Annotated in this window: 39 protein-coding genes and 1 pseudogene; 30 read left to right on the forward strand and 10 right to left on the reverse strand. The window is 65.0% G+C overall.

All coding sequences use genetic code 11. The annotated features are described in order from the left end of the window. A pseudogene (locus tag DXT59_RS31025) lies at nt 1-135 on the reverse strand (ABC transporter permease); the annotation flags it as partial. Nucleotides 136-268: 133 nt separating this feature from the next. Between DXT59_RS31025 and DXT59_RS00180 the strand changes: the two are divergent. From DXT59_RS00180 to DXT59_RS00190, 3 genes are read left to right on the forward strand one after another with little or no spacing between them, the layout of a single operon-like run. Beyond that, entirely contained in the window at nt 269-1,186 is a 918-nt protein-coding gene (locus tag DXT59_RS00180; protein WP_116134763.1) for a biotin--[acetyl-CoA-carboxylase] ligase, read from the forward strand. Beyond that, nucleotides 1,183-2,001 (forward strand): type III pantothenate kinase, encoded by an 819-nt coding sequence (locus DXT59_RS00185; protein ID WP_116134761.1) that lies wholly within the window; start codon nt 1,183-1,185, stop codon nt 1,999-2,001. The genes DXT59_RS00180 and DXT59_RS00185 overlap by 4 nt, the downstream gene beginning before the upstream one ends. Nucleotides 2,002-2,013: 12 nt before the next feature. Next, complete coding sequence (locus DXT59_RS00190; RefSeq protein WP_116134759.1) at nt 2,014-2,253, forward strand: hypothetical protein; 240 nt, start codon at nt 2,014-2,016, stop codon at nt 2,251-2,253. Between the two features lie 26 nt (nt 2,254-2,279). On the opposite strand, the gene rfaE2 is transcribed toward DXT59_RS00190, so the two are convergent. From rfaE2 to DXT59_RS00225, 6 genes are all read right to left on the reverse strand, one after another. Beyond that, a complete protein-coding gene (rfaE2, locus tag DXT59_RS00195) occupies nt 2,280-2,774 on the reverse strand; it encodes a D-glycero-beta-D-manno-heptose 1-phosphate adenylyltransferase (RefSeq protein WP_116134757.1) in 495 nt (164 codons plus the stop codon). Nucleotides 2,775-2,793: 19 nt separating this feature from the next. Beyond that, nucleotides 2,794-3,657: a ferritin family protein gene (locus DXT59_RS00200; protein WP_205417352.1), complete on the reverse strand. Its 864-nt coding sequence runs from the start codon at nt 3,655-3,657 to the stop codon at nt 2,794-2,796. 396 nt (nt 3,658-4,053) lie between these two features. Then, nucleotides 4,054-5,262: a patatin-like phospholipase family protein gene (locus DXT59_RS00210; protein WP_116134773.1), complete on the reverse strand. Its 1,209-nt coding sequence runs from the start codon at nt 5,260-5,262 to the stop codon at nt 4,054-4,056. A gap of 81 nt (nt 5,263-5,343) precedes the next feature. After that, nucleotides 5,344-6,174, reverse strand: a complete 831-nt coding sequence (locus DXT59_RS00215; protein WP_116134751.1) for a PhaM family polyhydroxyalkanoate granule multifunctional regulatory protein — start codon at nt 6,172-6,174, stop codon at nt 5,344-5,346. Nucleotides 6,175-6,222: 48 nt separating this feature from the next. Continuing rightward, nucleotides 6,223-7,071: an enoyl-CoA hydratase/isomerase family protein gene (locus DXT59_RS00220; RefSeq protein WP_205417351.1), complete on the reverse strand. Its 849-nt coding sequence runs from the start codon at nt 7,069-7,071 to the stop codon at nt 6,223-6,225. Nucleotides 7,072-7,186: 115 nt separating this feature from the next. After that, nucleotides 7,187-8,173, reverse strand: a complete 987-nt coding sequence (locus DXT59_RS00225) for a fumarylacetoacetate hydrolase family protein (protein WP_116134749.1) — start codon at nt 8,171-8,173, stop codon at nt 7,187-7,189. Between the two features lie 23 nt (nt 8,174-8,196). Between DXT59_RS00225 and DXT59_RS00230 the strand changes: the two genes are divergently transcribed. From DXT59_RS00230 to metH, 7 genes are all read left to right on the forward strand, one after another. Next, a complete protein-coding gene (locus tag DXT59_RS00230) occupies nt 8,197-9,210 on the forward strand; it encodes an IclR family transcriptional regulator (RefSeq protein WP_162877878.1) in 1,014 nt (337 codons plus the stop codon). Between the two features lie 126 nt (nt 9,211-9,336). Then, the gene (locus DXT59_RS00235; RefSeq protein ID WP_116134747.1) at nt 9,337-10,545 is read left to right on the forward strand and encodes a DUF3108 domain-containing protein; all 1,209 of its coding nucleotides are present in this window, start codon (nt 9,337-9,339) and stop codon (nt 10,543-10,545) included. Between the two features lie 277 nt (nt 10,546-10,822). Next, a complete protein-coding gene (locus tag DXT59_RS00240; protein ID WP_102609771.1) occupies nt 10,823-11,080 on the forward strand; it encodes a BTH_I0359 family protein in 258 nt (85 codons plus the stop codon). A 163-nt stretch (nt 11,081-11,243) separates the two neighbouring features. Next, entirely contained in the window at nt 11,244-12,302 is a 1,059-nt protein-coding gene (locus DXT59_RS00245) for a homocysteine S-methyltransferase family protein (RefSeq protein ID WP_116134745.1), read from the forward strand. A 27-nt stretch (nt 12,303-12,329) separates the two neighbouring features. Beyond that, nucleotides 12,330-13,478 carry an AAA family ATPase gene (locus DXT59_RS00250; RefSeq protein ID WP_116134742.1) on the forward strand — a complete coding sequence of 383 codons (1,149 nt, stop codon included), beginning with the start codon at nt 12,330-12,332 and terminating at the stop codon, nt 13,476-13,478. Then, entirely contained in the window at nt 13,478-14,152 is a 675-nt protein-coding gene (locus DXT59_RS00255; RefSeq protein ID WP_116134740.1) for a DUF4276 family protein, read from the forward strand. The genes DXT59_RS00250 and DXT59_RS00255 overlap by 1 nt, the downstream gene beginning before the upstream one ends. Continuing rightward, entirely contained in the window at nt 14,149-16,911 is a 2,763-nt protein-coding gene (gene metH / locus DXT59_RS00260) for a methionine synthase (protein ID WP_116134738.1), read from the forward strand. The genes DXT59_RS00255 and metH overlap by 4 nt, the downstream gene beginning before the upstream one ends. Nucleotides 16,912-17,057: 146 nt before the next feature. On the opposite strand, the gene DXT59_RS00265 is transcribed toward metH, so the two are convergent. Beyond that, the gene (locus DXT59_RS00265; RefSeq protein WP_116134735.1) at nt 17,058-17,384 is read right to left on the reverse strand and encodes a DUF1840 domain-containing protein; all 327 of its coding nucleotides are present in this window, start codon (nt 17,382-17,384) and stop codon (nt 17,058-17,060) included. A 275-nt stretch (nt 17,385-17,659) separates the two neighbouring features. Between DXT59_RS00265 and argS the strand changes: the two genes are divergently transcribed. From argS to DXT59_RS00325, 11 genes are all read left to right on the forward strand, one after another. Then, nucleotides 17,660-19,435, forward strand: coding sequence for an arginine--tRNA ligase (argS, locus tag DXT59_RS00270; protein ID WP_116134733.1), 1,776 nt, complete (start codon nt 17,660-17,662; stop codon nt 19,433-19,435). A gap of 128 nt (nt 19,436-19,563) precedes the next feature. Next, nucleotides 19,564-20,442 carry an SPOR domain-containing protein gene (locus DXT59_RS00275; protein WP_116134731.1) on the forward strand — a complete coding sequence of 293 codons (879 nt, stop codon included), beginning with the start codon at nt 19,564-19,566 and terminating at the stop codon, nt 20,440-20,442. 137 nt (nt 20,443-20,579) lie between these two features. Then, nucleotides 20,580-21,227 (forward strand): thiol:disulfide interchange protein DsbA/DsbL, encoded by a 648-nt coding sequence (locus DXT59_RS00280; protein WP_116134730.1) that lies wholly within the window; start codon nt 20,580-20,582, stop codon nt 21,225-21,227. A 17-nt stretch (nt 21,228-21,244) separates the two neighbouring features. Continuing rightward, the gene (locus DXT59_RS00285) at nt 21,245-22,015 is read left to right on the forward strand and encodes an SDR family oxidoreductase (RefSeq protein ID WP_162877879.1); all 771 of its coding nucleotides are present in this window, start codon (nt 21,245-21,247) and stop codon (nt 22,013-22,015) included. A 139-nt stretch (nt 22,016-22,154) separates the two neighbouring features. Beyond that, a complete protein-coding gene (locus DXT59_RS00290; RefSeq protein ID WP_116134726.1) occupies nt 22,155-23,738 on the forward strand; it encodes an ABC transporter substrate-binding protein in 1,584 nt (527 codons plus the stop codon). An 86-nt stretch (nt 23,739-23,824) separates the two neighbouring features. Beyond that, on the forward strand, nt 23,825-24,691 hold the full coding sequence (locus DXT59_RS30380; protein WP_162877877.1) for a hypothetical protein: 867 nt from the start codon (nt 23,825-23,827) through the stop codon (nt 24,689-24,691). A 104-nt stretch (nt 24,692-24,795) separates the two neighbouring features. Beyond that, complete coding sequence (locus DXT59_RS00305) at nt 24,796-25,149, forward strand: YciI family protein (RefSeq protein WP_116134767.1); 354 nt, start codon at nt 24,796-24,798, stop codon at nt 25,147-25,149. A gap of 114 nt (nt 25,150-25,263) precedes the next feature. After that, a complete protein-coding gene (locus tag DXT59_RS00310; RefSeq protein WP_116134722.1) occupies nt 25,264-25,677 on the forward strand; it encodes a YciI family protein in 414 nt (137 codons plus the stop codon). After that, nucleotides 25,674-26,957: an RNA polymerase sigma factor gene (locus DXT59_RS00315; protein ID WP_116134720.1), complete on the forward strand. Its 1,284-nt coding sequence runs from the start codon at nt 25,674-25,676 to the stop codon at nt 26,955-26,957. The genes DXT59_RS00310 and DXT59_RS00315 overlap by 4 nt, the downstream gene beginning before the upstream one ends. 118 nt (nt 26,958-27,075) lie before the next feature. Beyond that, nucleotides 27,076-28,563 carry a S8 family peptidase gene (locus DXT59_RS00320; RefSeq protein ID WP_162877876.1) on the forward strand — a complete coding sequence of 496 codons (1,488 nt, stop codon included), beginning with the start codon at nt 27,076-27,078 and terminating at the stop codon, nt 28,561-28,563. Nucleotides 28,564-28,825: 262 nt separating this feature from the next. After that, nucleotides 28,826-29,560, forward strand: a complete 735-nt coding sequence (locus DXT59_RS00325) for a hypothetical protein (protein WP_116134715.1) — start codon at nt 28,826-28,828, stop codon at nt 29,558-29,560. 34 nt (nt 29,561-29,594) lie between these two features. Here DXT59_RS00325 and DXT59_RS00330 read toward each other — a convergent pair whose 3' ends face one another. After that, nucleotides 29,595-30,671 carry an MBL fold metallo-hydrolase gene (locus tag DXT59_RS00330; RefSeq protein WP_116134765.1) on the reverse strand — a complete coding sequence of 359 codons (1,077 nt, stop codon included), beginning with the start codon at nt 30,669-30,671 and terminating at the stop codon, nt 29,595-29,597. A 102-nt stretch (nt 30,672-30,773) separates the two neighbouring features. Here DXT59_RS00330 and DXT59_RS00335 point away from each other — a divergent pair, with 102 nt between their 5' ends. The 8 genes from DXT59_RS00335 to DXT59_RS00370 all read left to right on the forward strand — a co-directional run bounded on the left by DXT59_RS00335 (nt 30,774) and on the right by DXT59_RS00370 (nt 39,321). Continuing rightward, nucleotides 30,774-31,253, forward strand: coding sequence for a MerR family transcriptional regulator (locus DXT59_RS00335; RefSeq protein WP_116134713.1), 480 nt, complete (start codon nt 30,774-30,776; stop codon nt 31,251-31,253). Beyond that, complete coding sequence (locus DXT59_RS00340) at nt 31,250-33,154, forward strand: bifunctional isocitrate dehydrogenase kinase/phosphatase (RefSeq protein ID WP_116134775.1); 1,905 nt, start codon at nt 31,250-31,252, stop codon at nt 33,152-33,154. Before DXT59_RS00335 ends, DXT59_RS00340 begins: the two co-directional genes overlap by 4 nt. A 72-nt stretch (nt 33,155-33,226) precedes the next feature. Continuing rightward, on the forward strand, nt 33,227-33,988 hold the full coding sequence (can, locus tag DXT59_RS00345; protein ID WP_116134777.1) for a carbonate dehydratase: 762 nt from the start codon (nt 33,227-33,229) through the stop codon (nt 33,986-33,988). Beyond that, nucleotides 33,981-35,186 carry an acetyl-CoA C-acetyltransferase gene (locus DXT59_RS00350; protein WP_116134779.1) on the forward strand — a complete coding sequence of 402 codons (1,206 nt, stop codon included), beginning with the start codon at nt 33,981-33,983 and terminating at the stop codon, nt 35,184-35,186. Before can ends, DXT59_RS00350 begins: the two co-directional genes overlap by 8 nt. Nucleotides 35,187-35,256: 70 nt before the next feature. After that, the gene (locus tag DXT59_RS00355) at nt 35,257-35,934 is read left to right on the forward strand and encodes an SDR family oxidoreductase (protein WP_116134781.1); all 678 of its coding nucleotides are present in this window, start codon (nt 35,257-35,259) and stop codon (nt 35,932-35,934) included. A 68-nt stretch (nt 35,935-36,002) separates the two neighbouring features. Next, complete coding sequence (locus DXT59_RS00360) at nt 36,003-37,136, forward strand: acyl-CoA dehydrogenase family protein (RefSeq protein ID WP_116134783.1); 1,134 nt, start codon at nt 36,003-36,005, stop codon at nt 37,134-37,136. After that, complete coding sequence (locus DXT59_RS00365) at nt 37,133-37,564, forward strand: YchJ family protein (RefSeq protein ID WP_116134785.1); 432 nt, start codon at nt 37,133-37,135, stop codon at nt 37,562-37,564. The genes DXT59_RS00360 and DXT59_RS00365 overlap by 4 nt, the downstream gene beginning before the upstream one ends. 440 nt (nt 37,565-38,004) lie before the next feature. Next, entirely contained in the window at nt 38,005-39,321 is a 1,317-nt protein-coding gene (locus tag DXT59_RS00370) for a dienelactone hydrolase family protein (protein ID WP_420823350.1), read from the forward strand. 40 nt (nt 39,322-39,361) lie between these two features. Here the strand turns inward: DXT59_RS00370 and DXT59_RS00375 are convergent, their stop codons facing one another. Beyond that, entirely contained in the window at nt 39,362-40,294 is a 933-nt protein-coding gene (locus DXT59_RS00375) for a LysR family transcriptional regulator (protein WP_116134787.1), read from the reverse strand. 179 nt (nt 40,295-40,473) lie between these two features. Between DXT59_RS00375 and DXT59_RS00380 the strand changes: the two genes are divergently transcribed. Further along, nucleotides 40,474-41,340, forward strand: coding sequence for an NmrA family NAD(P)-binding protein (locus tag DXT59_RS00380; RefSeq protein ID WP_116134789.1), 867 nt, complete (start codon nt 40,474-40,476; stop codon nt 41,338-41,340). Nucleotides 41,341-41,774 lie beyond the last annotated feature (434 nt).

A 41,774-nucleotide genomic window follows, 5' to 3' on the forward strand; every position in this document is an offset into this window, starting at 1 on the left:
GGCCAGGCGCGAGGTCGCGCCGGCGCGGGCGCGGTCGCGCGCGAGCGCCAGCGCCGTCCATTGGCCGGACAGCGTGACGCGCGGCCCGGAGGTGCCGGCCTCGATCCGCAAACCGGGCGGGGTATCGAAGTCCAAGGAACGAATATCAGACGGAAAGTGAACTGGGGCCATTGTAGCGGGCGCGCGCCCGACCGGTCTTTTCACTGGATACGGCGCGCGACCGCGAGGTTCGCACGCCGCCCGGCGCCGGCCCCACTACAATACAGCCATGACCGATACCCTTTTTCCCCCTCCGAACGCCGGCGCCGCGCCGGAGAGCGGCGACTGGCGCATCGACCGCGACCGCGCGCGGGCCGGCGGCGCGAGCGCGATTCCGTCCGAGGCGCTCGAGATCGTCGACGAGACGGCCTCCACCAACACGGACCTGATGGCGCGCATGAAAGCGCTGCCGCGCGAGCGTGTCGCCTTGGGCGTGCATGCGGTGCGGGCGGCCTACCGGCAAACGGCGGGCCGAGGGCGGCAAGGCCGCACGTGGCAAACGAAGCCGGGACACGCGCTCACGTTCTCGCTCGCGTGCGTGCTGCCGCGCCCGCTGGCGGGTCTCGCGGGTCTAAGCCTCGCGACCGGCGTCGCCGTCGCCGAGGCGCTCGGACGCTTGACCCCGAGCGAAGCCGCGCGAGTGCGGCTCAAATGGCCGAACGACGTGCTGCTGGACGGCCGCAAGCTTGCCGGCATCTTGATCGAAACAGCCTGGAGCACCGCAAGCGCCAGTGCTGTCGTCATCGGCGTCGGCATCAACGTGCGGCGCGACGAAGCGCTCGAAGCCGAACTGGAAGCGGCCGCGTCCAGCCTGCCCGCTCAAGCCCGCGGCACCCCGCCCGCGGCGCTCTCGCAGGCGCTGCCCAATGCGAATTTGACCGACACCCTCGCCGTCGTCGTCAAGGCGCTCACGGAGATGATCGAGCGTTTCGGCGCGCATGGCTTCGCCGCCTTCGTCGATCGCTGGAATGCGTACCACGCCTATGCGAACCGCGAAGTCGTCCTGATCGAGAAAGGTGTGGAGTTCGCACGCGGCACGGCAACGGGTGTCGACGCGTCCGGGCAACTTCTGCTCGCCACCGCTACCGGCACGCAGGCCATCGCGACGGGTGACGTCTCGCTGCGGCTCGCCGGCGAGGCGCCATGACGGGCCGCGCGCCGCACCTGCTGATCGATGCCGGCAACAGCCGCATCAAATGGGCGCTCGTCGACGGCCGCGGGGCGTCCGTGGGCGGCGGTATATTGGCGCATACGCTCGAGGCCGAGACGGATTCCGACTGGGCGGGGCTCGACGCGCCGGCCGGCGCCTGGATCTCGAACGTGGCGGGCGAAGCCGTGGCCGAGCGGCTAACGGCGCTGCTCGATACGCATTGGCCGGATTTGCCGCGCACGTTCATCCGCGCCCGCGCGCGGCAATGCGGCGTAGTCAACGGCTACGGCGCCCCGGAGCTGCTAGGCAGCGATCGATGGGCCAGCCTCATCGGAGCACGTGCCGCGTTTCCGGGCGAAGCGCTGTTGATCGCCACGCTCGGCACCGCGACGACGTTGGAAGCGCTGACGGCGGACGGCCGATTCGTGGGTGGCATGATCGCGCCCGGATGGGCGCTGATGATGCGCTCGCTGGGCGAGCATACGGCCCAATTGCCCACGTTGGCCGCGGACTCGGCGCGCACGCTCGTCGGCGAGCTACCCGCGCGACATGCGTTCGCGACCGACACGCGCCATGCGATCGCGTGCGGTTCGCTGTTCGCTCAGGCCGGGCTCCTCGAGCGCGCGTGGCGCGACCTGTCGCGCGCTTGGGACGTACCGGTTAGGCTCGTCGTCGGCGGCGGCGCGGCGGACGAGATCACCCAGGCGCTCGACGTGCCGCATACGCGCCACGACTCCCTGGTGTTGGCGGGGCTCGCGCTGATCGCGGCGCAAGATGCGGCGGATTGCTCGCAAAACGGATGTGAACGATAGGGAGACGTGACGATGTTGCGTTGGCTAATCGCCATTTTGTTGCTTGCGAATATGATCGCGTTCGCGCTCGCGAGCGGCATGCTCGGGCCGCTGCCGGCGGCCGGGCCGATCGAGTCGAATCATATCGAACGGCAGGTTCATCCCGAATGGCTGAAGGCAACGCCGATCAGCGAGGCCCAGTCGGCCGAGCAAGTCATCATCGGTCAGCCCGATCCGTCGCCGGCCCTGAACGCGGCGCCGCTCGGCGGCTAAGCACGCCGCACGCCCGATGACGCGGCTCAGGCTGTGCCGGCTTGGGCGCGTACTTTCTTGAGCAATGCCGTCGTGGAGCGCTCGTGTTCGAACGCGATCGCCAGCGCCCGGCCGCCCCAACCGCGCACGATCGCCGATTCGGGTAGCGCGTCCATGTCGTAGTCGCCGCCTTTGACGAGCACGTCGGGGCGCAGCGCGCGGATGAGTTCGACCGGCGTGCGCTCCTCGAACGGCACGACCCAATCCACGGATTCGAGCGAGGCAAGCAGCGCCATCCGGTCATCCTCGACGTTGATCGGACGGTCGTCGCCCTTGCCGAGCATGCGCACCGAGGGGTCGCTATTGACGCCGACGATCAGCGTGGCGCCGTGCGCTTTCGCGCGCGCAAGGTAGGTCACATGACCGCGGTGCAGGATGTCGAACACGCCGTTCGTGAAGACGACGGGGCCGGCAAGGGTGTCGCGCCGGGCCGAGAGCGCTTCGCGCGTGGTGATTTTGCGTTCGAACGAGACGGGAGACATGGGCTTGAGGCAGGCCGCGTTAAGCGGCCTGATGCTCGGCCGAACCCGCGGCCTGTAGGCGCGCAGCGACTTCCTTGCGATAGCGGTTCAGTTCCTGAGCCGTCGTAAACGTGCGCTCGAACAGCAGCGAGAGGTTGTGCAAGATGCGCTCGACCACCTTCTTTTCCCAGCCGTCGTCGAAACGGATCTGCTCGTCGAGCCAACGCTCGAGCCATTCGGGATCGGGCAGGCGCGATTGGATCGTGTCGCGCGGGAACAGATCGCGATTCACGTGCAAATTGGTGGGGTGCAGCGGCTTTTCGGTCCGGCGCGCCGAAGCCATCAAGACGCCGATCTTCGAGAACGCCGCGCGCGCGACGTCGCCGCAGTTGTTCAGCGCTTTCTTCATGTAACGCAAATAGGCGCCGCCGTGGCGCGCCTCATCGCGCGAGATCGTCTCGTAAATATGTTTGATCACGGGCTCCGTGTGCCATTCGGCGGCGCGGCGATACCAGTGATTCAGGCGGATTTCGCCGCAAAAGTGCAGCATCAGCGTTTCGAGCGGCGGGGCCGGGTCGAACTCGAAGCGCACGGCGTGCAGCTCCTCTTCGGTCGGCACCATCTCGGGCTTGAAGCGGCGCAGGTACTCCATCAAGACCAGCGAATGCTTTTGCTCCTCGAAAAACCACACGCTCATGAACGCCGAGAAGTCGCTGTCGTGGTGGTTGTCGCGTAGGAACATCTCCGTGGCCGGCAGCGCCGACCATTCCGTGATCGCGTTCATTTTGATCGTCGTGGCCTGCTCGTCGGTCAGCAGCGACGGATCGAACTTGTCCCAGGGAATGTCCTTCTCCATATCCCATCGGACCGATTCCAGCGATTTATAAAGTTCCGGATAAAGCATGGTGTTCATAGGTCCCACCCCTGGTCTGCCCATTGCAACTCGTATGACTATTGCCGCGCGCGGCCGCTCGCCGCACCGTGCGGCGAAAAGCACACAATTTTACGCTGCGATCGTATCCATTTATTGACCGAACTCAAGGCCGCCGGTGCGACCGGTGCCGCGCGTGTGCACATCGCCCGGCGCTGAGCCCCGGAGATGATCGAACGCGGCGCCGCGCCTCGCGCCGAGCCCTTGCCTTGCAGTGTCCGGAGGACGGCGGCGCAACGACCAACCGCGATCATGGTTTTTGGGTGTTCGCCCACGGATCGAAAGCTTTGAAATGATAGCATGCGCCGCCGGCGTCGCCGCCCGCTTCGAGGAACGTCCGACGCGCCGCCACAACGGCGGCGCGTCGGCTCATGGCAATGCGCGGGGGCGCTCGGCGCCCGTCCGCGCTGCGCCCGCCGGCTCTTGCTCGAGGGTCGCGCGAATCCAATCGGCCAGCCGTTCGCGCTGCGCAAGCGCGTCGCGAAACCCGAGTTCGATCAGTTCGGCCGCGAATTCCGCCTCGAACAGCAGATAGCTCGCGAACGACGCGCCGGCGGCCCGGTTGCCGCCGACGGCGCCCAGCAGCCCGCGCACCGTGAGCGGCAGACGCTTTAGATGGCGCGCGGCCACGAGTTCGATGCGCTCACTGGGCGCGATCGGCAATACATCGACATGGCGCCAGCCGCTCTCGGGTTCGATCTGCTGCGGCAGGTGACGAATCATGCCGTTGATATGCTCGATGCGTTCGATATCGGCGCCGATCGAGTCGAGAAAGACGCTGGCGAGCACTTGTTGGCCGATTTGCGCGAGCGAGGGATAACCGCTCTCGATGCCCGCCGCCGGCACTTCGGGGCGCGGCGCCGCCGCCCCGAGCACGACGATGCGCTGCGCGCCGAAATGAATCGCGGGGCTCAGCGGCGCGATTTGCCGAATAGAGCCGTCGCCGAAGTACTCGATGCAGCCGTCGAGCTCGAGCGGCACCGCCGGGAAGAGAAACGGGATCGCCGACGACGCCAGCAAATGCGCGGGCGTGAGCGATACCATGCGCGCCCCTCGCTGCGCCCGCCGCCAAGACTGGATCGGCTCCTCCGCCTGATAGAACGTCAAATGCCTGCCGCTCGAATAACTGAGCGCCGTGATCGACAAGGCGTGCAACGCATGCGCATCGAGCATTTCGCCGATGCGCGCGAAATCGAGCGCGCCGTGCAGCAAAGCGGCGAGCGGGCTATTGTCGAAGAGCGCCCGCGGCGAGCGCCGCACGGCCCAGCCGAAACTCATCGCCGCGAGCCATCGCGCGCCGGCGGCCGCCACCCCGCGCCAATCGGTGCGATAGACCTGCGCCGCGCGGATATGCGACCAAAAATCGATGAGCCGGCCGACGCCCAATGCGAGGTCGTCCGCGTGACTGGCGATCGAGGCGGCATTGATGGCGCCGGCCGACGTGCCGCATACGATCGTAAACGGCGAGGCGCGCCGCTCCGGCGCGATCTCGCGCGCGAGTTGCGCCAGCGCCTTGAGGGCGCCCACTTGGTAAGCGGCGCGCGCGCCGCCTCCCATCAAAACCAGCGCCAGACGCACGGTACGCACCCCAGCGAAAAACCAGGCAGGACTCGCGAGCGGCAATCGAAGCGGCTCACTCGCGGCCTGCCCGTATCGACGTCATTTTTCCCCGCGCGCGGCGCTGCCCGGCCGTGAGGCGGGTTTCGCCGCGGGTTTGCGTGCGGCCGGCCGTTTCGCGGCAGGCTCGGGAGCCGCCTTGGCCGAGCCGCCCGCGGCCCGAGTGCCGGCCGCGCCGCCGGCCTTTTTCGACGATGCCGGTTTCGCATCGCCCTCGCCTTGCTCGCCGGCCGCGCCCGGCTGCGTCATCGCAAACGCCGCCAATTGATTGAATTGCGACTGCAACAGATTCCACCAACTCGACGGGTCGAACGCACCACCGGCCGGCGCGTCTGCGCTTTGCTGCGCGTCGCCGGCGGCACTCGCATCGCTATCGCCGGCGCTGGATGCCGCCTGAGCCGCGCTCGCTCGCGCCGCCGAGCCGGGCCCCGCCGCGCTGTCGGACTGCGTGCTCGACGACGTGCTCCACGGCGAAGGGGAGCTCGGTTGCGCGCTCCCGCCATCGGTCGCTTGAGTCATCGAGGCCTGCGCGAACGCACCGAACGCGCGCAGCGTGGAGAGCGTCGCACGCTGCACCTCGAGCGCCTGAATCGCCGACTGCAGCATGTTCAAGTTCAACTTCAGCCATTGCTCGACGGCGCGCATATCCGTGATGCGCTTATCGAGTTCCTCGACGCTCATGAGCGGCGACATCATGTCCGACATCGCGGTCAGCGGCGAGCCGAAGCCTTGCGCCGTGCCGGGCTGCATCCCGGGGAACGCCGCACCGAACGGCGTGAGGCGCATCATGTCCCACATCTTGTCGAGCATCTCGGCGGGCGGAAAACCGGGAAAGCCCGGGAAAGGCGGTTTGTCGCCTGCGGTATCGGTCATGAACGGCTCCTCGGATACAGTGAAATGTCGTCAAAAAGCGTATAGCGTTCAGCCCGCTTCGCCGCTGCCCGGAAACCGAGGCGCGCGCCGCTCGCGCAGCGACTCGATGCCTTCGCGTACGTCCGGGCCGGAAAACCCCATGAATTCGAGCGCCAACGACGTATCGAAGGTCGGCCCGGCCATGCGCAGCCAATTGTTGAGCGCGTATTTGGTCCAGCGAATGGCGCTTTGCGAGCCTTGCGCGAGCCGCGTCGCCACCTCGAACGCGCGCGGCTGCAAATCGTCCGGTTCGACGGCGAGCGATACGAGCCCGATGCGCTCGGCTTCCGCCCCGCTCACGGCCTCGCATAGCAACAGGTAGTACTTCGCCTTGGCCATGCCGCACAACAGCGGCCACACGATGGCGGCATGATCGCCGGCGGCCACGCCCAAACGCGTGTGCCCGTCGATGATGCGCGCGTCGGTGGCCGCGATCGATACATCGGCCAGCAAGCCCGCGACGAGCCCGGCGCCCACGGCGGGGCCGTGCATCGCCGAGACGATCGGCTTGCTGCAGTTGATGACGTTGTAGACGAGGTCGCGGGCCTCGCGCCAGACGCGCGAGCGCACGTCGAAGTCGTCGGCCATCTGCTCGACGAGGCCAAGGTCGCCGCCCGCGGAGAAGCCTTTGCCTTCGCCGCGTATCACCGCGACGCGCGTATGCGGGTCGCGGTCGACATCGCGCCAAATCTCGGCCAGTTCGCGATGCATGCGGTCGTCCGCGGCGGCCAGGCCGCTCTTGTTCATCCCCTCGCCGCTCATGACGATTTCGAGCACGCCGTGAGGATGGCGCTTGAACCGCAGCGAGTGGTAGTGCGCGTAATGCTTCAAGTCTTCGGCAGGCGTCGTATCGGTCATCCGTGTCGGCTCTTTAAGGGTATCGACGAGCCGCGTGGGCGCCGTCGCAGTCTCGTCAGTGTAGGCCCGCGCGGACGGCCCCGCATCGGGCCAAACCCGGCGCGGCCATGCTAGGTCATCGCTCGAGCGGGGCCACCGATTGCTCGATCGCGCCGAAGATCGATTTGCCCGCTTCGTCGAACATCTCGATCTTGACCGTGTCGCCGTACCTCATGTACTCCGTTTGGGGTGCGCCGCCCGCTATCGTTTCGAGACAGCGTTTCTCGGCGATGCAGCAGTAGCCGCGCTTGTCGTCCTTGTTCGAGACGGTGCCCGAGCCCACGATCGAGCCGGCGCGCAGATTCCGTGTCTTGGCCGCATGGGCGATCAACTGGCCGAAATGAAACACCATATCGACCCCGGCCTCGGGCTGACCGACCTTCTTACCGTTCCAATGCACGATCATCGGCCGATGCACGCGGCCCTCCCGCCAGTGCTCGCCCAGTTCGTCGGGCGTCACCGCCACGGGCGAAAACGCCGTGGCCGGCTTGCTTTGAAAGAAGCCGAAACCCTTCGCTAGTTCGGCAGGAATCAAGTTGCGCAACGAAACGTCGTTCACGAGCATGAGCAGGCGCACCGCCTTGAGCGCGGCGTCGGGCGCACTCGCCATCGGTACGTCCGATGTCACGACCGCCACTTCGGCTTCGAAGTCGATACCGAATGCCTCCGAGGCGCAAACGATGTCGTCGCGCGGACCGAGGAAGTCGTCGCTGCCACCTTGATACATCAAGGGATCGGTCCAGAACTCGGGCGGCATTTCGGCCCCGCGGGCACGGCGCACGAGTTCGACGTGATTGACGTAGGCAGACCCGTCGGCCCATTGAAATGCCCGCGGCAACGGAGCCATGCAGTCCTTCGGCTCGAACGCGAACGTATTGCGGGCGCGGCCTTGATTGAGCGCGTCGTAGAGCTCGGCGAGCTGCGGGGCGTAGAAGGGCCAGTCGTCGAGCGCGCGCTGCAGCGTCGGAGCGATGCCATCGGCGATGGCGGCCGTGCGCAGATCGCGCGAAACGACAATCAATTGACCGTCGCGGGAACCGTCTTTGAGCGTGGCAAGTTTCATTTAGCGAGGATCGAAGCCGTGAGATGACGTTGGAAGCAATCTATTTTACGATGGTGAATGCGCAGCACCACGGGGCCCGGTCGGCCGTCGCGATGCGCGCATTCCAGCCGAAGCCCCAATCGGGCCCTCGATCACCCCGCACCCGCTTTCTCATGTCCGCCACGCATCCCCACCCGTCCGCTTTGTCCGATTCGCCCGATCCTGAGCTCGGGGAGCCGCCCGAGGCGCTCGAGGAAGGCGCCGACGGCGAGGAAAAGGTGCGCTCGGGGATCCAGTCGATCGAAGTCGGATTTCGTCTGCTGGAGGTGCTGACGAACGAGCCGGGCGCGATGATGCTGCGCGATCTGGCTAAGCGCGCCCAGATGAGTCCCGCGAAGGCGCACCGTTATCTCGTGAGTTTTCAGCGCCTGGGCGTCGTGGCGCAAGACCCCGTTTCGGGGCGTTACGAGCTGGGCGGCTTCGCGTTGCAGATGGGCCTTGCGCGGCTGGCCCGCGTGGACGGCGTCAAGCTCGCCCGGCTCGCGCTAAGCGAGCTGCGCGACCGGCTCGACGTGACCGTCGGAATCGCGGTTTGGGGCAACCTCGGACCTACCGTCGTTCATTGGAGCGAATCGAGCCACCCGGCGAAGGCGGCGCTCAAGCTCGGCGATGTCATGCCGCTGCTCGGCTCGGCCACGGGACTGCTGTTCGCGGCCTACCTCCCGCGCGGCAAGACCGCCGCCATGATCGAGCGCGAACTGGGCCACTCGCGCCGCGCCGCGCACGCAACGGGTCCACGCAGCGAAGCCGAACTCGAAGCCGTGCTCGCGCAGGTACGCGAGCATGGCGCGGCGCGCGTTGCCGGCATGCTGCTGCCGACGATCCACGCCTTTTGCGTCCCCGTATTCGACGCCTCCGGCGATCTGGCGCTCGGCTTGACCGCGCTGGGGCACGAGGGCGAATTCGACCTCGCATGGGACGGGCCGATCGCGCTAGCGCTCAAGGCATGCGCCGCCAAGCTCTCGTACGAACTCGGCTACAGCGAAGCGCCGCGGTAACGCTCGATGCGCGATCGCCGGCGGCTCGTCACGGCCGGCACGATCCGTCATTTGCGGGCATCATGTGCGTTTGTCCGTGTCTTGCCACGTTTCGCAAGCTGCCTTCGGGCGCCCGAGTCTTCCGCCATGTCCGAGTTGTCCCGCTGCCCCCCGGCGCTCAGTACCGTTTCCGCCCCGCGCGGGACGCCGCGCCGCGCCTGGCGTTGGGGCGCGGCGCTGGCGCTAGCCGTCGCGCTGCATGGCGCGGGCTGGGTGTGGTTCGCGACGCATCGCGACGCGCTCGCGCCCGAAACGTCCAAGCCTCCCGTCGAGGTGGCGCTGTTGACAGCGCAACGGATCGCGCGCGGCGAGACCGGACATCGTCCGCCCGCGGCGCGCACCGAACCGGCGCGTGCCCGCGCGCCTCGGCACGGCCAAGCCGCGCCCGTGCTCCATGCCCTGACCCCGCCCCCCGCCGCGACCGAATCGCCGCAAGGGTCCGAATCGCCGGGCGTCAGCGAGCCCTCGGCGACTGGCCCCGCGCTCGCGGCGAGCGCGGCCGTCGGCGAGCCCACCGACGCCGCGACCCACGCCTCCGCGGGCACCGCGAAGACGGGCCCGCGATTCTCGGTCCCGCCCTCCGGGGATTTGCACTACAACACCTTTTACAACGGGGTGGAAAACGCGCCAGGCACGATCCGATGGTCAAGCGACCGCGAGGGCTATGAAATGCTCGTTTCGGTACCGCTGCCATTCGTCGGGACGTTTACCTACGAAAGCCGCGGCCGCATCGACGCCTTTGGCCTTGCACCCGAGCACTACATCGAAAAGCGCGGCCGCCGCCCCGAGCAAGTCACGACGTTCGACCGTGCGGACAAACGCATCGGCTTCACGCGCACGAGCACGACGCTTGCGCTGCCGGACGGCGCCCAAGACCGCTTCAGCATGGTGATGCAGCTTGCAAGCCTCGTACGCGGCGATCCCGATACCTACAAACCGGGCGTCACGCGCTCGTTCTACGTGGCCGACGACGACAGCGGCGAGCTTTGGCCGATCGAGACGATCGGCGACGAATCGATTCGGACTGCCGAAGGTTTCATCGACGCCCGCCACTTCATGAGACTGCCTCGGCATGACGGCGACAGGCGCCGCATCGACGTTTGGCTCGCCCCTTCGCTGGGCTGGCTGCCCGCCCGGATCATGCAGACGGAACCCAACGGCTCGCAGATGGAGCTCGTCTGGCGCGGCCCCCTGCGCCCGCCGGGCGCGGAAAATGCAACATCGATGGCAAGGACACCGGATGACTCGTCCGATGCCGCGGCGCTCGAGACCGGGCCGACGCGCGAGCAGCCCTAAACCGGCGACTCGCGCGTGCCGTTAACGCAGGTGTCGAGGCACACGGACGATCCTCGATGTTTTCCCTTGCCGCTCGAACGTTTTGCATGATTGGGGTCTAACGATTAGGTCGATGGCGCTTGAGGCTGGCGGTTGCGGTTTGGGGGCGAACATTTAGTTGCAATGTTCCAACCCGTTTTAAGCGTCGTTTAAGACCCACCCCTTGAAATTCCATGCAACACGCTCCAAGTACTGGGCGGAAAACGGCCAGGAGCCAATCGGAATAAGGAGTGTCGCCATGCAAATGATCTACAACAGCCCCAACTATTGTGTCGTCGAGTTCGCACCGCAAGCGGGCCACCTGGCGATGAACGCAGGTGGCTACGAAATCGTAGACAAGAACACGCAGCGCGAGATCTTCATCGACGGCGCGATGGCGGCACAGTTTCGAGAGCATGTACGCAAGCTCATCGAAGAAGAGCCCACGTTAGACGAAGTAGACGAGTTCCTCGGTCAATTCGACAGTCTGATGACCCAGCCCGTGGTTCTGCACTGACGGTTTCATAGGCCGCAAGGCGGCACGACAATCCCATCGAACCCCGTCCGGCTTGCCGGGCGGGGTTTTCTTTTGCGCGTTGCTCGCCCCCGGGATCACCGGCGGGCTCAATCGGCAGCCGCTACAATGTCGGTTCCGAGATTACGCCTAGAGCCCGCCCGTCATGAACCCGTCCGCCGCCGCTCCAGCCGCCCCCACGCCCTATACGCGAGGCGCCGCCTTGCCCGCGCTGCTCGCGTCGCGCATCTTGATCCTGGACGGCGCGATGGGCACGATGATCCAGCGCTACAAGCTCGACGAAGCGCGTTATCGAGGCGAACGCTTCAAGGATTTCGGGCGCGACGTGAAGGGCAACAACGAGTTGCTCTCGCTGACGCAACCGCAGATCATCGGCGAGATCCACGAGCAGTATCTGGCCGCGGGCGCCGACATCATCGAAACGAACACGTTCGGGGCCACGTCGGTCGCGCAGGCCGATTACGGGATGGAATCGCTCGTGCGCGAGATGAATCTGGCGTCGGCGCAGCTCGCGCGCGCCGCTTGCGATAAATATTCGACGCCGGACAAGCCCCGGTTCGTCGCGGGCGCGATCGGACCGACGCCGAAGACGGCCAGTATCTCGCCCGACGTCAACGACCCGGGCGCGCGCAACATCACGTTCGACGAGTTGCGGGCGGCGTACTACGAGCAAGCGCAAGCGTTGCTGGAGGGGGGCGCCGACCTGTTCCTCGTCGAGACCATCTTCGATACGCTCAATGCGAAGGCGGCCCTCTTCGCGTTGGACGAACTGTTCGAGAACACGGGGCAAGTGCTGCCCGTGATGATCTCCGGCACGGTCACCGACGCCTCGGGCCGCATTTTGTCGGGGCAGACGGTCGAGGCGTTCTGGAATTCGCTGCGTCATGCGAAGCCGCTGACGTTCGGCTTGAACTGCGCGCTCGGCGCTGCGTTGATGCGTCCGTACATCGCCGAGCTGGCCAAGATTTGCGACACCTATGTGTCGTGCTATCCGAACGCGGGCTTGCCGAATCCGATGAGCGACACGGGCTTCGACGAAACGCCCGACGACACGTCGCGCCAGTTGAAGGAATTCGCGCAGGCCGGGCTCGTGAATCTCGCGGGCGGCTGCTGCGGCACGACGCCTGAACACATCGCGGCGATCGCCAAAGCGCTGAGCGGCGTGAAGCCGCGCGCGTGGGCACATTACCGCGACGCGGCTTAACTGGCCCCCGCCATTTGGACTGCGATCATGCCAGCGATCAACAAACTGACCATCGAGGGGTACAAGTCGATCCGAGCATTGCGTGATCTGGAGTTGCGCAACTTGAACGTTCTGATCGGGGCGAATGGAGCCGGGAAATCGAATTTCATCGGCTTCTTCCGCATGCTCGCAGAGATGTTCAGCGAGCGGTTGCAGATGCATGTCCAATTGCGCGGCGGGCCGGATGCGCTTCTTTACTATGGCCGCAAAACGACGGACCGCATCGTCGCTGAGTTCGAGTTCGATCAATCCGAGGTGTCAGAGGGTGAAGCCGCGGTCCAAGCGGACCGCTATCGATTCGAGCTGGAGCCTACGACCGACCATCGTCTGGTTTTCGGGCAAGAGATCGTCTGGGATAACCGGTGGCAGCACTCGCAGTCGCGGCCGATAACCTTTGGCGCGTCGCATCCCGAGTCGCAACTAGCCCGCCACCTCGACGCGGGTACCGCCAACCCTGCGACGGCTCGCTTTCTGCAGGAAATCGTCCACCCGCTCAACCGCCTGCGCGTCTACCACTTCCACGACACTAGCGATTCCGCGAAGGTCAAGCAAATACACGCGACTAACGACACGCTCCGCTTGAAAGAGGATGGAGCGAATCTAGCGGCGTGGCTCCGCATGCTGCGCGAGAACCATATTGCCAGCTACCGCGCGATCGTGGCGGCCATTCGGCTCGTGGCGCCGTTCTTCGACGACTTCGTCTACCGAGCGAGTGAAACGGCGGATGTGCAGCTCGAATGGACCGAGCGGCGCGACCCCGACACACCGCTTAAGGCGCATGCCCTATCGGACGGCACCCTACGATTTATCTGTCTGTGCACCCTTTTGCTCCAGCCGTGGGAGCTAATGCCGCCGGTGATCTTACTGGACGAGCCGGAATTGGGCTTGCACCCCTATGCGATAAACGTCCTCGCCGATCTCTTGCAACGTGCCGCGGAGCACAAGCAATTGATCATCGCCACGCAATCGGTCGAGCTCATCAACTGCCTCAGCGTCGAAGACTTGATTGTCGTCGATCGAAGAGACAACGCCTCGGAGTTTCGCCGGCTCGACCCGGATGAGTTCAAAACCTGGCTGGGCGACTACTCACTGGGCGAGCTTTGGAAGCAAAATGTCCTCGGCGGGAGACCGGCCTAATGATCGCGCTGATCGTCGTCGGGGAAGGGCAGACCGAAGAAACGTTTGTTAGGAGCGTATTGGCGCCCGCGCTCGGTCGACTCGACATCTTCGTCGAGCCTCGATTGATCAAGACGTCGGGTACGGCAAGCGGGGGGGCGCTCAACCTTGCCCGCGTGCGGCAACAGTTGAAGAGTACCCTTGCGCAACGGACGAACACTTACGTCACCAGCTTTTTCGATCTCTACGGGTTGGACACGAGCTTTCCCGGAGTGAAAGAAAGCCGCGGGCGGCCTCCCACCGAACGAGCGTCGCAAATCGAAGCCTTGCTGGCGGACGACGTTATCGCAGCGTCGCAGTGTCGCCGCGAACGCTTCATTCCCCACATCCAGCCGCACGAATTCGAAGCAATCCTGTTTTCCAACGTGAGCCGTTTTAGCGAAACAGAGGCGGCGTGGGCTCACCATCAAGACGAACTCTCGGCCGTTCAGGCGAGGTTTCCAACACCGGAACATATCAATGATTCTCCCGAGACGGCTCCATCCAAGCTGCTCGCGCGCATATTGAAGCCGCGGTACCGGAAAACACTGCACGGCCCCGATCTCGCAAACCGCATCGGCCTAGACGAAATCCGCGAGAAATGCCCGCACTTCCGGCAATGGTTCGAGCGCATCAGCAGCCTCGAGCCGCTATGACATCGCACCCGGACGAACTTACGCCAGATCACACACAAACCATGACCGAACACATGATGCGTCTTGCCGGCCTCGAGCCGTTTAACGTCGCCTCCGGCGCGCTCTTCATCAACGTGGGCGAGCGCACGAACGTCACGGGCTCCAAAGCGTTCGCCCGCATGATCCTGAACGGCCAGTTCGACGAGGCGCTCGCGGTGGCGCGCCAACAAGTCGAGAATGGCGCGCAGATCATCGACGTCAATATGGACGAAGCGATGCTCGATTCGAAAGCGGCGATGGTGCGCTTTCTGAATCTGATCGCCTCCGAACCCGACATCGCGCGCGTGCCGATCATGATCGACTCCTCGAAATGGGAAGTGATCGAGGCCGGTCTCAAATGCGTGCAGGGCAAAGCCATCGTCAATTCGATCTCGCTGAAGGAAGGCGAGGAAGCGTTCCGCCACCATGCCCGGCTGATTCGACGCTACGGCGCCGCGGCCGTCGTCATGGCATTCGACGAAACGGGCCAAGCCGATACGTTCGAGCGCAAGACGCAGATTTGCCAGCGTTCGTATCGAATCCTCGTCGACGAAGTAGGCTTCGAGCCCGAGGACATCATCTTCGACCCGAACATCTTCGCCGTCGCGACGGGTATCGAGGAGCACAACAACTACGCCGTCGATTTCATCGAAGCCACGCGCTGGATCAAGCAGCACCTGCCGTATGCCAAGGTAAGCGGCGGCGTGTCTAACGTCTCGTTCTCGTTCCGCGGCAACGACCCGGTGCGCGAAGCGATCCATACGGTGTTCCTCTATCACGCGATTCAAGCCGGGATGGACATGGGCATCGTCAACGCCGGCCAACTCGGCGTCTATGCCGATCTCGATCCCGAGCTGCGCGAGCGCGTGGAGGACGTCATCCTCAATCGGCGCGCCGACGCGACGGACCGGCTGCTCGAAATCGCCGACAAATTCAAAACCGGCGCGGCCAAGAAGGAAGAGAACCTCGAATGGCGCAATCAAGGCGTCGAGGCACGCCTAGCGCACGCGCTCGTGCACGGCATCACGAACTTCATCGTCGAAGACACCGAAGAGGCGCGCCAAAAGATCGCCGCGGCCGGGGGACGGCCGATCAACGTGATCGAAGGCCCGCTGATGGACGGCATGAACATCGTGGGCGACCTGTTCGGTCAGGGCAAGATGTTCCTGCCGCAGGTCGTCAAATCGGCGCGCGTGATGAAGCAAGCCGTGGCGCATCTGATCCCGTTCATCGAGGAGGAAAAGCGCAAGCTCGCCGAGGCGGGCGGCGACGTGCGCGCGAAGGGCAAGATCGTCATCGCGACCGTGAAGGGCGACGTGCACGACATCGGCAAGAACATCGTCTCGGTCGTGCTCCAATGCAACAACTTCGAAGTCGTCAACATGGGCGTCATGGTCCCGTGCAACGAAATCCTCGCCAAAGCGAAGGTGGAAGGCGCGGATATCGTCGGGCTTTCGGGACTCATCACGCCGAGCCTTGAAGAGATGGCCTACGTCGCCTCCGAAATGCAGCGCGACGATTACTTCCGCATCAAGAAAATCCCGCTGCTGATCGGCGGCGCGACCACCTCGCGCGTGCATACGGCCGTGAAGATCGCACCGCATTACGAAGGGCCGGTGGTGTACGTGCCCGACGCGTCGCGCTCGGTGTCGGTAGCGTCGAATCTGCTCTCCGACGAGGGCGCGGCCAAGTATCTCGACGAACTGAAAAGCGAATACGAGCGGATCCGCCAGCAGCACGCCAATAAAAAAGCGCAGCCGATGGTGACGCTCGCGCAAGCGCGTGCCAACAAGACCCGCATCGATTGGGCCGCCTACCGCCCCGTGAAACCGGCCTTCGTGGGGCGTCGCGTGTTCAAGAACTACGACCTGAACGAGCTGGCGCAATACATCGACTGGGGCCCGTTTTTCCAGACGTGGGACCTCGCCGGCCCCTACCCGGCGATTTTGAACGACGAAATCGTTGGCGAATCCGCACGGCGCGTGTTCTCCGACGCGAAGTCGATGCTCGCGCGGCTCATTGCCGGCCGCTGGCTGACGGCCAACGGCGTCATCGCGCTGCTGCCCGCGAACACCGTCGGCGACGACGACATCGAGATCTACACCGACGAATCGCGCTCGCAAGTCGCGATGACGTGGCATAACCTGCGCCAGCAGAGCGTGCGGCCCGTGGTGGACGGCGTGATGCGCCCGAACCGTTCGCTCGCCGATTTCATCGCGCCCAAGGATTCGGGCGTGCCCGATTACATCGGCATGTTCGCCGTCACGGCGGGCATCGGCGTCGATGCGAAGGAAAAGCAATTCCTCGCCGATCACGACGACTACAGCGCGATCATGCTCAAAGCCCTGGCCGACCGGATGGCCGAGGCATTCGCCGAAGCCATGCACGCGCGCGTGCGGCGCGAACTGTGGGGATATGCGGCCGGCGAGACGCTCGACAACGAAGCGCTGATCGCCGAACGCTACGCCGGAATCCGGCCGGCGCCAGGCTATCCGGCCTGCCCCGACCACCTCGTGAAGCGCGACTTGTTCGCCACGCTCAAGGCCGACGAGGTGGGCATGACGGTGACCGAATCGCTCGCGATGCTGCCGGCCGCGAGCGTGTCGGGCTTTTACATCGCCCATCCGGAAAGCCGCTACTTTTCGGTCGGCAAAATCGATCGCGACCAAGTGGAAGACTTCGCCCGCCGCAACGAGATCGCCCTCACCGATGCCGAGCGGGCGTTGGCGCCCTTGCTCTAATCGACGGCGCGCGGCAATCGCGGAGCGCGCCCGCGGTCCGCACAAAAGGAAGAGCCCGGTTCACGCGAGCAAGCGTGAACCGGGCTCTTTGTTCCGACTATTGCGGCTACGCTTGCCGCACGGCGGTCCGGCCTGGACGAGGCCGCTCAAACACCCCAAAGGACGTCGGCGTTTTCGCGATGCGCTTCGCGCAGCATGTCGAGGAACGGGAAAGCGCGCTGGGCGAGGCCGATCGGCAACTCGTGCGGCTCATGTCCCTCTTCCCCTTCATGGAAATGCCCTTCGTGTTCGGCAATCTCCCGCTTGTCCGTCACGATCGCCGCCTCTAGCTTCGAAATCGCCTCGGGCAACTCGGCGTGCGTAATCACGCCGCGCGCGCCCAATTGCTTGCCGACGATGCCGACCAGATACTGCGCCAGATTTTCAAGCATGACGACATCCGGCGCCGCACGACATTTAAATGTAATCAACATGATGGACCCGTTTCCTTCGTTTTGTTTACCACGCCTGACAGCGCCATGACAGTGCTTGCTCCCGGCTGCGCGGCCGGCGCAAAGCGATAGCGGCCACGTCCCCGGTGGCGGGGCGCCTCATTGAGACATATTAGCACCTGCTAAAATCCGGCTAGAGATAAACGCGCGCGTTCGCGCCGCGCTTGCGCGAAGATGGCGAGCCCGCCGGCTCGCGCTTCCCGCCAACCCCTTGCGTCCGCGCCGCGGATCGCTCAAGCCGACCGTACCGAAACAGCATGCTGCCCGCACATAAACAAAATCTCGAAGCCTTGCTCGCCGCGAGCGTGAAGCAAGTCGTCACCGAATCGAACGGCGATGCCGCCGTCACGCCCGCGATCGCGCTCGAACGCCCGAAGGCGGCCGCGCACGGCGATGTCGCCTGCAACGTCGCCATGCAGCTTGCCAAGCCGCTGCAGAAAAACCCGCGCGAACTCGCTCAGCGCATCGTCGATACGCTGCTCGGGCAGCCGGCCGCCAAGGACCTCATCGACGCCGCCGAGATTGCCGGTCCCGGCTTCATCAACCTGCGGCTCACGTCGAAGGCGAAGCAGGCCGTCGTCGGCGCAGTCATCGCCGAGGGCGCCGGCTTCGGCCGGTCGACGCACGGCGCCGGCAAGCGCGTGCTCGTCGAATTCGTCTCGGCCAATCCCACCGGGCCGCTACATCTGGGCCATGGCCGGCAAGCGGCGCTCGGCGACGCGCTCGCGAACGTCCTCGCGAGTCAAGGCTACGGCGTTCACCGCGAGTTCTACTACAACGACGCCGGCGCGCAGATCCATAACCTGGCCGTCTCCACGCAAGCGCGCGCGAGGGGGTTCAAGCCCGGCGATGCGCTCTGGCCCGAGGCGGCGTACAACGGCGAATACATCGCCGACATCGCCTGCGACTACCTGAACGGCGAGACCGTGGCGGCCAAGGACGGCGAGCCCGTCAAAGGCAAGGGCGACATCGACGATCTCGACGCGATCCGCAAATTCGCCGTGGCCTATTTGCGTCACGAGCAAGACATGGATTTGCAGGCCTTCGGCGTGAAGTTCGATCGCTACTACCTCGAATCGTCGCTATATTCGGAAGGGCGCGTGGCGAAGACCGTCGACGCGCTCGTCGCCGCGGGCAAGACGTTCGAGCAAGACGGCGCGCTGTGGCTGCGCACGACCGAATACGGCGACGACAAAGACCGCGTGATGCGCAAATCGGACGGCACCTATACGTATTTCCTGCCCGATGTCGCCTATCACGTCACGAAGTGGGAACGCGGCTTCGAGAAGGTCATCAACGTGCAGGGCTCGGACCACCACGGCACGGTCGCGCGCGTGCGCGCGGGCCTGCAGGCGCTCGGCATCGGCATCCCGAAGGGCTACCCCGACTACGTTCTCCACAAGATGGTGACCGTCATGCGCGACGGCCAGGAAGTGAAGATTTCCAAGCGCGCCGGCAGCTACGTCACCGTGCGCGATTTGATCGAATGGTCTGGCGGCGCCGCGCCGGGTCAAGAAACCGCTCCCGATCTGCTCGACGAAGCGACGATTCAGCGCGGGCGCGATGCGGTGCGGTTCTTCCTGATCTCGCGCAAGGCCGACACCGAATTCGTCTTCGACGTCGATCTCGCGCTGAAGCAAAACGACGAGAACCCGGTCTATTACGTCCAATACGCGCACGCGCGGATCTGCTCGATCCTCGCCGAATGGAAGACGCGTTACGCCGGCGACGAGGCGGCGCTGCCGCAAGCGGACGTCTCCGTGCTGACGAGCGCGCGGGCCATGTCGCTCATGCATAAGCTGGCGGAATACCCCGACATGCTGACGCATGCGGCGTCGGAACTCGCGCCGCATGCGATCGCGTTCTATCTGCGCGAACTCGCGAGCGAATTTCACTCGTTCTACAATGCCGAGCGCGTGCTGGTCGACTCTCAAGCGGAGCGCGACGCCCGCATCGCGCTGCTCGCGGCGACGCGCCAAGTGCTCGCCAACGGCCTCGCGATCATCGGGGTGTCCTCTCCCGCCAAGATGTAAAGCATCGCGCGCGTTCACCGCGCGCCGCCGCGCGCCATCGCTATAATCGGTGGCCGCCCTTCTCGCGGCCTGACGCACGGCATGCGCCGGTGCCGCCCTCCGGGCTTCTTTCGCAGGTGATTCAGATAATGGCAAAACCGAGCCGTACCGCGCCACGCAGCACGTCCCCGAAGGGGAAGCAGAACGCCGATGCCCAACCTGCGCGCGCGCGGGGCCGAGGCGCCGCCTCGGGCGCGGGCAAGCAAAGCGGAAGCACGTTCCTCGGCATCGTGCTGGGCTTGATCGTCGGCCTGGCGATCGCCGTGGTCGTGGCGCTCTATATCACGCGCGCACCCACGCCGTTCGTGGCCAAGGTCGCGCCGGGCGGTGCGTCCGAGACAGGGACGATCGAACAGCAATACGATCCGAATCGGGCGCTGCAAGGTAAGTCGCCGGGACAACCCGTGCCGCAGGCGGCGCAACAAACGCCTCCGCCGAACACGGCGCCGGGCCAATCGTCGGGGCAGCCGGCCACGCCGGCGCAAGCGCCCGGTTTGCTGCAAGAGCCGCAAATCGTCGAGGTACCGTCGACGAACGGTGCGTCGAGTGCGGCACCCAACGCGGCGAGCGCACCGGCGCAACAGCAACCGGCTCAAGCGAACGCGCAGAAGAAGCCCGCGCAGCCGGCCAACGTGCCGCCCGCCGCCACGCAGAACGCGAACAACGCTAATACCGCCAATAACGCGGCGCATCCGGCCGCCGGCGCGTCGGCCGGCGCGAACGACGCCAATACCGGCTACTTCCTGCAGGTCGGCGCTTATAAAACCGCCGCCGACGCCGAGCAGCAGCGCGCGCGCCTGGCGTTCCAGGGCTTCGAGTCGAAGGTGTCGCAGCGCGATGCCGGCGGGGTAACGTATTTCCGCGTCCGCATCGGCCCGTTCTCCAAATTCGACGACATGAACGCGACGCGTCAACGTCTGTCCGATGCGGGCATCGACACGGCCGTGATTCGCTTTACCAAGCAGTAACCCATAGGCGGCGATGCGCCGTTCCCCAATGAACCATGCGGGGACGGCGTGAGTCTGATTCGGCAGATGTTTGCAGCGAGCGAGCTGCCCTTGTACCGGCATCGACGCGCCCCGTTCATCGTACCCACGAGCCCAAAATGAAAAAACTGATCCGTACGCTGTTGTTTTCCGTCAGCCTGGCCGTTATCGGCGCGGGCGTCGCGCAAGCGTCTCCGTCCGCGCCCGTCGCCGGAAAGGACTATACGGTCCTGAAGACGCCGCAACCGGTCGATGCGCCGGCCGGCAAGATCGAAGTCATCGAATTCATGTGGTACGGCTGCCCGCACTGCAACGAATTCGACCCGTACCTCGAGAAATGGGTCAAGGCGCTGCCGGCGGATGTCGTGTTCAAGCGCGTACCGGTCGCCTTTCGCGACGATTTCATCCCGCATTCGAAGCTCCTTCACGCGGTCGATGCGCTGGGCCTCGTGCAGCAACTGACGCCCGCGATCTTCCATGAAATTCACGTCAACAAGAACTACCTGCTGACGCCGGAAGATCAGGCGAAATTCCTGGCCACGCAGGGCGTCGATACGAAGAAGTTCCTGGCCGCCTACAACTCGTTCTCGACGCAGTCCGAGTTGAACCGCGATAAGCAGATGATTCAGGACTACAAGATCGACGGCGTCCCGACGCTGGCCATCCAAGGGAAATACGAAACGGGCCCCGCGGCGACCGACAGCCTGGCCGGCACGATCCAAGTACTCGACTACCTCGTGGCGCAAGTGCGCGCGAAGAAGATGTAATGCACGCGGGCGCCGGTGTGAACGCATCGCTCAAGGTTTTTATCACCGGCGCCTCGAGCGGCATCGGACTCGCCCTTGCCGAGCAATACGCCCGGCAAGGCGCCATTCTCGGGCTCGTCGCACGCCGCCTGGATCCCCTCGCCGAGTTCGCTCGGCGCTTTCCTCAAGTCTCCATTGCCACCTACGCGGCCGACGTGCGCGATGCGCAGGCGCTGGCACGCGCGGCCGCCCGGTTCATCGAAGATCATGGCTTGCCCGACGTCGTCATCGCCAATGCCGGTATCAGCAAAGGCGTGGCGACGGGGTATGGCGATCTCGAAACGTTCCGGGAAGTGATGGATATCAATTGCTTCGGCATGGCCGCAACGTTCGAACCGTTCGCCAAGGCCATGGCCGAGGCGCGGCGCGGCACGCTCGTCGGAATCGCCAGTGTCGCGGGCGTGCGTGGATTGCCCGGTTCGGGCGCCTATAGCGCATCGAAGGCCGCCGCGTTGACGTATCTCGAATCGTTGCGCGTCGAAATGCGTCCGTTCGGCGTGGCCGTCGTGACGATCGCCCCCGGCTACATCCGTACGCCGATGACGGCTCACAATCCCTATCCGATGCCGTTTCTGATGGACGCCGAGCGCTTTGCGCAAAAAGCCGCCGCGACCATTGCGAGAAAAACGCGGTTTGCCGTATTGCCTTGGCCGATGCGGATCGTGGCTGTATTGCTCCGGCTCCTGCCGCGATGGCTGTACGATCGCCTTTTCGAAAAGGCGCCAAGGAAGCCTCGGGCGGTGAGCTAGGCGCAAACGTGCGGGTGTGCCACGTCAGGCATATCGATATGAACCGTGCGTCGTTGTCGCCGTCGTGCGCTTGGGCTAAGCTCATTGGCTCGCCGCGTTGCTGCCCTCATTTGCGGCCTTCCGTCTGAAAGGGGAATCCATGCACGTCAAACTGCTCGCCGCCACGCTCGCCCTATTGCCCGCTCTTGCATTCGCCAAGCTGCTCACCGTGTGCACCGAGGCGAGTCCCGACGGGTTCGACGTCGTGCAGTTCAACTCCCTCGTCACCACGAATGCATCGGCCGACGTCATTTTCAACAGGCTCGTCGATTACGACGAGGCCACGAAAAAGATCGTCCCCGCGCTTGCCGAGAAGTGGGACGTCAGCGGCGACGGCCTCGTCTATACGTTCCATCTGCGCCCGAACGTAGCGTTCCAGACGACCGATTACTTCAAGCCGTCGCGGCCCCTGAACGCCGACGACGTCGTCTTCACCTTCGAGCGCATGCTCGACGCCGCCAATCCCTGGCACAAAGTGGCCGGCCCCAACGGCTTTCCGCACGCGCAATCGATGGGGCTCGTCAAGCTCGTGAAAGCGGTCAAGAAGATCGACGATCGCACGGTGGAGTTCGACTTGAACGAGCCGAACGCGACGTTCGTTCCGACGCTGACGATGGGCTTCGCATCGATCTATTCCGCGCAATACGCCGACGAACTGCTCAAAGCGGGCAAGCAAGCCGATTTGAACGCGAAGCCGATCGGCACGGGGCCGTTCGTGTTGAAGAGCTACACGAAGGACGCGGTGATCCGCTATGACGCGAACCCCGCTTACTGGGGGCCCAAGCCGAAGGTCGATCGCCTTATTTACGCAATCACGCCCGATCCGACCGTGCGCGCGCAAAAGGTCAAAGCCGACGAATGCCAAATCGCGCTCTCGCCGAAACCCGAGGACATTGCGGCGGCAAAGGGCGACAAGTCGCTCGCCGTCGTGCAAACGCCGGCCTTCATGACGGCGTTCGTCGCGTTGAACACGAGCAAGAAGCCGCTCGACGACGAGCGCGTGCGGCAAGCGATCAACTTGGCGTTCGACCGCGCCACCTACTTGAAGGTGGTCTTCGACAATACCGCGACGCCGGCCGTCAATCCCTATCCGCCGTCGACCTGGAGCTACGACCAAGCGGTCGAAGCCTACCCGTACGACCCGGCCAAAGCGAAATCGCTGCTGGCCCAAGCGGGCTATCCGAACGGGTTTGCGACGACGATTTGGGTGCGTCCGCAAGGCAGCGTCCTCAATCCGAAACCGAAAGCCGGTGCCGAATTGCTGCAAGCCGATCTCGCCAAGGTCGGCGTGAAGGCCGAGGTGAAGGTCATCGAATGGGGCGAGCTGATCAAGCAGGCCAAGCAAGGGCAACACGACCTGCTGTTCATGGGATGGGCCGGCGACAACGGCGACCCGGACAATTACCTCACGCCGCTTTTCAGTTGCAACGGCGTGAAATCGGGCATCAACTTCGCGCGCTTTTGCGATGCCAAGCTCGATAAGCTGATCGCCGACGGACGCGCCACGGCCGACCAAGCCGCTCGAAGCAAAGACTATGAGACGGCGCAGACGATCATCCACGACCAAGCGCTGTGGATTCCGCTCGGCTATCCGACCGCGAGCGCGATCACGCGCAAGTCGGTGGAAGGCTACAAAGTCAGTGCCTTCGGCCGGCAGGATTTCGCGACCGTCTCCGTGAAATAAGACAGCGCCGCGCGGCCATCCGTTGACGCGTGTCACATGGCCGCCTTACCCTAGGCGCCGGATTCACGATTCGATCAACGGCAGTCATGCGAAATCTCGGCCGCGCGGTGGCGGCGATCACGTTTTGGGCCGCCCTCGCGGCACTCTCTCCCGCCATTGCGCAAACGCAGTTCGACCGGGCCGGCGATCCGGCGGCCGGCGATCCGGCGGCCGGCGATCCTGTCGTTGCGGATCGGGCGGCGGGCGATCCCGCGGCGGGCGACCCCGCGGCGGGCGCGCCGGTCGAGAGCACGCATCTGACGGTCGCGCCGATGGCGGTCGCCCAAGTCACCATCGCGCCTACGGAGCCCACGCCCGCCCCAAGCGCACCGGTCGCGCCCATCCGCCAAGGACCGCCCCCAATGGTGGCCGTTCCCGAGGCCGTCTATGTGACGAACTTCGTCGCCGTGCCCGTCAACACCTCCTCGGCCGGATTGCTGGCTCGCCTGCGAACGGCGCTCCACGCGCATGCGGCCGGGCACGACGCCGGGCTCGTCGCTCAAGCCGTGGTTCAACGGCTCAACCATGCGGGCATCGCGGCCCGGTATCTGGCGCCGGGCGATCAGCCCCCCGCCATGGGCTGGCTGATCGGCGGGGTATTCCATTTGCAAGGCGAAGGCGCAGCCGACAGCGCCGCGTCGGGCGCGCAGGTCCTCGGCGCCGACGTCTCCGTCACGGTCGCCGACCTGGAACACGGCGCCGATACGCCGTTTGCCATCATCGGCGCGCCACTCGCGGCGGCCGCGTCCAGCGGCGAGCATGCGTGGACACCCTATATCGTCCCCGCCAAACTTTCGTTCGAGCGCGCCGAGCGCAATGCGGCCATCGCCGAGCTTGCTCGCGAAATCGCCGATGCGTTCGTCGGCAACATGACGGCCTTGCGCCAAGCCGACGCCAACGCGATCGCGCCCTGACCGAACCTGCCGCGCGTTCCCGTAGTGGCGTGCGCGGCATCGCTGCTCTATGCTTCTCGCGAATGTCGCGCCATGCCGGTGCGTCCCAATCCGAGGAGCCGCTCATGTCCTACCTGCTGTTGATCGTCGAGCCGGTCGGCCAGCGCGCCGAACGCACGCCCGACGAGGCGCGCGCCGCCTACGACACGATGGTCCGCTTCGGCGAGGATCTGAGCAAACGCGGGCTGCTCGTGGCCGCACAGTCGCTGGCCTCGACCGACGAAGCGGTACGCGTGCAAGTGCGCTCGGGCGAGCGCCGCCTCGTCGACGGTCCGTTCGCCGAAGCCAAGGAAATGGTCGGCGGCTTTTACTTGCTCAATTGCGACCGCGAGGAAGAGGCGCTCGCCATCGCGGCCGAGTGCCCGGCCGCCCAGTGGTGCACGGTCGAAGTCCGGCGTTTGGCGCCGTGCTACGAATAAACGCGCCGCGCTCGGATACGACGATCGGGTGCCGCTGTCGATCGCGAGGCCTTTCGTTCGTCGTATAGGTAAAGAGGCCGATAGGCGGCCTCCCCTACCGCGAGGAGCAATGCGATGCGTTTCATGATCATGGTTCGGGCCACCGCCCTGAGCGAAACTGGCGCGATGCCGGAGCAATCGTTGCTGGCCGCGATGACTGCCTATCACGAAGAATTGGCGAGCGCGGGCGTGCTGCTCGACGCGAACGGACTCAAGCCCAGTCGCGAAGGCTGGCGCGTGCGCTATTCGGATGGGAAACGCTCGATCATCGACGGCCCTTTCGCCGAGACGAAGGAATTGATCGCGGGCTACACCTTGATCCAAGTACGCTCGCGCGAGGAGGCGCTCGAGTGGGCGCGGCGCTTCCCGGCGCCGTTCGGCGAGACGGCCGACGGCGAAATCGAGGTGAGGCCGCTCTTCGAGTTCGAGGATTTCGAGCCCAGCGAGCCGATCGAGCGCTGGCGTGAAGTTCAGGAGAGCCGGCGTTGACCGCAAGCAACCCTACGCACGGAGCGATTGAAGCCGTCTGGCGCATCGAGGCCGCGCGTCTCGTCGCGCATGCCGCGCGGCTCGTGCGCGACGTCGGCGTTGCGGAAGAGCTCGCCCAGGACGCGCTCGTCGCCGCGCTCGAACACTGGCCGCGCGATGGCGTGCCGGACAATCCCGGCGCTTGGCTGATGGCGACGGTCAAGCATCGCGCGCTCGACAAGCTGCGCCAAGACGCGCTGCACGCACGCAAGCACGAGGCGATCGGGCGCGACTTGGACGCGTTGGAAGCCCACGTCGTGCCCGATTTCGTCGATGCGATCGATGAGGCGCGCGCCGACGACATCGGCGACGACTTGCTCCGGCTGATCTTCACGGCGTGCCACCCGGTGCTTTCGACGGATGCGCGCGTCGCGCTGACCTTGCGGCTACTGGGCGGGCTCGCCACGCACGAAATCGCGCGCGCGTTTCTGACGCCCGAGGCGACGATCGCCCAGCGTATCGTCCGCGCCAAGCGCACGCTGCGCGAAGCGCGGGTGCCGTTCGAGGTGCCGCGCGCCGATGCCCGCGCAACGCGTATTGGGTCGGTGCTAGAAGTGCTCTATCTGATCTTCAACGAAGGTTATGCGGCGACGGCGGGGGAAGATTGGACGCGCCCGACGCTGTGCGACGAAGCGCTGCGCCTCGGCCGGATCCTCGCGGAGTTGATGCGCGAGGACAGCGAAGTGCACGGCCTCGTCGCACTGATGGAGTTGCAGGCTTCGCGGCTGCATGCGCGAATCGACGCGGGAGGCCGCCCCGTGTTGCTCGCCGATCAAGACCGCTCGCGTTGGGATCCGCTCTTGATTCGCCGTGGCCTTGCCGCGCTCGAACGCGCGCAAGCGCTCGGCGGCGCGCTCGGCCCTTATGCGCTGCAAGCGGCGCTTGCGGCATGTCACGCACGCGCGCATCGCGCCGAAGATACCGATTGGGCGCAAATCGTCGCGCTCTACGATGCCCTTGCAGAAATTACGCCCTCGCCCGTCGTCGAACTGAACCGCGCGGTCGCGGTCGGCATGGCGTATGGACCGCAGGCGGGTTTCGACATCGTCGAAGCGCTCGCGGCCAATCCGGCACTCGCGCGCTACCACTGGCTGCCGAGCGTGCGCGGCGACTTTCTGGCCAAGCTGGGCCGGCTCGACGAAGCGCGCGCGGAGTTCGAACGGGCGGCCACGATGACACAAAACGCGCGCGAGCGGCAATTGCTGCTGGCCCGTGCCGATGCGATGCGCATCGATCGTTGATGCGCATTCGCAACCCACGGCGACGCCTTTCGGCTTCACACCGCGCTTTCGGAAACGGGAACGGTTCGTGCTGAGCAAGCTTTCTATTTGCTTTCACCACGAGCCCATAGGAGCGCTCATGACACCGTGCCGACCCATCGTGAATCGTTTCGTCGCCGCGTTGCTTTCCCTTACCCCCGCTATGCCGGACGCCTGGGCGGCCTCGCCTACCGAACCGGCATCGAAAGAACGCGTCACGCGGTTCATCGTCAAGGTCAAAGCATCCGCCACCCCGCAATCGACTCATTCGAATACGGGCGAGCAAGAGGCCCATGCAGCGCTTGCCCGACGGGCCATCGAACGCGTCTTGCACGAGAAGCCGGTCGAATCGCCGCCGGCGGGGCGCGTCCGCCGCTCGCCGCAGTACGTCATCGAGACTCGGCCGATGTCGGGTGCCGCGCACGTCGTCACGCTGAGCAGTCCCGTGCGCGAGGATACCGCGAACGAAATCGCGGCGCGCTTGCAGTCCCAACCGGAGATCGAATATGCCGAACCGGACTATCTGCTGCATCGCCAGTTGGCGCCGAGCGACCCGCTCTATGAAAAGCAATGGGGCCTTCGCAACGCCGTGGGCGCCGCGCGCTTTCACACCGCATGGGACACGACGACGGGTTCGAGCGAGGCGATCATCGCCGTGGTCGATACGGGCTATCGGCCGCATCCCGATCTCGTCGCCAATCTACTGCCCGGATATGACTTTCTGACCAACCCCGTGATTGCCAACGACGGCGACGGCAGAGATGCCGACGCATCCGACCCGGGCGATTGGGTCACCGAGGAGGAATCGCTCGCGTGCGACGGCACCGACCGCTGGGCGAGCAACAGTTCATGGCACGGCACGCATGTCGCCGGCACGATCGGAGCCGTGGCCAACAACGAGATCGGCGGCGCGGGGGGCGTTTGGCAAGCGCGGATCTTGCCGGTCCGCGCGCTAGGCAAATGCGGCGGGCCGGCGAGCGACATCATCGACGCGCTGCGTTGGGCGGTGGGGCTTCCGGTCCCCGGTGTACCGGCCAACGCGCATCCGGCCAAGATCGTGAACATGAGCCTCGGGACGTCGCAGCCTTGCGGCCGCGCCATGCAAGCGGCCATCGACGACGTGCTGGCGCAAGGGGCAACGCTCGTGGCGGCCGCGGGCAACGGCGGCATCGAAGTGGGCGAGCCCGCGAGCTGCCGCGGTGCGATCGCGGTGGCGGCCATCGATGCGGACGGCAAAATGCCGGCATTCAGCAACTTCGGCGCGCGCATCGATATCGGTGCGCCGGGCGTCGGCATTCTATCGACCTCCAACGCGGGACTGACCGTTCCGGGCGACGACACCTATCGAACCCAAGACGGCACGAGCATGGCCGCGCCGCACGTCTCGGCCGCCGTTGCGTTGATGCTCGCCGCCAGCCCTAGCCTCACGCCTTCCGCGATCCGCGAGAAACTGCGAGCGAGCGCCCGCGCTTTTCCCGCGGACTCGAACTGCGCGGCTAAGGAAGATGGCGCGCAATGCGGCGTAGGCATGCTCGACGCCGCGGCAGCGCTGGTGCAGCCCGAGGCAGCGGCGGCAACGAATCGATAGCACGCACGCCTCGTGGGTCGGCGCTCGCCCGCCTTTCGCCGAAGCGAGGTGAGGTGAGCGCCGCAATCGCCCCCGATCACCATTATTTGAAGAGACCTGCGCACAGCCTCCAATCAAGCCCCGCCAACTTGCTGACAATCGTTGCAACGTCATACGCACGGCTTATATTCGAACTATCTCGTTCGCCGCTCGGGGCGGCGACTTGCGGCTCCCCCTCCCGCGACCGCCTCCGAGGCAAGCCCACCCGCGAGGCCGATCATTCATGAAATCCGTGATGGCTCACATCGTCCGGCACCAGGCGATGTTCAAGAAATTGCCGTTGTTCGCGATGATGCGCGACGACAGTCTATTGCCAAGGGAACGTCTGTCGTTCATGCGACAGACCGCGTTTTTTATCATGGCGTTCGGCGACATCAATCGGCATTTGCTGTATCGGCACGAGGCAGCCGATCCTCATCAGCAGCGCTTGAACGCGCACGCCGAAGAAGACGCCAACCACTGGCAGTGGTATCTGGAAGACCTCGAGAAACTCGGATGGAACGCCGAAACGACGGTGATAGACGCGCTGCATGCATTATGGAGCGACGAGACCGCTTGTACCCGGCTACTCGCCTACGAGCTTTGCGCACTCGTCGATCAAGCCGAGACCGTCGAGCGCATCGCGATCGTGGAAGCCGTCGAGGAAACGGGCAACGTCGTATTCGAGTCGACGGCGGCGCTCGCCGCGCCGCTCGAACGAGAACTGGGTCAGCCGCTGCGATTTTTTGGGCCGTCCCATGTCGCCTTCGAAGACGGACATCTACAAAACGGCGAGCACGCCGAGATCGCCGCGATCGCACTCGACGACTCGCAACGCGCACGCTCCGTGCAATTCGTCGACCGCGTGTTCGCCGCGTTCACGGCGTGGGCGGACGAAGCCTTCGCCCTCGCATCCGCCGAACTCGGCGGCAGGCGGGCCGCCGCGACCGCACCGAACGCACTACCGCTAACGCCCTGACGCCCTGACGCCCTGACAAACCCGCCGGCCCATCTCACCCCGCGGGCGCGAACCGCACGATCCCGTCCTCGCCCTCTTCGCGCGCCAGTTCGCCGGCCAGCCATAGCAAATGCAGGTGAGCGAGCGCCTCGCCCATGGCGAACGTCAATTGGTGAACGTCGAGTGCGCGCTTGAACATCAGCGGCACGATATCGGCGGCGCTCATCGGGCGCTCGGCACACGCGGCCCGCACCTCCGCGAGACGGGCGTCATGGTGCGCGCGCAATTGCGCGATACGCGTATGCAGCCCACGGAACGGCTTACCGTGCGAGGGCAGCACGAGCGTATCGGCGGGCATCGCTTCGTAGCGCCCGAGCGATTCAAGGTAGAGCGCAAGCGGATTGCCCTCTGGCTCGATGTCGAAGACGGACACGTTCGTCGAGATTCGCGGCAACACCATATCGCCCGAAATGAGCACGCCGGTCGCTTCGCAAAAGAGCGCGGCGTGCTCCGGCGAGTGCCCGTAACCCGTCACGACGCGCCAATCGTGCGCGCCGATGCGGATGACATCGCCCTCGCGCATACGCCGGTACTGCGTCGGCATCGACGGTACGAGCTTCGAATAATAGTCGCGCCGGTTGCGCAGCTTTTCGAGCGAGACCGCGTCTTGCAATCCATGCCGCGCGAAGTGGCGCGCCGCGCCTTCGCCGCCGGCGTTCGATCCGTCTCCCGCGGCCATCACGCGCCCGAGCATGTACTCGCCGAGCGTGATCCATAGCCGCACGTTCCAACGCGCACGCGCCCCGCCCCGGCAGATCCAGTCGGCGAGCCCCAGATGATCGGGATGGCAATGCGTCACGATCGTGCGCAGTATCGGCGCGTCGCCGAGCACCTCCTCGAAGATTCGTTCCCAATTGGACTTGATCGCTTCGTCGGCGACGCCGCAATCGACCACGGTCCAACCGGTGCGTCCGTCGATTTCGTCCGCGAGCAGCCACAGGTTGATGTGATCGAGCACGAACGGCAACGGCATCCGCACCCAAAAGACGCCAGGCGCCACCTCGCGCACGCGCCCCGGCTCGGGCAACGCATCGGCGAACGGATAGTCGAGTTGATGTTCCAACGCATTCATCTGGGTAATCCCGGTCGGATGCAACCGGGCGCCGCCCAGTTGCACTTTGTCGAAGTTGACGATAACGTAAACGTCCGTCGATTCTACCCCGACGCGCCCGCCATGACCCAGCACTTCACGATCACCGAACTTGCACGCGAATTCGACGTTACGCCCCGCGCGATCCGTTTCTACGAGGATCAGGGCCTGCTCGCGCCGCGCCGCGAAGGCTCGAGCGGCCTGCGGCGCGTGTATTCGCCGCGCGATCGCACGCGCTTGAAGCTGACGTTGCGCGGCAAGCGGCTCGGCTTCACTTTGTCGGAAATTCGCGATCTGCTCGATCTGTACGAATCGCCGACCGATACTGTGCCGCAGTTGCATGCATTCCTTGCGACGATCGCGGAGCACCGGCAGGTGCTCGAGCGGCAGTTGGAGGATTTGACGGCGACGCTCGAAGACCTCGCGCAGTACGAATCGCAGTGCCGGGCAATGCTGGCCGAGAACGGCGTGGCACTCGAGCGCGGCGCCCTCGCCCGCGAGGATGAAGACGAAGACGAGCCTGGCCGCGACCGAGAAGGGGCGGCCCATTCCGAGCGAACATGAAACACTTTCCCAAACTGCTGTCGTCGCAGATCGGCTTCGATGTCGCGCAGTCGATTCTGGAAGGCTTCAATCGCCATTACGGCTCGTTCCGCGCCGCGGCCGTGCACGCGAAGAGCCTATTCGAAGCCGGCGATTGGCTCGCGCTGCAAAAGCTCGCGCGCGACCGCATCGCGTCGTACGACGACCGCGTCGAGGAATGCGTGCGCTTGCTGGAGGACGAATACGACGCCGAGAACATCGACGATGAAATCTGGCAGCAAATCAAGCTGCATTACATCGGCCTGCTGACGCAGCACCTGCAGCCCGAGTGCGCCGAGACGTTCTTCAACTCCGTGTGCTGCAAGATCTTGCATCGGTCGTACTTCAACAACGACTTCATCTTCGTTCGGCCCGTCATCTCGACGGAATACCTCGAAAACGACGAGCCGGCCGCCAAGCCGACCTACCGCGCGTACTATCCCGGCAAAGACGGTCTAGCCGCCACGCTCGAGCGCATCGTCACGAACTTCCAGCTCGAACGGCCTTTCGAGGATTTGACGCGCGACGTGGCCTGCATCATCGATTCGATCCACGAAACGTACGGCGCCTTCTCGGAAGCGGTGAACTTTCAGGTTCACGTGCTCTCGTCGCTGTTCTATCGCAACAAGGCCGCATACATCATCGGGCGCATCATCAACGGCGAACTGCTGCTGCCGTTCGCCGTTCCCATTCGTCACGTGAAGCCGGGCCTGCTTGCGCTCGATACCGTCTTGCTCAAGCGCGAACAACTGCAGATCATCTTCAGCTTCTCGCATTCGTACTTCTTAGTCGACATGGACGTGCCCTCCGCCTACGTCGACTTCCTCGGCACCATCATGCCGGGCAAGCCCAAAGCCGAGATCTACACGTCGGTCGGATTGCAGAAGCAAGGCAAGAATCTGTTCTATCGCGACTTGCTCAAGCACCTTTCGCATTCGAGCGATCACTTCATCGTCGCGCCCGGCATCAAGGGGCTCGTGATGGTCGTGTTCACGCATCACTTCATCGTCGCGCCCGGCATCAAGGGGCTCGTGATGGTCGTGTTCACGCTGCCCTCGTTCCCGTACGTATTCAAGATCATCAAGGACGTCTTCCCGCCCCCGAAGGAAACGACGCGCCAAAAGATCCAAGAGAAGTATCTGCTCGTGAAGCGGCACGACCGGCTCGGTCGCATGGCCGATACGCTCGAATATTCGAGCGTGGCGTTGCCGCTCTCGCGTTTGGACGAGCAGCTCGTGCGCGAACTGGAAAAGGAAGCGCCCTCGATGATCGAGTACGAAGGCGATTGCTTGATCATCAAGCACGTCTACATCGAGCGCCGCATGGTGCCGCTCAATCTGTTCCTGCAAAACGGCAACGATGCCGATATCGAGCATGCCATCAAGGAATACGGCGACGCGGTCAAGGAACTCATGCAGGCGAACATCTTCCCGGGCGACATGCTCTATAAGAATTTCGGCGTCACGCGGCAAGGCCGCGTGGTGTTCTACGACTACGACGAGATCGAATACCTGACCGACTGCAACGTGCGGCACATTCCGCAAGCACGGACGGAAGAAGACGAATTGTCGGCCGAACCGTGGTACGGCGTCGGTCCGAACGATATTTTTCCCGAGACGTACTCCACGTTCCTGCTCGGCGATCCCACGGTGCGCCAGTACTTCATGCGCCATCACGCCGATTTCTTCGACCCGAAGCTCTGGCAAAAGCATAAAGACATGCTGCTCAAAGGCGAATTGCCCGACTTCTTTCCGTACGAACGCGGCATGCGCTTTTGCAATCGCTTCCCCGCGCGCTTTCCGGCGGCGCAAGACGCTCGGGCGAACGACGCCGAACCGGCTCGCGCGGACGGCGGCGGCTCCGATGCCGCGCGCGCGGCCTGAGCCCAGTCGCGCCGGCCACCACCGCACGCCATTCCTAGCCTGTCCTAGGCCCAACTCACGCGACGACGCACCATGAACGATCAGAACCATCCGCTCGCCCAGCTCTTCGCCAACAACGAAGCGTGGGTCGCGCGCAAGCTCGCCGAAGACCCGGAGTACTTCACGCGTCTCGCCGATCAACAGGCACCCGAATATTTGTGGATCGGCTGCTCCGATTCCCGCGTTCCGGCCAATCAAATCATCGGCCTGCCGCCCGGCGAAGTCTTCGTCCACCGCAACATCGCGAACGTCGTCGTGCACTCGGATCTGAACTGCTTGTCGGTCATCCAATTCGCCGTCGATCTGCTCAAGGTCAAACACATCATGGTGGTCGGTCACTACGGCTGCTCGGGCGTCGGCGCCGCGCTGCTCGATCGGCGCGTCGGCTTGGCCGACAACTGGCTGCACCACATTCACGACGTGCGCGACAAGCATGCCGCATTGCTCGAACAGTGGCCGATGGTGGCGCGCCATCGCCGTCTCGTCGAACTCAATACGATCGAGCAAGTCGTCAACGTGTGCCGCACGACGATCGTCAACGACGCATGGGCGCGCAGCCAGCCGCTCACCGTGCACGGCCTCGCCTACGGCGTGCACGACGGACGCGTGCGCAATCTCGGCATGACGATTTCGAGCGCCGATAGGCTCGAGCAAACGTACCGGCGCTGCGTCGCCGCGCTCTCCGCCGAGCAAGCCGGCACGACGCAAAACGATATGGTTGCCGCCGACGCCGCGAGCCTCGCGGAACTCGAGCAGGTGGCCAAGGGTGTGATCAAGGAGATAAAACATGACTGACGCAACGCGCAATTCGAAGGATCCGATCGTCATCGTCTCGGCGGCGCGCACGCCGATGGCGGCCTTTCAGGGCGAGTTCGCCTCGCTCACGTCGCCGCAGCTCGGCTCCGCCGCGATCGCGGCCGCGCTCGAGCGCTCCGGGTTGAAAGCGGAACAGATCGAGGAAGTGCTGATGGGCTGCGTGCTGCCCGCCGGGCTCGGTCAAGCGCCCGCGCGGCAAGCGGCATTGGGCGCGGGGCTGCCGCTCTCGACAGGCTGCACGACGGTCAACAAGATGTGCGGCTCCGGCATGCGCGCGGCGATGTTCGCGCACGACATGCTGGCGGCCGGTTCGGTGGACGTCATGGTGGCGGGCGGCATGGAAAGCATGACCAACGCGCCATACCTGCTGCCGAAGGCGCGCGGCGGCATGCGCATGGGACACGGCCAAGTGCTCGACCACATGTTCCTCGACGGCCTGGAGGATGCATACGAGAAAGGCCGCCTCATGGGCACCTTCGCCGAGGAATGCGCGAGCGCCTATGGCTTCACGCGCGAGGCGCAAGACGCGTTCGCCGTCGAATCGCTCGTGCGCGCGAAACGCGCCAACGAAGACGGCTCCTTCGCATGGGAGATCGCGCCCGTGAAGGTCGCCGGCCGCAAGGGTGACGAAGTGACGATCTCGCGCGACGAGCAACCGTTCAAGGCCAATCTCGACAAGATCCCGACGCTCAAGCCCGCGTTCAGCAAAACCGGCACGGTCACGGCGGCGAACTCGTCGTCCATCTCCGACGGCGCCGCCGCGCTGGTCATGATGCGCGCCTCAACGGCCGAGCGGCTCGGTCTCGCCCCGCTCGTGCGCATCGTCGGACACTCGACGTTCGCGCAGGAGCCCTCGAAATTCACGACGGCGCCCGTCGGGGCGATTCGCAAGCTGCTCGAGAAAAACGACTGGCGCGCGAACGACGTCGATCTGTATGAAGTGAACGAGGCATTCGCCGTCGTGACGATGGCCGCCATGACCGAGCATGGGCTGCCGCATGAAAAGGTCAACGTGAACGGCGGCGCCTGTGCGCTCGGCCACCCGATCGGCGCGTCGGGGGCCCGCATTCTCGTGACGCTCATCGGCGCGCTGCGCAAGCGCGGCGGCAAGCGCGGCATCGCGAGCCTGTGCATCGGGGGCGGCGAAGCCACGGCGATGGGTATCGAAATCGTTTGATCGAAATCGGTCGATCGATACTGCGCGGCTGGCGCATCGATCGCGGTGATATCGCAATCGGAGAAACACCATGAGAACGGTATTGATCGTCGGCGCGTCGCGCGGCATCGGTCATGAGTTCGTGCGTCAATACCGCGCGGCTGGCTGGCGCGTGATCGCCACGGCGCGCGACGGCAAGGCCCTCGCCGAGCTAGAAGTACCAGGCGTATCGGCGATCTCGCTGGACGTGACGGAGCCGGACGATATCGCCGCGTTCGAGCGCAAGCTCGCGGGCGAACGGCTCGACGCGGCGCTGATCGTAGCCGGTGTCTACGGACCGGCCACGGAAGGCGTGGAGCCGTTCTCCGTCGAGGACTTCGATTACGTCATGACGACCAACGTGCGCGGCCCCATGATGCTGATGCCCATTCTGCTGCCGCTCGTCGAATCGGCCCATGGCGTGCTCGCCGTGGTATCGAGCCGCATGGGCAGCATCGCCGAGGCGACCGGCACCACGGGCTGGCTCTACCGCGCGAGCAAAGCGGCGCTGAACTCGGCGCTGCGCATCGCCGCCGTGCAAACGCGCCGCGCCACGTGCCTCGCGCTGCACCCAGGCTGGGTGCGCACCGCCATGGGCGGCGCCCACGCGGCGATCGACGCGGAGCGCAGCGTCACGGGCATGCGCTCCGTGATCGCCGCGGCGGCGGTCGATCGCGACGCTTATCACGGCCGGTTTATCCAGTACGACGGCACCTCGATCGATTGGTAGACGCAACCGGATGTGCACGGACTGCACACGGCCCCAAACGAAAATCAGATTTACGGAGACATCGGCCCATGGTCCTCGACCAAGATCACTCGATGATACGCGACGCTATCCGCACCTTCGTGCGCGAGGCGATCGCACCGCACGCGGCGACCTGGGACCGCGAGCGGACGTTCCCGAAGGACGTGCACCGGCAGTTGGCCGAGCTTGGCGCGTACGGCGTGCTCGTGCCGGCCGAATACGGCGGCGCGGGCCTCGATGCGCTTGCGCTCGCCGTTATCCTGGAGGAAATCGCAGCCGGCGACGGCGGCACATCCACGGCGATTTCCGTCAACAACTGCCCCGTGTGCAGCATCCTGCTGGCCTACGGCGACGATGCGCAAAAACGCGACTGGCTGACCCCGCTCGCGCGCGGCGAGATGCTGGGCGCGTTCTGCCTGACCGAGCCGCAAGCGGGATCGGACGCATCGGCGCTGCGCACGGTGGCCGTGCGCGACGGCGACAGCTACGTCATCGACGGCGTCAAGCAATTCATCACCAGCGGCAAAAACGGCGACGTCGCGATTGTGTTGGCCGTGACCGATAGAGCGGCCGGCAAACGCGGCATCAGCGCGTTCATCGTACCGACGAACACGCCCGGCTATGTCGTCGCCCGCCTCGAGGACAAACTCGGCCAGCACTCGTCGGACACGGCGCAGATCGTGTTCGAAGGCTGCCGCGTTCCGGCCGCCAATCGTATCGGCGCCGAAGGCGAGGGCTACAAGATCGCGTTGTCGGGGCTGGAAGGCGGGCGCATCGGCATCGCCGCGCAAAGCGTCGGCATGGCGCGCGCGGCATTCGAGGCCGCGCAGGCCTACGCGCGAGAGCGCGAAAGCTTCGGCCAACCCATCTACGCGCATCAAGCCGTGCAATTCCGCCTCGCCGAGATGGCAACTCAGCTCGAGGCGGCACGCCAGCTCGTCTGGCACGCCGCCTCGCTCAAGGACGCGGGCCAGCCTTGCCTCACCGAGGCGGCCATGGCCAAGCTGTTCGCCTCGGAAGCGGCCGAGCGCATTTGCTCCAACGCCATTCAAACCTTCGGCGGATACGGTTACGTGAGCGACTTCCCGGTCGAGCGCATCTACCGCGACGTGCGTGTCTGCCAGATTTACGAAGGCACGAGCGACATTCAAAAGATTCTGATCGCGCGGGGGCTGACGCAATGACGGCGCCGCTAGCGTGTCCGTGCGGAGGTACGGCGCCGGGCCGCTCGGCCGCGGCAGTCCCGCCGCGCTTCGACGCCTGCTGCGGTCCCTACCTCGACGGCCGCGCGCTCGCTCCCACGGCGCTCGAGTTGATGCGCTCGCGCTACAGCGCCTATGTGCTCGGCAACACAGACTACCTGCGCGCTACATGGGATGCTGCGACCTGTCCTCCCGACCTTCACGTCGATATCGAAGCGCCCGACGCCCCACGCTGGCTCGGACTGCAAGTGAAGCGGTTCGAGGCGCGAGACGCGCGGCACGCGATCGTCGAATTCGTCGCTCGTTACAAACAAGGCGGGCGCGGCCATCGTCTGCACGAAGTCAGCCGCTTCGTGCGCGGCGACGACGAGCGCTGGCGCTACGTGGACGGCGACGTTAGCGAGCGCTGACTCACGCGCTTTTTCGGGCGATCTTTGCGTAAGCAAAGGTTGCCGCCACATCGACCCGGGCCGCTCGGCGCCCCGGGTTCTCCTGCATTGCACAGATCATTTTGGCGACGCTACGATGGCCATACTTGTGGTGCGCCTGTGCACACGGCACGTCTCGCGACGGCCCCGCCTGCAATCCACAATCGGCGATAACGATCGCTCGCGCGGTTTAAGTCTTTGCTTAACGCGCGGCCGACCAACGCCTTGTAACCCGCTCCCGTTCTCGCGCTCGATTGGCCGCCGCGTTCGCGCCGCAGCCCATGGGGCGAATTGCGGTCGCTGCCCCTCTCTTTTCGGGCAACGGCACGGCGAGCGGCTCGTGGATACTGAGTCGACCGGGCCCACAGGACAGTCCGGCCTTGCCCCCGCGGCGCTTTTTTGTGACTAGAGCAGACACGCGCATGAGTTTGAAAAACGTATTCGTCGGTTGTTTGTGCGCGTGCGCCTGGATGAGCGCCTTTGCGGGTGCGAGTGCGTCGTCCTCGGGCGATGCGGTCAGCGCGTTGACGCTGGCCTCCAACGACGTGCGGCCGCTCTCGCGGGCAAGCGTCGCGCCGCTCGAGTTCGACCACGGTGTCTATGGCTTGCCTGCGCTCGGCGGCAGCATGAACGAACAGATCGTCCGCATTCCCGTCGACGCGGCGGGGACGGTCACGCTCGAGGCGACCATCTATAAACCCGACGGCAAAGGACCGTTCCCGCTCGTCGTGTTCAATCACGGAAAGATCGAGGGCGATCCGCGCGCCCAGCCGCGCAGCCGTCCGCTTTCGTTTGCGCGCGAGTTCGTGCGGCGCGGCTATGTCGTCGTCGCGCCGAATCGCGAAGGCTTCGCCGAGTCGGGGGGCACCTATCGTCAAGAAGGCTGCGACGTGGCGAGAAACGGTATCTCCCAGGCCGACGACGTCAAAGCGACGATCGCGTACATGACGGGCCGCGGCTATGTCGATTCCTCTCGCATCGTGGTGGCGGGAACGTCCCACGGCGGTTTGACGACGATCGCTTACGGCACGGACGCGTCCCAAGGCGTGCGCGGCCTGATCAATTTCTCGGGCGGGCTGCGTCAGGACGCCTGCGGCGGTTGGCAAGAGAACCTCACGCATGCGTTCGAACAGTACGGCGAAACCGTACGCGTTCCTTCGCTTTGGATCTACGGCGATAACGATTCCGTTTGGAGCGCCAACTTAGCCAAGCGCATGTACGCGGGCTACGTCGCGCACGGCGCGCCCGCGCAAATGGTCGATTTCGGCGATTATAAGAACGACGCGCACCGGCTCGTCGTCGATCGCGACGGCGTGCGCATTTGGTGGCCGTCGGTCGAGACCTTCCTCGAACGCATCGGTATGCCCACGCGCGTGCAGTATCAAGTTCAAGACGAGGGGATTCCGCATGACACGGGCTATGCGGCGATCGACTCGGTCAGCGCCGTGCCCTACCTCGATGCCGCGGGCCGCGCCGCGTACCGTCAATTCCTCGATCAATATCCGACGCGCGCGTTCGCGGTGTCGGCATCGGGCGCATGGTCGTGGGCCGAGGGCGGCGACAATCCGATGTCGGTGGCCCTTGCGAATTGCAGCAAGGAAAACGGCAACTCGCCGTGCCGGCTCTACGCCGTCGACAACCATGTCGTGTGGAACGACAAGTCTTCCGAGGCTCAGCAAACGGCCGCGTCGGGGCATGACGATCGGGTGAGTGAATCCGCGCTGGCTAGCCGCGATTGATCGCGCGGCTACACACAACGTGGGCTCCGCCGGTAAAGCACTAGCGCATGCTGCCTTGCCCGTGAACGCCCGTCAGTTCGACCATGAAGTCGAGGAACGCTCGTGTCTTTGCCGGTACGTGATGCCGGGACGGGTAGTAGGCGTATAAGGGGAACCGCTCGTCTGCCCACTCGGGAAAGAGATTGATCAACCGGCCGTCGGCGATCAGCGGCTCGGCCCCGAGCAGCAGCATCTGCGCAATTCCAGAACCGGCGAGGCACGCGTGGAGTAAGGCGCCCGGATCGTTGACCGTGAGACGTCCCCGGGTGTCGATCGCAATACGTTTGCGCCCGCGATGGAATTCCCAAACGAAGGGCTTGCTTGTCTCCGGATTGCGAAATTCGATGCATCGGTGGCTTCGGCTTTCAAGGTCCTCCGGTTTTGCCGGCCTTCCTCGGCGAGCGATATACGAGGGGGCCGCGACCGTCACAACGCGGGTATCAAGCAGCTTTCTCGCGATCAGACTCGATGCTCGCGGTTCGCCGAACCGCACGGCGAAATCGAAGCCGTCCATGACGAGGTCGCCCAGGCTATCGCGCGCGATGAGTTCGATTTCGAGTTCGGGATGCGCATCCATGAACGCATCGAGTTGTTGCCCTAGAATCGCCCGGTTGACGACGGGATCGAGATTGATTCTCAGCTTTCCGCGCACGGTGGAAGCGCCGCCTGCGGCGGCCGCGGCCGCTTCCTCCAACCCGGCGAGATGGGGCATGACGTGCTCGTAAAAGCGGCGGCCCTCTTCAGTCAGCGAAACGGACCGCGTCGTTCGGTTGAAAAGCCGAATGCCCAGCCTTCTTTCCAGCCGCGCGATCGCTCGACTGACACCCGGCGGCGTCATGCCTATGACTTCCGACGCGGCCGCAAACGTCCCCGCATCGGCCACGGCGGCAAACACGCTAATGCTGCCGGACAGCTTCTCGCTACTGGATCTCATGGTTGTTCGAGTGAATACGGATGGCGGGTGGCGGACACAGTGCAGCCATATCGGGTGTCTGCGGCAATCATGCCGAATTGGTGACTCGTTGTCACTTATCTGATGCTATCCATGTCGTTTTGTTTCGTTCGGCGTTTGTCCAGAATGCGACCGACGTATTCACACATGGAGAACGAGTGATGTATGCAATAACAGGAATTACCGGCAAAGTCGGCGGCGCACTGGCCCACGAGCTGCTGGCGTCGGGCGGGTCGGTGCGTGCAGTCGTGCGTGACACGACGCGGGCGGCGGTGTGGGCGGAGCGCGGGTGCGAAATTGCGACGGCCTTCATGGAAGACCCCTCGTCGCTTGCCGCCGCATTCGCAGGCGCTGAGGGTGTTTTCATCCTGCTGCCGCCGCAGTTCGATCCGGAGCCTGGGTTTCCCGAAGCGCGGAAAGTGATCGAGGCCGTGTCCGCCGCGCTTCTGAAGGCGCGCCCCGAAAGGGCCGTTTACTTGTCAACGATCGGCGCACAGGCTAATGAGCCCAATCTGCTCACGCAACACACGCTGATGGAGCAGGCGCTGCGCGAGATGCCTATGCCGGTGACGTTCCTGCGGCCGGGCTGGTTCATGGAAAACGCCGCGTGGGACGTCGCGTCCGCGCGCGACGATGGCGTCGTCGCCAGTTACCTACACCCGCTCGACAAGCTCGTGCCGATGGTGGCCACCGCGGACGTGGGCCGCGTTGCGGCAGAACTGCTGGGGCAGACGTGGCGCGGTGTTCGTGTCGTCGAACTCGAGGGCCCGCGTCGCGTGAGCCCCAACGATCTCGCACTGGCCTTCGCTCGTGTTTTGGGCCGGGACGTGCGCGCGGATGTCGTCGATAGGCAAACGTGGGAAGCGCTGTTTCGCGAGCAGGGCATGAAACATCCGCTACCCCGCATGCGCATGCTGGACGGCTTCAACGAAGGCTGGATCGACTTCGAAAGCCATCCAAATGAAATCTTGCGCGGCCACGTCGGGCTGGACACGGTTCTGAGCGAGCTTGTGTCGCGTGCGGTCTGAATAGATTCGGTGGGGGACGCGTGGCGCGTTTGCGCTACGCCTCACCGGGGTCACGCTCCTGTCGCGACAACCGCGCGGACCGGGATCGGCCATGAGGGGACCATTCGACAGATAGATCCGCATCGTTGACAATCGAGGCGCGCTACCCGGAACGGAGGGTGCGGAACAACTCAGACCGGGCCCAAACTCGTGAAAACGTTATGTCGACTCCTCATCGCGTGGCTGTTTGCCAGTGCCGCCAATTCGTTTGCGGACCCAGAGGTTCTTGGAGCCCAGTACAAATGCGATACCGAGGGATCATCGGTGAGCTTTGCTGCGTATGACGAAGGCTGGTTTAACTCGCCACGCCCCCGGCGTCAGAATAGTTGTCGTGTCGTCTGAATCTTAGACGAGGTCCGGGGGCGGTAGAATCGGCATGAATGAAAGCCTACTCA

The organism is Trinickia diaoshuihuensis, from assembly GCF_003390925.1.
Taxonomy (GTDB): domain Bacteria; phylum Pseudomonadota; class Gammaproteobacteria; order Burkholderiales; family Burkholderiaceae; genus Trinickia; species Trinickia diaoshuihuensis.

What these genes read in the sequence shown, in the direction of transcription:
- DXT59_RS00180 (WP_116134763.1), top strand. Translation starts at nt 269, where the DNA reads ATGACCGATACCCTTTTTCCCCCTCCGAACGCCGGCGCCGCGCCGGAG.
- DXT59_RS00185 (WP_116134761.1), top strand. Translation starts at nt 1,183, where the DNA reads ATGACGGGCCGCGCGCCGCACCTGCTGATCGATGCCGGCAACAGCCGC.
- DXT59_RS00190 (WP_116134759.1), top strand. Translation starts at nt 2,014, where the DNA reads ATGTTGCGTTGGCTAATCGCCATTTTGTTGCTTGCGAATATGATCGCG.
- rfaE2 (WP_116134757.1), bottom strand. Translation starts at nt 2,774, where the DNA reads ATGTCTCCCGTCTCGTTCGAACGCAAAATCACCACGCGCGAAGCGCTC.
- DXT59_RS00200 (WP_205417352.1), bottom strand. Translation starts at nt 3,657, where the DNA reads ATGCTTTATCCGGAACTTTATAAATCGCTGGAATCGGTCCGATGGGAT.
- DXT59_RS00215 (WP_116134751.1), bottom strand. Translation starts at nt 6,174, where the DNA reads ATGACCGATACCGCAGGCGACAAACCGCCTTTCCCGGGCTTTCCCGGT.
- DXT59_RS00220 (WP_205417351.1), bottom strand. Translation starts at nt 7,071, where the DNA reads ATGACCGATACGACGCCTGCCGAAGACTTGAAGCATTACGCGCACTAC.
- DXT59_RS00225 (WP_116134749.1), bottom strand. Translation starts at nt 8,173, where the DNA reads ATGAAACTTGCCACGCTCAAAGACGGTTCCCGCGACGGTCAATTGATT.
- DXT59_RS00230 (WP_162877878.1), top strand. Translation starts at nt 8,197, where the DNA reads ATGACGTTGGAAGCAATCTATTTTACGATGGTGAATGCGCAGCACCAC.
- DXT59_RS00235 (WP_116134747.1), top strand. Translation starts at nt 9,337, where the DNA reads ATGTCCGAGTTGTCCCGCTGCCCCCCGGCGCTCAGTACCGTTTCCGCC.
- DXT59_RS00240 (WP_102609771.1), top strand. Translation starts at nt 10,823, where the DNA reads ATGCAAATGATCTACAACAGCCCCAACTATTGTGTCGTCGAGTTCGCA.
- DXT59_RS00245 (WP_116134745.1), top strand. Translation starts at nt 11,244, where the DNA reads ATGAACCCGTCCGCCGCCGCTCCAGCCGCCCCCACGCCCTATACGCGA.
- DXT59_RS00250 (WP_116134742.1), top strand. Translation starts at nt 12,330, where the DNA reads ATGCCAGCGATCAACAAACTGACCATCGAGGGGTACAAGTCGATCCGA.
- DXT59_RS00255 (WP_116134740.1), top strand. Translation starts at nt 13,478, where the DNA reads ATGATCGCGCTGATCGTCGTCGGGGAAGGGCAGACCGAAGAAACGTTT.
- metH (WP_116134738.1), top strand. Translation starts at nt 14,149, where the DNA reads ATGACATCGCACCCGGACGAACTTACGCCAGATCACACACAAACCATG.
- DXT59_RS00265 (WP_116134735.1), bottom strand. Translation starts at nt 17,384, where the DNA reads ATGTTGATTACATTTAAATGTCGTGCGGCGCCGGATGTCGTCATGCTT.
- argS (WP_116134733.1), top strand. Translation starts at nt 17,660, where the DNA reads ATGCTGCCCGCACATAAACAAAATCTCGAAGCCTTGCTCGCCGCGAGC.
- DXT59_RS00275 (WP_116134731.1), top strand. Translation starts at nt 19,564, where the DNA reads ATGGCAAAACCGAGCCGTACCGCGCCACGCAGCACGTCCCCGAAGGGG.
- DXT59_RS00280 (WP_116134730.1), top strand. Translation starts at nt 20,580, where the DNA reads ATGAAAAAACTGATCCGTACGCTGTTGTTTTCCGTCAGCCTGGCCGTT.
- DXT59_RS00290 (WP_116134726.1), top strand. Translation starts at nt 22,155, where the DNA reads ATGCACGTCAAACTGCTCGCCGCCACGCTCGCCCTATTGCCCGCTCTT.
- DXT59_RS30380 (WP_162877877.1), top strand. Translation starts at nt 23,825, where the DNA reads ATGCGAAATCTCGGCCGCGCGGTGGCGGCGATCACGTTTTGGGCCGCC.
- DXT59_RS00305 (WP_116134767.1), top strand. Translation starts at nt 24,796, where the DNA reads ATGTCCTACCTGCTGTTGATCGTCGAGCCGGTCGGCCAGCGCGCCGAA.
- DXT59_RS00310 (WP_116134722.1), top strand. Translation starts at nt 25,264, where the DNA reads ATGCGTTTCATGATCATGGTTCGGGCCACCGCCCTGAGCGAAACTGGC.
- DXT59_RS00320 (WP_162877876.1), top strand. Translation starts at nt 27,076, where the DNA reads ATGACACCGTGCCGACCCATCGTGAATCGTTTCGTCGCCGCGTTGCTT.
- DXT59_RS00325 (WP_116134715.1), top strand. Translation starts at nt 28,826, where the DNA reads ATGAAATCCGTGATGGCTCACATCGTCCGGCACCAGGCGATGTTCAAG.
- DXT59_RS00330 (WP_116134765.1), bottom strand. Translation starts at nt 30,671, where the DNA reads ATGAATGCGTTGGAACATCAACTCGACTATCCGTTCGCCGATGCGTTG.
- DXT59_RS00335 (WP_116134713.1), top strand. Translation starts at nt 30,774, where the DNA reads ATGACCCAGCACTTCACGATCACCGAACTTGCACGCGAATTCGACGTT.
- DXT59_RS00340 (WP_116134775.1), top strand. Translation starts at nt 31,250, where the DNA reads ATGAAACACTTTCCCAAACTGCTGTCGTCGCAGATCGGCTTCGATGTC.
- can (WP_116134777.1), top strand. Translation starts at nt 33,227, where the DNA reads ATGAACGATCAGAACCATCCGCTCGCCCAGCTCTTCGCCAACAACGAA.
- DXT59_RS00350 (WP_116134779.1), top strand. Translation starts at nt 33,981, where the DNA reads ATGACTGACGCAACGCGCAATTCGAAGGATCCGATCGTCATCGTCTCG.
- DXT59_RS00355 (WP_116134781.1), top strand. Translation starts at nt 35,257, where the DNA reads ATGAGAACGGTATTGATCGTCGGCGCGTCGCGCGGCATCGGTCATGAG.
- DXT59_RS00360 (WP_116134783.1), top strand. Translation starts at nt 36,003, where the DNA reads ATGGTCCTCGACCAAGATCACTCGATGATACGCGACGCTATCCGCACC.
- DXT59_RS00365 (WP_116134785.1), top strand. Translation starts at nt 37,133, where the DNA reads ATGACGGCGCCGCTAGCGTGTCCGTGCGGAGGTACGGCGCCGGGCCGC.
- DXT59_RS00370 (WP_420823350.1), top strand. Translation starts at nt 38,005, where the DNA reads ATGAGTTTGAAAAACGTATTCGTCGGTTGTTTGTGCGCGTGCGCCTGG.
- DXT59_RS00375 (WP_116134787.1), bottom strand. Translation starts at nt 40,294, where the DNA reads ATGAGATCCAGTAGCGAGAAGCTGTCCGGCAGCATTAGCGTGTTTGCC.
- DXT59_RS00380 (WP_116134789.1), top strand. Translation starts at nt 40,474, where the DNA reads ATGTATGCAATAACAGGAATTACCGGCAAAGTCGGCGGCGCACTGGCC.